Origin of the sequence: Cellulomonas sp. NS3 (assembly GCF_024757985.1) — a bacterium.
Classification (GTDB): Bacteria; Actinomycetota; Actinomycetes; order Actinomycetales; family Cellulomonadaceae; genus Cellulomonas_A.
Window position 1 is genome coordinate 2220545 of record NZ_CP103289.1, and the last position, 56967, is coordinate 2277511.

The 56967-nt window shown below is 74.8% G+C and carries 51 protein-coding genes and 1 pseudogene (2 of these 52 only partly in view); 30 read left to right on the forward strand and 22 right to left on the reverse strand.

The annotated features are described in order from the left end of the window. Both NXY84_RS10140 and NXY84_RS10145 read right to left on the reverse strand, forming a co-directional pair. Positions 1 to 569, reverse strand: the 5' portion of a protein-coding gene (locus NXY84_RS10140) for a response regulator (protein ID WP_258726950.1). The gene continues 112 nt to the left of window position 1, outside the view; only the first 569 of its 681 coding nucleotides appear in the window; its start codon is at positions 567 to 569; its stop codon lies off the left edge, out of view. Then, positions 566 to 1810 (reverse strand): sensor histidine kinase, encoded by a 1245-nt coding sequence (locus NXY84_RS10145; protein ID WP_258726951.1) that lies wholly within the window; start codon positions 1808 to 1810, stop codon positions 566 to 568. The genes NXY84_RS10140 and NXY84_RS10145 overlap by 4 nt, the downstream gene beginning before the upstream one ends. Before the next feature lie 125 nt (positions 1811 to 1935). On the opposite strand from NXY84_RS10145, the gene NXY84_RS10150 reads away from it, so the two are divergent. The 3 genes from NXY84_RS10150 to NXY84_RS10160 all read left to right on the forward strand — a co-directional run bounded on the left by NXY84_RS10150 (position 1936) and on the right by NXY84_RS10160 (position 5714). Then, the gene (locus NXY84_RS10150; RefSeq protein ID WP_258726952.1) at positions 1936 to 2724 is read left to right on the forward strand and encodes an ABC transporter ATP-binding protein; all 789 of its coding nucleotides are present in this window, start codon (positions 1936 to 1938) and stop codon (positions 2722 to 2724) included. After that, a complete protein-coding gene (locus NXY84_RS10155; RefSeq protein ID WP_258726953.1) occupies positions 2709 to 4403 on the forward strand; it encodes a hypothetical protein in 1695 nt (564 codons plus the stop codon). Before NXY84_RS10150 ends, NXY84_RS10155 begins: the two co-directional genes overlap by 16 nt. A gap of 87 nt (positions 4404 to 4490) precedes the next feature. After that, positions 4491 to 5714: an RtcB family protein gene (locus NXY84_RS10160; protein WP_258726954.1), complete on the forward strand. Its 1224-nt coding sequence runs from the start codon at positions 4491 to 4493 to the stop codon at positions 5712 to 5714. Positions 5715 to 5833: 119 nt separating this feature from the next. On the opposite strand, the gene NXY84_RS10165 is transcribed toward NXY84_RS10160, so the two are convergent. Beyond that, a complete protein-coding gene (locus NXY84_RS10165) occupies positions 5834 to 6721 on the reverse strand; it encodes a DUF1028 domain-containing protein (protein WP_258726955.1) in 888 nt (295 codons plus the stop codon). A gap of 253 nt (positions 6722 to 6974) precedes the next feature. Between NXY84_RS10165 and NXY84_RS10170 the strand changes: the two genes are divergently transcribed. Then, a complete protein-coding gene (locus tag NXY84_RS10170; protein WP_258726956.1) occupies positions 6975 to 7880 on the forward strand; it encodes a ribonuclease Z in 906 nt (301 codons plus the stop codon). A gap of 6 nt (positions 7881 to 7886) precedes the next feature. Here the strand turns inward: NXY84_RS10170 and NXY84_RS10175 are convergent, their stop codons facing one another. Next, positions 7887 to 8288, reverse strand: coding sequence for a TraR/DksA family transcriptional regulator (locus NXY84_RS10175; protein WP_258726957.1), 402 nt, complete (start codon positions 8286 to 8288; stop codon positions 7887 to 7889). A 157-nt stretch (positions 8289 to 8445) separates the two neighbouring features. On the opposite strand from NXY84_RS10175, the gene NXY84_RS10180 reads away from it, so the two are divergent. The 5 genes from NXY84_RS10180 to nirD all read left to right on the forward strand — a co-directional run bounded on the left by NXY84_RS10180 (position 8446) and on the right by nirD (position 14054). After that, complete coding sequence (locus NXY84_RS10180) at positions 8446 to 8874, forward strand: ChaB family protein (RefSeq protein ID WP_258726958.1); 429 nt, start codon at positions 8446 to 8448, stop codon at positions 8872 to 8874. Further along, the gene (locus NXY84_RS10185) at positions 8871 to 10256 is read left to right on the forward strand and encodes an NAD(P)/FAD-dependent oxidoreductase (RefSeq protein WP_258726959.1); all 1386 of its coding nucleotides are present in this window, start codon (positions 8871 to 8873) and stop codon (positions 10254 to 10256) included. Before NXY84_RS10180 ends, NXY84_RS10185 begins: the two co-directional genes overlap by 4 nt. A 10-nt stretch (positions 10257 to 10266) precedes the next feature. Beyond that, entirely contained in the window at positions 10267 to 10995 is a 729-nt protein-coding gene (locus NXY84_RS10190) for a DUF72 domain-containing protein (protein ID WP_258726960.1), read from the forward strand. 150 nt (positions 10996 to 11145) lie between these two features. After that, complete coding sequence (gene nirB / locus NXY84_RS10195) at positions 11146 to 13722, forward strand: nitrite reductase large subunit NirB (protein ID WP_258726961.1); 2577 nt, start codon at positions 11146 to 11148, stop codon at positions 13720 to 13722. After that, positions 13719 to 14054, forward strand: coding sequence for a nitrite reductase small subunit NirD (nirD, locus tag NXY84_RS10200; RefSeq protein WP_258726962.1), 336 nt, complete (start codon positions 13719 to 13721; stop codon positions 14052 to 14054). Before nirB ends, nirD begins: the two co-directional genes overlap by 4 nt. A 158-nt stretch (positions 14055 to 14212) precedes the next feature. Here nirD and NXY84_RS10205 read toward each other — a convergent pair whose 3' ends face one another. The 3 genes from NXY84_RS10205 to NXY84_RS10215 form a co-directional block, all read right to left on the reverse strand. Continuing rightward, a complete protein-coding gene (locus tag NXY84_RS10205; protein WP_258726963.1) occupies positions 14213 to 14566 on the reverse strand; it encodes a hypothetical protein in 354 nt (117 codons plus the stop codon). Between the two features lie 121 nt (positions 14567 to 14687). Then, on the reverse strand, positions 14688 to 17177 hold the full coding sequence (locus tag NXY84_RS10210; protein WP_258726964.1) for a beta-glucosidase: 2490 nt from the start codon (positions 17175 to 17177) through the stop codon (positions 14688 to 14690). Further along, positions 17177 to 18526, reverse strand: a complete 1350-nt coding sequence (locus tag NXY84_RS10215) for an MFS transporter (RefSeq protein ID WP_258726965.1) — start codon at positions 18524 to 18526, stop codon at positions 17177 to 17179. The genes NXY84_RS10210 and NXY84_RS10215 overlap by 1 nt, the downstream gene beginning before the upstream one ends. 190 nt (positions 18527 to 18716) lie before the next feature. Here NXY84_RS10215 and NXY84_RS10220 point away from each other — a divergent pair. Beyond that, positions 18717 to 18827, forward strand: a pseudogene (locus NXY84_RS10220) (LacI family DNA-binding transcriptional regulator); the annotation flags it as partial. A gap of 416 nt (positions 18828 to 19243) precedes the next feature. Further along, complete coding sequence (locus tag NXY84_RS10225) at positions 19244 to 19732, forward strand: substrate-binding domain-containing protein (protein WP_258727175.1); 489 nt, start codon at positions 19244 to 19246, stop codon at positions 19730 to 19732. 78 nt (positions 19733 to 19810) lie between these two features. On the opposite strand, the gene NXY84_RS10230 is transcribed toward NXY84_RS10225, so the two are convergent. Continuing rightward, complete coding sequence (locus NXY84_RS10230) at positions 19811 to 20098, reverse strand: DUF3072 domain-containing protein (protein WP_258726966.1); 288 nt, start codon at positions 20096 to 20098, stop codon at positions 19811 to 19813. A 2-nt stretch (positions 20099 to 20100) separates the two neighbouring features. After that, positions 20101 to 20901, reverse strand: coding sequence for an SDR family NAD(P)-dependent oxidoreductase (locus NXY84_RS10235; protein ID WP_258726967.1), 801 nt, complete (start codon positions 20899 to 20901; stop codon positions 20101 to 20103). A 203-nt stretch (positions 20902 to 21104) separates the two neighbouring features. Between NXY84_RS10235 and NXY84_RS10240 the strand changes: the two genes are divergently transcribed. Beyond that, entirely contained in the window at positions 21105 to 26279 is a 5175-nt protein-coding gene (locus tag NXY84_RS10240) for a glycoside hydrolase family 3 N-terminal domain-containing protein (protein ID WP_258726968.1), read from the forward strand. A 151-nt stretch (positions 26280 to 26430) separates the two neighbouring features. Here the strand turns inward: NXY84_RS10240 and NXY84_RS10245 are convergent, their stop codons facing one another. From NXY84_RS10245 to NXY84_RS10255, 3 genes are all read right to left on the reverse strand, one after another. Then, on the reverse strand, positions 26431 to 27153 hold the full coding sequence (locus NXY84_RS10245; RefSeq protein ID WP_258726969.1) for a hypothetical protein: 723 nt from the start codon (positions 27151 to 27153) through the stop codon (positions 26431 to 26433). 130 nt (positions 27154 to 27283) lie between these two features. Then, a complete protein-coding gene (locus NXY84_RS10250) occupies positions 27284 to 28198 on the reverse strand; it encodes an NAD(P)H-hydrate dehydratase (RefSeq protein WP_258726970.1) in 915 nt (304 codons plus the stop codon). Further along, positions 28185 to 28919 carry a histidine phosphatase family protein gene (locus NXY84_RS10255; RefSeq protein ID WP_258726971.1) on the reverse strand — a complete coding sequence of 245 codons (735 nt, stop codon included), beginning with the start codon at positions 28917 to 28919 and terminating at the stop codon, positions 28185 to 28187. Before NXY84_RS10255 ends, NXY84_RS10250 begins: the two co-directional genes overlap by 14 nt. A 205-nt stretch (positions 28920 to 29124) precedes the next feature. Here NXY84_RS10255 and NXY84_RS10260 point away from each other — a divergent pair, with 205 nt between their 5' ends. Beyond that, a complete protein-coding gene (locus tag NXY84_RS10260; RefSeq protein ID WP_258726972.1) occupies positions 29125 to 29259 on the forward strand; it encodes a hypothetical protein in 135 nt (44 codons plus the stop codon). Between the two features lie 106 nt (positions 29260 to 29365). On the opposite strand, the gene sepH is transcribed toward NXY84_RS10260, so the two are convergent. Then, positions 29366 to 30463 carry a septation protein SepH gene (sepH, locus tag NXY84_RS10265; protein WP_258726973.1) on the reverse strand — a complete coding sequence of 366 codons (1098 nt, stop codon included), beginning with the start codon at positions 30461 to 30463 and terminating at the stop codon, positions 29366 to 29368. A 116-nt stretch (positions 30464 to 30579) separates the two neighbouring features. Between sepH and NXY84_RS10270 the strand changes: the two genes are divergently transcribed. The 3 genes from NXY84_RS10270 (at position 30580) to NXY84_RS10280 (ending at position 32734) form a co-directional block, all read left to right on the forward strand. After that, complete coding sequence (locus tag NXY84_RS10270; protein WP_258726974.1) at positions 30580 to 31221, forward strand: trimeric intracellular cation channel family protein; 642 nt, start codon at positions 30580 to 30582, stop codon at positions 31219 to 31221. 219 nt (positions 31222 to 31440) lie between these two features. Beyond that, entirely contained in the window at positions 31441 to 32274 is an 834-nt protein-coding gene (locus NXY84_RS10275; RefSeq protein WP_258727176.1) for an inositol monophosphatase family protein, read from the forward strand. 160 nt (positions 32275 to 32434) lie between these two features. After that, on the forward strand, positions 32435 to 32734 hold the full coding sequence (locus NXY84_RS10280; RefSeq protein ID WP_034627831.1) for a DUF4193 domain-containing protein: 300 nt from the start codon (positions 32435 to 32437) through the stop codon (positions 32732 to 32734). 153 nt (positions 32735 to 32887) lie between these two features. Here NXY84_RS10280 and NXY84_RS10285 read toward each other — a convergent pair whose 3' ends face one another. Next, positions 32888 to 33409, reverse strand: coding sequence for a DUF3093 domain-containing protein (locus NXY84_RS10285; RefSeq protein ID WP_258726975.1), 522 nt, complete (start codon positions 33407 to 33409; stop codon positions 32888 to 32890). Positions 33410 to 33463: 54 nt separating this feature from the next. Between NXY84_RS10285 and dut the strand changes: the two genes are divergently transcribed. The 4 genes from dut to NXY84_RS10305 all read left to right on the forward strand — a co-directional run bounded on the left by dut (position 33464) and on the right by NXY84_RS10305 (position 35906). Further along, complete coding sequence (gene dut, locus NXY84_RS10290) at positions 33464 to 33940, forward strand: dUTP diphosphatase (protein WP_258726976.1); 477 nt, start codon at positions 33464 to 33466, stop codon at positions 33938 to 33940. A gap of 100 nt (positions 33941 to 34040) precedes the next feature. Next, positions 34041 to 34763, forward strand: a complete 723-nt coding sequence (locus NXY84_RS10295; RefSeq protein ID WP_258726977.1) for a DUF3710 domain-containing protein — start codon at positions 34041 to 34043, stop codon at positions 34761 to 34763. Next, positions 34760 to 35128: an OB-fold nucleic acid binding domain-containing protein gene (locus NXY84_RS10300; RefSeq protein WP_034627842.1), complete on the forward strand. Its 369-nt coding sequence runs from the start codon at positions 34760 to 34762 to the stop codon at positions 35126 to 35128. Before NXY84_RS10295 ends, NXY84_RS10300 begins: the two co-directional genes overlap by 4 nt. Further along, on the forward strand, positions 35121 to 35906 hold the full coding sequence (locus tag NXY84_RS10305; RefSeq protein ID WP_258726978.1) for a DUF3159 domain-containing protein: 786 nt from the start codon (positions 35121 to 35123) through the stop codon (positions 35904 to 35906). The genes NXY84_RS10300 and NXY84_RS10305 overlap by 8 nt, the downstream gene beginning before the upstream one ends. Here NXY84_RS10305 and NXY84_RS10310 read toward each other — a convergent pair. Both NXY84_RS10310 and NXY84_RS10315 read right to left on the reverse strand, forming a co-directional pair. Continuing rightward, positions 35839 to 36513: a potassium channel family protein gene (locus NXY84_RS10310; RefSeq protein WP_258726979.1), complete on the reverse strand. Its 675-nt coding sequence runs from the start codon at positions 36511 to 36513 to the stop codon at positions 35839 to 35841. The genes NXY84_RS10305 and NXY84_RS10310 overlap by 68 nt on opposite strands. Then, entirely contained in the window at positions 36510 to 37160 is a 651-nt protein-coding gene (locus NXY84_RS10315; protein WP_258727177.1) for a potassium channel family protein, read from the reverse strand. The genes NXY84_RS10310 and NXY84_RS10315 overlap by 4 nt, the downstream gene beginning before the upstream one ends. A gap of 160 nt (positions 37161 to 37320) precedes the next feature. Here NXY84_RS10315 and NXY84_RS10320 point away from each other — a divergent pair, with 160 nt between their 5' ends. The 5 genes from NXY84_RS10320 (at position 37321) to NXY84_RS10340 (ending at position 44573) form a co-directional block, all read left to right on the forward strand. Next, complete coding sequence (locus NXY84_RS10320) at positions 37321 to 39324, forward strand: APC family permease (RefSeq protein WP_258726980.1); 2004 nt, start codon at positions 37321 to 37323, stop codon at positions 39322 to 39324. After that, the gene (locus NXY84_RS10325) at positions 39314 to 40582 is read left to right on the forward strand and encodes a class I SAM-dependent RNA methyltransferase (RefSeq protein WP_258726981.1); all 1269 of its coding nucleotides are present in this window, start codon (positions 39314 to 39316) and stop codon (positions 40580 to 40582) included. The genes NXY84_RS10320 and NXY84_RS10325 overlap by 11 nt, the downstream gene beginning before the upstream one ends. Positions 40583 to 40708: 126 nt before the next feature. Further along, positions 40709 to 40888, forward strand: coding sequence for a translation initiation factor 2 (locus NXY84_RS10330; protein WP_258726982.1), 180 nt, complete (start codon positions 40709 to 40711; stop codon positions 40886 to 40888). Positions 40889 to 41067: 179 nt separating this feature from the next. Then, positions 41068 to 43890: an aconitate hydratase gene (locus NXY84_RS10335; protein ID WP_258726983.1), complete on the forward strand. Its 2823-nt coding sequence runs from the start codon at positions 41068 to 41070 to the stop codon at positions 43888 to 43890. A 236-nt stretch (positions 43891 to 44126) separates the two neighbouring features. After that, positions 44127 to 44573 (forward strand): DUF1801 domain-containing protein, encoded by a 447-nt coding sequence (locus tag NXY84_RS10340; protein WP_258726984.1) that lies wholly within the window; start codon positions 44127 to 44129, stop codon positions 44571 to 44573. Here NXY84_RS10340 and NXY84_RS10345 read toward each other — a convergent pair. Genes NXY84_RS10345 through NXY84_RS10355 form a run of 3 tightly spaced genes read right to left on the reverse strand, consistent with a single transcriptional unit; the run spans position 44548 to position 47141 of the window. Further along, positions 44548 to 45495, reverse strand: a complete 948-nt coding sequence (locus tag NXY84_RS10345) for an arginase family protein (protein ID WP_258726985.1) — start codon at positions 45493 to 45495, stop codon at positions 44548 to 44550. The two genes, NXY84_RS10340 and NXY84_RS10345, sit on opposite strands and share 26 nt — an antisense overlap. A gap of 40 nt (positions 45496 to 45535) precedes the next feature. Further along, on the reverse strand, positions 45536 to 46429 hold the full coding sequence (locus NXY84_RS10350; protein ID WP_258726986.1) for an aminoglycoside phosphotransferase family protein: 894 nt from the start codon (positions 46427 to 46429) through the stop codon (positions 45536 to 45538). A gap of 7 nt (positions 46430 to 46436) precedes the next feature. Beyond that, positions 46437 to 47141 (reverse strand): NUDIX hydrolase, encoded by a 705-nt coding sequence (locus NXY84_RS10355; RefSeq protein ID WP_396126380.1) that lies wholly within the window; start codon positions 47139 to 47141, stop codon positions 46437 to 46439. A gap of 35 nt (positions 47142 to 47176) precedes the next feature. Between NXY84_RS10355 and NXY84_RS10360 the strand changes: the two genes are divergently transcribed. Further along, positions 47177 to 47617 (forward strand): DUF6314 family protein, encoded by a 441-nt coding sequence (locus NXY84_RS10360; RefSeq protein ID WP_258726987.1) that lies wholly within the window; start codon positions 47177 to 47179, stop codon positions 47615 to 47617. A gap of 59 nt (positions 47618 to 47676) precedes the next feature. Here the strand turns inward: NXY84_RS10360 and NXY84_RS10365 are convergent, their stop codons facing one another. Next, complete coding sequence (locus NXY84_RS10365) at positions 47677 to 49131, reverse strand: GuaB1 family IMP dehydrogenase-related protein (protein ID WP_258726988.1); 1455 nt, start codon at positions 49129 to 49131, stop codon at positions 47677 to 47679. 200 nt (positions 49132 to 49331) lie between these two features. Here NXY84_RS10365 and dxs point away from each other — a divergent pair, with 200 nt between their 5' ends. The 3 genes from dxs (at position 49332) to pflA (ending at position 55096) form a co-directional block, all read left to right on the forward strand. Beyond that, positions 49332 to 51212: a 1-deoxy-D-xylulose-5-phosphate synthase gene (dxs, locus tag NXY84_RS10370; protein WP_258726989.1), complete on the forward strand. Its 1881-nt coding sequence runs from the start codon at positions 49332 to 49334 to the stop codon at positions 51210 to 51212. A 554-nt stretch (positions 51213 to 51766) separates the two neighbouring features. Further along, a complete protein-coding gene (gene pflB / locus NXY84_RS10375; RefSeq protein WP_258726990.1) occupies positions 51767 to 54046 on the forward strand; it encodes a formate C-acetyltransferase in 2280 nt (759 codons plus the stop codon). Between the two features lie 156 nt (positions 54047 to 54202). Then, complete coding sequence (gene pflA / locus NXY84_RS10380; protein ID WP_258726991.1) at positions 54203 to 55096, forward strand: pyruvate formate-lyase-activating protein; 894 nt, start codon at positions 54203 to 54205, stop codon at positions 55094 to 55096. Positions 55097 to 55204: 108 nt separating this feature from the next. On the opposite strand, the gene NXY84_RS10385 is transcribed toward pflA, so the two are convergent. Both NXY84_RS10385 and NXY84_RS10390 read right to left on the reverse strand, forming a co-directional pair. Beyond that, positions 55205 to 55711: a YqeB family protein gene (locus NXY84_RS10385; RefSeq protein ID WP_258726992.1), complete on the reverse strand. Its 507-nt coding sequence runs from the start codon at positions 55709 to 55711 to the stop codon at positions 55205 to 55207. Between the two features lie 99 nt (positions 55712 to 55810). Continuing rightward, complete coding sequence (locus NXY84_RS10390; protein WP_258726993.1) at positions 55811 to 56401, reverse strand: TIGR03086 family metal-binding protein; 591 nt, start codon at positions 56399 to 56401, stop codon at positions 55811 to 55813. A gap of 63 nt (positions 56402 to 56464) precedes the next feature. On the opposite strand from NXY84_RS10390, the gene NXY84_RS10395 reads away from it, so the two are divergent. Beyond that, positions 56465 to 56967 carry the 5' portion of an AraC family transcriptional regulator gene (locus tag NXY84_RS10395; RefSeq protein WP_258726994.1) on the forward strand. It continues 241 nt past the right edge of the window, so only the first 503 of its 744 coding nucleotides appear in the window; it begins with the start codon at positions 56465 to 56467; its stop codon lies beyond the right edge, outside the window.

Consider the following 56967-nt stretch of genomic DNA (forward strand, 5'->3'; position numbering starts at 1 on the left):
AGCCGCTCGGCGATCTCCGCGTTCCCGAGCCCCTCGGCGACCGCCATCGCCACCGCGTGCTCGCGCTCGGTCAGCCCCTCGGTGCGCAGGTCGGGCGCAGGGGTCGCCGGTGCGGGCGACTGCGCGGTGACGTGCTCGATGAGCTGGTGGAGCACGCTCGGGGAGACGGTGGGCTGACCGTCCGCTGCCGTGCGGACCGCCTCCACGATCGCGTCCGGGGCGGTGTGCTTGAGCAGGAAGCCCACGGCGCCGGCGCGCAGCGCGTCGAGGACGACCGCATCCGTGCGGAACGTCGTGAGCACGATGACCGCAGGGATGCCCCGGTCGGGCGCGCTGCGCAGCGCGCGCAACGCCGTGACGCCGTCTACGCGCGGCATCCGGACGTCGAGGAGGACGACGTCGGGACGGTGCTCGGCGACCGCGGCGCCGAGCTCGTCCCCGTCCGCGGCCTCCCCGACGACCGTCAGGTCACCCGCACCGGCCAGCATCAGCCGCAGGCCGGCGCGCACGAGCGGGTCGTCGTCGACGAGCAGGACGCGGACCGTCTCGGGACGTGCGCGCGCCGTCACGGCCCGCCCGCCGGGAGCTCGACGACCAGGCAGAAGCGCCCGTCGTGGACGCCCGCGTCGAGGTGCCCGCCCTCGAGCCGCACCCGCTCGGCGAGGCCCACGAGGCCACGGCCGGTACCGGGGATCTCCGCGGAGGTGACCCCCACGGGGATCGGGTTGCTCACCTCGAGCCGCACCGTGCCGTCCGAGGACTCGACCGCGACGCTCACCTCGGCGCCCGGCGCGTGCTTGCGCGCGTTCGTCAGCCCCTCCTGCAGGCTGCGGTACACCGTGCGCTGCGTCGTGTCGCGGACCTCGCCCGCCGGGACGTCCACCCGCACCTCGACCGACTCGCCGGCCCCTGTGGCCTCCGCGACGAGCGCGTGGATGTCGTCGAGGCGCGGCTGCGGGCGCTGCGTCGCCGCGGACGGCGTCCCGGTCTCCTCCTCACGGAGGACCAGGAGCAGGTCCCGCAGGTCCTCGATCGCTCGGTGGGCGCTGTCCCGGATCACGACGGCGGCGTCGTGGACCTCGGCGGCGGTCGGCGAGCGCTCCGGGGGCACCTCCGGTCGCGTGCGGTACTCGAGCGCCCCGGCGTGCACGGACAGCAGCGAGACCCGGTGCGCCAGCACGTCGTGCATCTCGCGGGCGATGCGCTCGCGCTCCTCCCGGCGTGTCTGGGTCAGACGTTCCTCGTACCGGTCGTGCTCGAGGACGGCCGCCGCGCGCAGGCCCTCGACGACCTGCGCGCGGGACCGGGCGAGCAGCCCCAGGCTCAGCACGAGCGCGTACAGGAGCGGGATCATGATCAGCCACACGAGCCACGGCATGCCCGGCAGCGGGAAGAACGCGTGGTACGGCAGCGCGGCAGCAACGGTCGCCGCCGTGATGGTCACCGACGAGGAGGGGCGCGCGAGGCGACCCACGCGGTGCACGACGACGAGCGCCGCGAAGGTGGCCGAGACGGCGAGCGCACCCGGCACCGCGCCGAGGATCGCGGCCGCGCGGGGGAACCGGCGGGTCCACCACAGGAGCAGGCACGAGACGACCCCGAGCACCCGGTCGACCGGCCAGAACCAGTCGGGCACGCCCGTGTACTCGGGCGCGCTCGTGAACCCGAGCTCGAACCAGACGAGGACGGCGATCCCGAACAGGGTGCAGTCGGACGCCCACTCGGCGCGTGTCCGGGGCACCGCGAACGGGGACAGCCGCAGGACCGCGCGGCCGGCGCGCTCGCGCGTCGTCGCCCGGGTCGCGGCCATGACGTCGATCGTACGGACGCCTGGCCTACGGGTCACCGGTCGCGGCACGAGGTATGGCCGGTCGGCAACGCGGGCTGGCCGATCGGCCGAGGCGGCGGACGGCGTGGCAAGGTCACGCTGGGGCCATGACGACGACGCACCCCGCACCACCGGACGTCTGGGCGCTCGAGCTGCGCGGCCTGCGCCGCGAGTTCGGCGACAAGATCGCGGTCGACGACGTCGACCTCCGGGTCCCGCCCGGCGCCTTCTACGGCCTCGTCGGGCCGAACGGCGCCGGCAAGACCACGGCGTTGTCGATGGCGGTCGGCCTCCTGCGGCCCACGGCCGGCACCGCGTACGTCCAGGGGATCGACGTGTGGGCCGACCCGGTCGGCGCCAAGCAGCGCCTGGGCGTCCTGCCCGACGGTCTCGCGCTGCCCGAGCGCCTCACCGGCGGCGAGCTGCTCACCTACTGGGGCCGGTTCCGCTCCCTGCCCCGGGACGTGGTCGCGGCCCGCACCGCGGAGCTGCTGCGCGTCCTCGAGCTCGAGGAGGCCGAGGAGCTCGGCACGCTCGTCGGGGAGTACTCGACCGGGATGCGCAAGAAGATCGGCCTCGCGACCGCGCTGCTGCACGCCCCGCGGGTGCTCGTCCTCGACGAACCGTACGAGGCGGTCGACCCGGTCTCCGCGCGGGTCCTGACGCGCATCCTGCGCCGCTTCACGGAGGGGGGCGGCTCCGTCGTGATCTCGAGCCACGTCATGGCGATGGTCGAGCAGCTCTGCGACCGCGTCGCGATCGTGGTCCGCGGCGCCGTCGTGGCCGACGGCACGCTCGACGAGGTGCGCCGGGGGAGCAGCCTCGACGACCGCTTCGTGGAGCTCGCGGGCGGCGCCGACGCGGTCGAGGAGGAGCTGACGTGGATCGGGGGCTGATCTCGCTCAAGCTCACGCTGCTGCGCAACAGCTCCAGGACGCTGCGCCGGGTCGGGTGGGCCGCGGGTGCGCTGCTCGTCGTGGCGACCTGGGCCGGTGCCGCGCTCGCGGCCGACGACGGCGTACGGCACGAGGTCCTGGCGCTCGGGTTCGCGTGCTGGTGGCTCGGCGGCGCGATCGGTCCGGTGCTCATGAGCGGGGCCGGGAGCGTGCGGGCCGACTGGTTCGCCCTGCTCCCGATCACGCGCGCGACCCTGGGGCGGGGCCTGCTCGCCACGGTCTTCGTCAGCGTCGCGTCGGGCTTCGTCCTCCTCGCGCTCCTGGCGGCGGGAGTGCACGCGTTCGCCCTCGCGCCGACCGCCGTGGTCGTGGTGCTGATCGGCGCGCCCCTCGTGTGGGTCCTCGTCGTGGTCACCTCCCGCCTTGTGTACGGGCTGCTCGGGGCCGCGATGCGGACGCGGCTCGGCATCGAGATCGCGGGAGTCCAGTTCGGGCTGGTGTTCGCCGTCTGGTTCACGGGCTGGATCGTCGTCCAGGTCGTCGTGCAGAGCGTGCCGCGTCTGCTCCAGGACGGGCTGCCGGCCGGGCCGGTCACGAGCGTGCTCGACGCCCTGCCGAGCGCCTGGGTCCTCCACGCGGTCGACCGAGCGGCCAGCGGGGACTGGCGCGGCGCCGGCGGCGTGCTGCTCGCGCTCGCGGGCCTCGACCTCGTCGTCGTGGTCGCCGCGATCCCGCTGCTCACCCCCCGCAGCGCGGCGGTCTCCCGCCGCCGGGGCCGCCGGCGCTCGGCCCGCCTCGTCGCCGGCGCGGGCCTCCTGCCGGCGACCCCGACCGGGGCGGTCGCCGCGAAGGAGGTGCGGCAGTGGCGCCGGGACCCGTGGCGTGCGCTCGAGAGCAGCACGGCCGTGTGGACCGGCGTGGCCATCGGCGGCTTCGCGCTCGTGGGGGAGGACACGGCACCGGTCGCGGCCTTCGCGGGCCTGATCGTCGCGTTCATGCTCGGGCTCAGCGGGTGCAACGTGTACGGCCAGGACGGCTCGGCGGTCTGGCAGAACGTCGTCGGTGAGAGCTCCGGCTCAGTCCGCGCCGACGTACGCGGGCGGCAGTGGGCGATGCTCCTCGTGTTCGTGCCGCGCGCCCTGGTGGTCAGCGTGGTGTTCGTGCTGCTGGCCCGGAGCTGGTGGGTGATCCCGGTCCTCGTGGCGGCGATGCCCGCCGTCTTCGGTGCGGCCGTCGGGTCCGCGATCCTCGTCTCGGCGGTGGGCGTCTCGCCCGGTGTCGACCCGCGGCGCCGCGTCGGACCCAACGACGCGAACGGGAACATCTCGCTGCACGTCTGGGTCGTCCTGCTGCTCGTCGTCGTCGCCGTCGCGCCGACCGTCGCGGTGATCGTGTGGGCCGTCACCGCGGGCGGGCCGGGACCCCTCGCCGTGGCCGTCGCGACCGGCGTGGTGAACGGGGTGGCGGCGTCGTGGCTCCTCGGGCGGGTCGCGATCGGGTACCTGGAGCCCCGGATGGTCGACGTGTTCAGCCGGATCCGCTACGGCCAGGTCTTCCGGACGCCGGACGCGCGCGGGCCGCTGACCTGGGTCGAGCAGGCGACGCTCAAGGGCGAGCAGCAGATGCACGCCCAGAAGCAGAAGGCGCGCGAGGAGCGGCTCGCCCGCGCGCGCCGGTGAGCGGCCCGCGGGTCGACGTCCGACGATATTGACGTCGACCCGCGTGGGCGCCCGCCCCTACCGTCGGCCTCTCCCGAGGAGGTCATGATGTCCAGCCCGTTCCCGGTCGCCCTGGCCGGAGCCGCCGCACCCACCCTGATGTGGGCCCACGAGCACGAGGTCGAGCCGCAGGCTCTCCAGCAGCTGCGCAACATCGCGTCGCTGCCGTGGGTCGAGGGCCTGCGCGTGATGCCCGACGTGCACCTCGGCAAGGGGGCCACCGTCGGCAGCGTCATCGCGATGCGCGACGCGGTCAGCCCCAACGCCGTCGGCGTCGACATCGGCTGCGGGATGATCGGCGTCCGCACGAGCCTCACGGCGGCGGATCTGCCCGACGACCTGCACGCGATCCGCACGCGCATCGAGCAGGCCGTCCCGGTGGGCTTCCACGCGCACGACGAGCCCGTCGACCTGCGCCGGCTCCGCCCGGTCAACGGACCGGCGGGTCGTGAGCGGCTCAAGGGCGCGGACGCGTTCTGGGACCGCTTCGGCGGGCTGCACCGCACGGTCCAGCAGCTCGAGGCCCGGGCCCGCAAGCAGCTCGGGACCCTCGGCGGCGGCAACCACTTCATCGAGCTCTGCCTCGACGAGTCCGACCAGGTGTGGCTGCAGCTGCACAGCGGCTCGCGCAACATCGGCAAGGAGCTCGCAGAGCGGCACGTCGCGATCGCGAAGACGCTCGAGCACAACCAGCGCATCGTCGACCGCGAGCTCGCGGTGTTCCTCGCCGGGACCCCGGAGATGGACGCGTACCTGAACGACCTGTGGTGGGCGCAGGAGTACGCCGCGCGCTCGCGTGCGGTGATGATGGCGCTCGTCGTGCAGGCCGTGCGGGACTCGTTCCCGGACAGGGACATCACGTTCGACGAGGCGACCAACTGCCACCACAACTACGTCAAGAAGGAGATCATCGACGGCGCCGAGCTCATCGTGACCCGCAAGGGCGCGATCCGAGCCGGGTCCGGCGAGATGGGGCTGATCCCCGGGTCGATGGGGACGGGCTCGTACGTGGTGCGTGGTCTCGGCAACCCGGCGTCGTTCCAGTCGGCGTCGCACGGGGCCGGGCGGCGGATGTCGCGGACCGCGGCGAAGAAGCGGTTCACGGTCGAGGACCTCGCGGCCCAGACCGCGGGCGTCGAGTGCCGCAAGGACGCCGGGGTGGTCGACGAGATCCCGGGGGCCTACAAGGACCTCGAGTCCGTGATCGCGGCGCAGACCGACCTCGTCGAGGTCGTCGCCCGGTTGCGGACGATCGTCTGCGTCAAGGGCTGAGGCGGCACGCAGCATCGTGAGGGGGCCCGGCGCGCACAGGTGCGCCGGGCCCCCTCGAGCCGCGCCACCCGCACGCAACCGCAGACGGGCGCGCGGCTCGCCGGCAATGGCGGAGTCGATCAGCCGGCCACCTCGGGCGACGTCCTCACCAGCGAGATCAGCTGTTCGGTCGCGGCCTCCTCCAGAGCGCCGTTGCCCGCCGAGCGGCGGAGACGCCCGATCGCGGCGGGTTCCAGACGGACCAGCACCCGTGCCGGGGCGACGGCCTCGTCGACGCGGCCGGCGCGCAGCAACGCCAGCACCTGGGCTCCGAGACAGACGGGGTCCTCGGGCGCCATGCGGAGCGCCTCCCCGACGGCCACGAGGTCCGCGTAGGAGCCGTGCTCCCGGAGGGTGCGCGCGAGCACCGCGTGGGCTCGGTGCGCGCGGTGCAGCGAGCTGAGCCTCTCGATCGGCGCCCGGTCCTGGTCCACGCGCAGATCCTGGAGCTCGTCGCGTTCTGCGACCAGCAGCGCAGCCGACATCCGGCCCCGCACGTCACCGCCGAGCTCGTCCGAGCGGGTCAACGCGTCGAGCAGTGCGGGTGCCAGCGGTCCACGCGCCATGCTGTCCACGAACGCGGTGACGCTCGCCTCCGGCACGTGCTCGCGTTCCATCAGGTTCGCCACCGCGCACACCCCGACGCCGTGCACGGCTTCGACGTACGGCTCGAGATCGGCACCGGAGTGGCTCGCGGTGCGGCCTTGTGCGTCGACGACCGCGACCTGCGCATCAGGTGGGAGACCGGCGGCCTCCAGGCCGTCGATGAGCTCCTGCGCCGACACACCCTGCTCGAGGCGACGGCGGATCGTCGGCCGGAGGCTCTGCGGTGCCCCGCCCTGGACGACGGCTGCACCGGCGCCCGGCACGACGACCGGCACGCGGGCCCCTACTGCCAGGACGAAGCTCGCGGTCGCGACCCCGACCGCGCCCGTCCGGTCGTCCCGGGCCACGATCGAGAACGTCATCGAGCACCTCCCTGCAGTCGGGTCGTCATGCCAGAGGACGATGCCACGTGCCCGCAGACGGACCGCGTCGACGTGGTGTCCGGGCTGGGGATGGTCGTCTGTGTCCAGGGATGAGCCGGCACGCACCATCATGGGAGGCCCGGCGCGCGCAGGTGCGCCCCCTCACCCGTCCACTACCCGCGGTAGGCGCACCGAACCGCCGCCCTTCGACCCACCCGCGCCGGTCCGTCCGGCCCCACCGCCGGAGGCACCCGTGCGTGAGCTCGTCGTCCTCGGCACGTCGTCCAACGTGCCGACCCGGACCCGCAACCACAACGGCTACCTGCTGCGCTGGGACGGCGCGCCGCACGGGGACGGCATCCTGTTCGACCCGGGTGAGGGCACCCAGCGCCAACTCACGCACGCGGGCGTCCCGGCCACGGCGATCACCCGCATCTGCCTCACGCACGTGCACGGCGACCACTGCTACGGCCTGCCGGGCGTGCTCTCGCGCATGGTCCTCGACGGGGTGCAGCGTCCCGTCGAGCTGCACTACCCGGCGTCGGGCGAGGACGTGGTCCGAGCGCTCGTCGGGCTCGCGACGCCCGGGCTCGACCTGCGGCTGCGCCCGCACGGCGGGCCCGGCGAGGTGGCCGCGGGGCTCGAGGTCGTCGCGCTGCGGCACCGGATCGAGACGTACGGGTACCGGCTCGTCGAGCCCGACGGGCGCTCGCTCGTCCCGGAACGGCTCGCCGCCGCGGGGATCACCGGGCCGGACGTCGGCCGGCTGCAGCGCGAGGGCGAGCTGCGCAGCGTGCGCCTGGCGGACGTGAGCGTGCCGCGGCGCGGGCAGAGCGTCGCCGTCGTGATGGACACCGCGGAGTGCGCGGGCGCCGAGCAGCTGTCCGACGGCGTGGACCTGCTGCTCGTCGAGAGCACGTTCGGGGCGGACACCGCGGAGCTCGCCGAGACGTACCTGCACCTCACGGCGGCGCAGGCGGGTGCCCTCGCGGCGCGGTCCGGCGCGCGGACGACCGTGCTCACGCACTTCTCGTCGCGGTACGTGGACGTCGCGCCGCTGCTGGAGCAGGCCCGGGCGGCTGCTCCCGGGGCGCAGATCACGGCCGCCGACGACCTCGACCGCGTGCCGCTCCCGCCCCGGCGCCCGCACGACGCCTGACGGAGCTCAGGCCGCGCACCCTACGCACGTCCGGGCCACCGGGCGCGCCTCGAGCCGGGCCACCGGGACGCGCCGTCCGCAGACCTCGCACACGCCGTAGGTCCCCGCCTCGACGCGTCCGAGCGCGGCGTCGGTCTCGGCGAGCTGGTGACGCACGTGCCGGACGATCGTGTCGAGCTGCGAGCGCTCGAACGCGATCGTCGCGCCCTCGGGGTCGTGCTCGTCGTCCGCGTTGGAGTCCGCCGAGGCGGCGACGAGCTCGTCGAACGAGCCCGTGAGCTCGCCGAGCCGCCCGACGAGCCCGGCGCGCAGGACGGTGAGCACCGCGCGGGCGTCGAACGGCTCGGACGACGCGGGTGCGCCGGCCGCCGCGCCGTGCGCCCCGGTCCGTGCCGCGTCGTCGGTCATCGACCCATCGTCACACCCGCCACCCACTCGGCCCGGGTGGCGGTCCGCCGGGTGCTCCGCCCCGCCGCGCGGATCGACGGCGCGCGCGGCACGCTGGGACGAGACGGACGCACGCCACGCGGTCCCGACGACCGGGACCCGACGAGAGGAGACCGGGATGCCGAAGACGACCCGCGCGGGCAAGCCCAAGCAGAGCGAGCTCCCCGAGACGCTCAAGCGCTCCGACGCGAAGGCCCAGCGCACGTTCACCAAGACCTACGACTCGGCCGCCGAGGAGTACGACGGCGACGAGGAGCGCGCGCACCGCGTCGCGTACGCCGCGCTCAAGCACACGCACGAGAAGGTCGGCGACCACTGGGATCCCAAGGACGAGCACGGGCCGTCCGACCCGCAGGCCGAGGGCGGCGCTGGTACGGACCGGCCGACCGCGGGTGGTGTCGACGCGAACGCGAGCAAGCAGCACCTGTACGACCTCGCGAAGCGGCTCGACGTGCCCGGGCGCTCGTCGATGACCAAGGCCGAGCTCGTCGAGGCGATCCAGAAGGCGAACGACCGCGCGTCCCGACGCGCCCGTGAGGGTTCGTGACCGCCGCGGGCCGCCCCGCGCCCCACCACGTCGTCGTGATCGGCTCCGGCTTCGGCGGGCTGTTCGCCACGAAGGGGCTCGCGCACGACCCCGTGAAGGTCACGGTGCTCGCGAGCACCGGCCACCACCTGTTCCAGCCGCTGCTCTACCAGGTCGCCACCGGCGTGCTGTCGCAGGGCGAGATCGCCCCGGCCACGCGCGACGTGCTGCGTCGCCAGCGCAACGCCCGGGTGCTGCTCGGCACGGTCACCGACATCGACCTGCAGAGCCGGGTCGTGACGTCCCGCTCACCGGGCGGCACGACCACGACGTCCTACGACAGCCTCGTCGTCGCGGCCGGCGCCGGGCAGTCGTACTTCGGGAACGACGAGTTCGCGGCGCACGCGCCCGGGCTCAAGAGCATCGACGACGCGCTCGAGCTGCGCGGGCGGATCTTCGGCGCGTTCGAGCTCGCGGAGCTCAGCCGCGACCCCGCGGAGGTGCGCCGCCTGCTGACCTTCGTCGTCGTGGGCGCCGGCCCGACCGGCGTCGAGATGGCCGGGCAGATCGCGGAGCTCGCGCACCGCGCGCTCGCGGACAGCTTCCGGCACATCGACCCGCGGCACGCGCGCATCGTGCTCGCCGACGCGGCGCCCGCCGTGCTGCCGACGTTCCCGGAGAAGCTCGGGCGCGCCGCGGCCCGGCGGCTCGAGGACCTGGGCGTCGAGGTGATGCTCGACGCGAAGGTCGTGGGCCTCGACGGGACGGGCGTCGACCTCGAGGCCCCGGACGGCTCCCGCAGCCGGGTCGAGGGGCGCTGCACGGTCTGGGCCGCCGGGGTCGCGGCCTCGCCGCTCGGCGCCCGGCTCGCGGAGCAGAGCGGTGCGGAGACCGACCGGGCCGGACGCGTGCGCGTCGAGCCCGACTGCACGCTGCCGGGCCACCCGGAGGTGTTCGTCGTCGGCGACCTCATGGCCCTGGACCTGCCCGGGGTCGCGCAGGTGGCGATGCAGAGCGGCGAGCACGCCGCGGGGCAGATCCGCCGCCGGCTGCGCGGTGAGCCGACCGGGCAGCCGTTCGCGTACCGCGACAAGGGCAGCATGGCGACGGTCTCGCGGTTCCACGCCGTCGCGCAGGTCGGGTCGTTCCAGACCGCCGGGTTCGTCGCGTGGGTGCTGTGGCTGGCCGTGCACCTCGTGTACCTCGTCGGGTTCAAGAACCGGCTCACGACGCTGCTGCACTGGACGGTGAGCTTCGTCGGGCGGGGCCGCTCCGAGCGCACCGCGACGCTGCAGCAGGTGCTCGGACGGCGGGCGCTCGGCGAGCACGAGCGGGCGCTCGGCGACCAGCAGCCCGCGACCACGCCGCGGCCGGGCGGTCCCGGCGCTGCGGGGGAGACGTGAGCGCGCCCCGATGACGGTGCACGTCGGTACCTCGGGGTGGAGCTACGACCACTGGGAGGGCGAGGTCTACCCGCCGGGGACCCCGAGCCGCGACCGGCTCGGGTACTACGTCCGGCGGTTCTCGACCGTCGAGCTCAACGCGAGCTTCTACCGCTGGCCGCGGACCGCGACGTTCGCGGGGTGGCGCGAGCGGCTGCCGCCCGGCTTCCTCATGACGGTCAAGGCCCCGCGCGGGCTGACGCACGCGAAGAAGCTGTACGACCCCGAGGTGTGGATCGAGCGCATCTCGGCCGGGTGGCACGAGCTGGGCGACAAGCGCGCGGTGCTGCTCGTGCAGACCTCGCCGCTGCACGCGCGCGACGACGCCCGGCTCGACTGGTTCCTCGCCCACGTCCCGCCGTGGATCCGCGTCTGCGTCGAGCTCCGGCACCCCTCCTGGGAGCACGAGGACGTGCTGCGCCTCCTCGAGCGGCACGGCGCGGCGTACTGCGTGATGAGCGGCGCGGGACTGCCGTGCCGGCTGCGCGTGACCGCGCCGTTCGCGTACGTGCGCCTGCACGGCCCCGACCACGAGCACCTGTACGCCGGCTCCTACTCCGACGACGACCTGCGCTGGTGGGCCGACCGGATCCGGGAGTGGGAGTCCGCGGGTACCGAGGTGTTCGCGTACTTCAACAACGACGGCCACGCGCACGCCGTCCGCAACGCCGAGACCCTGCGGCGCTTCCTCACCACCTGAGGCGCCGGCGCCGGCGCACCGCGTGCTCCCAGGTCAACGCGGCGCGCTGTGAGACGGCCTGGGTCGAAGGGCCCGGACCGGGCCCGGAGCCGGCCGGGATCATGGCTCGTGCGGGTCCACCACGCCCGCGACCCGAGCGAAAGACCCACCATGAGCCTGACTTCTCCCGGCCGCGTCCTCGTCGTCGGCGCCGGCATGGTCGCCCACCACCTCGTCGAGCAGCTCGTCGCCCGCTCGCCCGAGGGCGAGTGGCAGCTGACCGTGCTCGGCAAGGAGGACGCCGCCCCGTACGACCGCGTGCACCTCTCCGAGTTCTTCACCGGGCGGGACGGGAGCGCCCTGACCCTGTCGGGGACGCCGTGGCTCGACCCGCGGGTGCAGCTGCGCACGGGCGACCCGGTGCGCAGCATCGACCGCGACGCGCGCACGGTCACGACCCGCTCCGGGCGCGTCGAGGCGTACGACCACCTCGTGCTCGCGACCGGCTCGTGGGCCTGGACCCCGCGCACCGAGGGCACCGACCTGCCCGGCGTGTTCACGTACCGCACTCTCGGGGACGTCGAGGCGCTGCGCGACTGGGTCGCCCGGCGCACCGAGGAGCTCGGCCGGCCGCTCGCGGGTGCGGTCGTCGGCGGCGGGGTGCTCGGGCTCGAAGCGGCAGCCGCGCTGCAGACGCTCGGCACGAGCGCGACGGTCGTCGAGTTCGCCGACCGGCTCATGAACGTCCAGCTCGACGACGGCGGCGGCGAGGCCCTGCGCGTCCTGGTCACCGGGCTCGGCATGGACGTGCGCACCTCGACGGGCGCGACGCGGCTCGGGGCCGCGGACGACGGCGCGGTCGCGACGATGGACCTGTCCGACGGCTCGTCCGTCCCCGCGGACGTCGTGGTGTTCTCGACCGGCGTGCGCCCGCGCGACCGGGTGGCCCGCGAGTCGGGGCTCGCGATCGGCGAGCGGGGCGGCGTCGTCGTCGGCCCCACGTGCCGCACGTCCGACCCGTCGATCTGGGCCGTGGGGGAGTGCGCGTCGTTCGAGGGTGAGTGCACCGGGCTCGTCGCGCCGGGCAACGCGATGGCCGACGTCGTCGTCGACCAGCTGCTCGGCGGGTCCGCGACCTACCGGCCCGCGGCGGACGGCACGAAGCTCAAGGGCGTCGGGGTCGACGCCGCGAGCTTCGGCGACGTGTTCGCGCTGACCCCGGGCGCGCTCGAGGTCATGTTCGCCGACCCGGTCGCCCAGACGTACCGCAAGCTCGTCGTGTCGGACGACGCGCGCACCCTGCTCGGCGGGGTGTTCGTCGGCGACACGTCGCTGTACTCCTCGCTGCGACCGATGCTCGGCCGCCCGCTCGGCGCCGACCCGTCCGCGTTCCTCGCACCCGAGGGCGGCGCGCCCGCGCCCGGCCCGGACCTGCCCGACGACGTCGTCGTCTGCTCGTGCTCCAACGTCTCGGCGGGCACCGTGCGCGCCGCGGTCACCGAGCACGGCTGCACGAGCGTCGGCGAGGTCAAGACGTGCACCCGCGCCGGCACCGTCTGCGGCTCGTGCGTCCCGCTGCTGACCAAGATCGTGAGCTCGACGCTCGAGAGCGCGGGCGTCACCGTCTCGAACGCGATGTGCGAGCACTTCGCGATGCCGCGCGCCGAGCTGTTCGCGCTCGTGCGCCGCGACGGGCTGCGCACGTTCACCCAGGTCGTCGAGGCGCACGGCACCGGCCGCGGCTGCGCGGTCTGCAAGCCCGCCGTCGCCTCGATGCTGTCCTCGACGAACGCGGGGCACGTGCTCGAGCGTGAGCACGCGGCGCTGCAGGACACCAACGACCACGTGCTCGCGAACATGCAGAAGGACGGCACGTACTCGGTGGTCCCGCGCGTGCGGGGCGGGGAGATCACCCCCGAGAAGCTCGTCGTGCTCGGCCGGGTCGCCGCCGAGTTCGGGCTCGCGACCCGCATCACGGGCGCGCAGCGCATCGCGATGTTCGGTGCACGCATCGACCAGCTGCCCGCGATCTGGCGTCGCCTCGTCGACGCCGGCTTCGAGTCGGGCCAGGCGTACGGCAAGTCGCTGCGCGCGGTGAAGTCGTGCGTCGGTCAGGCCTGGTGCCGGTTCGGGGTGCAGGACTCCGCGAGCATGGCGGTGCGCCTCGAGCTCCGCTACCGGGGCCTGCGCTCGCCGCACAAGTTCAAGGTCGGCGTCTCGGGCTGCGCGCGCGAGTGCGCCGAGGCGCGCGGCAAGGACGTCGGCGTCATCGCGACCGAGAAGGGCTGGAACGTCTACGTCGGCGGCAACGGCGGCTTCACGCCGCGGCACGCCGAGCTTCTCGCGGAGGACCTCGACGACGACCGGCTGGTCCAGGTGATCGACCGGTTCCTCGCGCACTACATCCAGTCCGCGGACCGGGTGCAGCGGACCGCGCCGTGGGTCGCGGAGTACCCGGGCGGGCTCGCCGAGCTGCGCCGGGTCGTCGTCGACGACGCGCGGGGCCTGGGCGCCGAGCTGGACGCGGTCATGGCCGAGCACGTCGCGCAGTACACCGACGAGTGGCGCGCGACGCTCGACGACCCGGAGAAGCTGCGGCAGTTCGTGTCCTTCGTGAACGCCCCGGACACCCCGGACCCTGACCTCGTCTACGCCCCGGTGCGCGGCCAGGTCCGCCCCGCGCGCGCCGGTGACGACGTCGCCGACCGCAGCCCTGTGGTCGCCCGCACGCTGGAGGTGCGCTCATGAGCGCCTGGACGACCGTCTGCCACGTCGAGGACCTGCTGCCCGAGCGCGGGGCCGCGGCGCTCGTCGGTGACCAGCAGGTCGCGGTGTTCCGGCTGGAGGACGACGAGGTCGTCGCGGTGCAGCAGCGCGACCCGTTCTCGGGCGCCAACGTGCTCTCGCGCGGCATCGTCGGCTCGGCCGGGGAGGCGGTGACGCTCGCCTCGCCCATGTACAAGCAGGTGTGGGACCTGCGCACCGGGGCGTGCCTCGACGCGGCCGGCAAGGAGCCGCAGGACCTGCGGACGTTCGACGTCGTGGTGGACGCCGACGGCCGCGTGCGGGTCGCCGGCTGAGGGTCGGCGGCACGGGGGTGTCGTGCCAAGGGGGCGCGAGGCCCGGGCCGACAAGGGCCACCACGCGCGGTGCGTGGCGGCCCTGTCGTGCGTCTGCGGTCGACCGGCGCGGCTCGGCGCGCCTCGGCTCGGTGCCGGAGACACGATTCGCCGGGGTGTCAGCGCGGCTGCGCCGGGTTGGTCGGGTCGCCGTGCGACGGCGGGTTGATCTTGGGGCCCTGCGTCTGCGGGCTCACGAGGCTGCCGCCCTGCGCGCCGCCGGCGGCGAGCTCCGGTGCGAGGCCGCTCGCGTCGCCGCCCGACGGCTCGGCGCCGTCCTCGAGCTCGCCGAGCCGGGCCTGGAGCACCTGCAGGACGGGCAGCCGGTCGCCGTGCGCCTGCTCGTACGTCAGCAGCGTCCCGACCTGCTCGGCGCTCAGCGACCGGATGCGGTGGCCGAGGCCGGTGACCGGCAGGTGGTCGTAGTCCGGGATGGGCAGCGCGTCGCGCTCCACGGGCGTCTCGTCACTCATCGTGCCCCCTCGTCGTCGGCGTCGGTCCTCCGACTGTAGGTCGGGACGCGCGACGGCGCAGCGCCACCGGGGGGCCCGGTGACGCTGCGCCGTGGGTGCTGCGAGGAGGCCCCGAGCGGGCTCAGTGCCCGGCCAGCGCGACCTCCGTGCGGACGTCGCCCAGCCCGCGCGCGACGAGCAGGCGCCCGCCCTCGGCGAGCCGGCCCCAGGTGCCCGACGCGGTGTCCCAGCGCCGCCACAGCCGCGCGTCGGTCGTGACCTCGACGCGCACGGACTCGCCCGGCTCGGCGCTCGCGGACGCCCAGCCGACGAGCCGCACGGGCTGGTCGTCGGTCTGCGGGTCGAGGTAGACCTGCACGACCTCGCGGCTCGGGCGCGTCCCGGTGTTCGTCACCGTGACCTCTACGCGCGGGGCGGCGCCCGACTCGTCGACCGTCACGTCCGCGTACTCCCACGTGGCGTAGCCCAGGCCGTGCCCGAGCCAGAACGCCGGCTCCGGCGCCAGGCCGGCGTGGTGGCCGCGGTACCCGACGAACGTGCCCTCGGTGTACTCGAGGTCGCCGTCGACGGGCGTCACCGACCACGCGGGTGCGGCGCCGTCCGCGGCGGGGAACGTCGTGACGAGGCGCCCCGCGGGCTCGATGTCGCCGAGCAGCGCGGCGGCGACGGCGTGACCGCCCTCCTGCCCGGGCAGCCCGGCCCACAGCACCGCGTCGACCTCGTCGAGCCACGGCATGAGCACCGGCGTCGCGGCGTTCACGACGACGACCGTCCTGCGGGCCGCGGCGGCGACCGCGCTCACCATCGCGTCCTGGTCGCCGGGCAGCGCGAGCGTCGACTTGTCGACCGACTCGGTCTCGCGCTCCTCGGTCAGGCCCACGACCACGACGGCGACGTCGGCCGCGCGTGCGGCGGCGACCGCGTCGGCGATCACGTCGGCCGCGGGCCGCGGCGCCGGGCGGGCGACGAGCCCGAACAGACCGACCCCGGCCATCGGCTCGGCGTCCGCCTCGACCGTCACGCCGGCGGCGACGTCGAGCACGTCCGTCGCGGCCGGCGGGCGCAGCATGACCTCGCCGTCGATCACGGCGTCGGTGTCGACGTCGAGCACCTCGGTCGCGGCGGGCGGCGCGAGCATCTCCTCGGCGAACCCGCCGCCGGCGCGCAGCGAGTGCCGAAGCGTCCGGTCGCCGACCGCCAGCACCCAGTCGCCGACCCCCATGACCCCGACCTCGGCCGCACCGGCCTGCGACAGCCGGGCCTGGAAGCGCACCGTGTGCACGGCCTGCGGGAGGTCGTCGTCGAAGCCGACCATCGTCGTCGCGGTGTCCGAGTGGCGCTCGTCGAGCACCGTGCCGTCCTCCGCGAGGAGCGTGACGTGCACGCCCGGCTCGCCCGTCACGGGGTCGGTCACGAACTCCGGTCGGGCGGCGACCGAGCGCTCGCGCACCTCGACGCCGTCGACGACCGTCACCGCGTCACCGAGGAGGGCGGTCAGGCCCTCCGCGACGCTGACCTGGTACGGCGGGTTGACCTGCGCCGAGCCGCCGCCCATGTCGATCGTCTCGAGCGCGTGCCGCCCGACGAGCGCGACCGACGTGCCGCGCCCGAGCGGGAGGACGGCGTCGCGGTTCGTCAGGACCGTCATGCCCTGCGCGGCGAGGCGCGTGAGCTGCTCCCGGCGCACCGCGCTGTCGGGCGCGGGGAGGTCGTCCGGGTACGAGCGGAGCTCGCCCAGCGCGCCGACGCGGTCCGCGAGCACGAGGAGGCGCGCGAGGTGGTCGTCGACCACGGACTCGTCGACCTCGCCCGAGCGCACCGCGGCGACGAGCGCGTCGCCCCACGGGCCGTCGGGGCCGGGCATCACGAGGTCGAGCCCGCCGTTGGCCGCGGGGCCGGCGGTCCTCGTGGCGAACCAGTCGGACATGACGAGGCCGGTCCAGCCCCACTCGCCCTTGACGACCTCGTTGATCACGTGGTCCTGCTCGGTCGCCGCGACGCCGTTGACGTCGTTGTACGCGGCCATCATCGACCAGGGGTCCGACTCCTGCGTCGCGATCTCGAAGGGGAGCAGGTAGAGCTCCCGGAGCGTCGCCTCGTCCACCACGCTGTTCATCGTGTTGCGCTGCGTCTCGGACTCGTTGGCCACGAGGTGCTTGAGGCAGGCCCCGACGCGCAGCGACTGCAGGCCGTCGACGTAGGACGCCGCGAGCCGGCCGGTGAGCAGCGGGTCCTCGGAGTACGCCTCGAAGACGCGCCCGTTGAGCACCGAGCGGTGCAGGTTGATCGTCGGGCCGAGCACGACGTGGATCTCCTGGGCGAGCGCCTCCTCGGCGAGCATCCGGCCGACCTCACGGGTCGTCTCGGGGTCCCAGGCGGAGGCGAGCAGCGTCGCGTTGGGGAACAGGGCGACCTTGCGACCGCCCGTGAACTTCAGCCCGCGCACACCGGTCGGTCCGTCGGACAGGCGCAGCTCGCCGAGCCCGATCGACTCGTCGGGGGCCAGCGTGAACGCCGTCGCCCCCGTGAGGAGGCGCACCTTGGTGGGCAGGTCGAGCGTCCGGACGAGCGCGCGCACGTCGGTCTGCGTGGAGACGGGGGACATGGTCATCACTTCACCTTCTTGACGGGGATGATGGCGAGCGCGCCGACGAACACCAGCAGCGCCGCGACGATGTAGAGCCGGTCGTAGTTGAGGGCGGGCCCGGCGATGAGCAGGGCTCCGAGGAACGGCGCGACCGACTGCGGGCCGGCGTTGGCGATGTTGAAGACGCCCAGGTCCTTCGCGGCGTCGTCGGGGTTCGGCAGCACCTCGATGACGAGCGCGAGGTCGACGCCCATGTAGATGCCGAACGCGGCGCCCAGGAGCACCTCGACGAGGTAGAACCCGCCGACGGTCGTGACCTGGGTGAGCAGGCCGAGCCCCACGGCGAACAGCGCCGTCGAGGCGAAGACGAAGACCTTGCGGCGGGCGAGCCGGTCGGACACGATCCCGGCGAGCTGCCCGACGACCACGAGCACGACGGTGTAGATGAGCACGCCGGTGAAGATGGTGTCGGTCGCCTGCTTGTCGGTGAGCCCCAGGTTGTCCTTCATCCAGAAGAACCGGAACGTCGAGAACAGGAAGCTGCCGAGCGTCAGCAGGAACCGCGACCACCAGGCCCACGCGAAGTCGGCGTGCTTGCGGGGGTCGATCCAGAAGGTGTTCAGCCACGCCCGCACGTCCATCGGCCCGGGACGCTCGGTCAGCGGGCGATCCTTCAGGACGAGCGAGAAGGTCAGCATCCCGAGGACGCCGATCACGGCGGGCACCATGAACAGCGGGACCATCGCGTTCGTGAACAGCCCGGCGACCCAGATCGAGGCGAGGATGCCGACGTTCTGCATCACGCCGGCGAGCGCGCTGATGCGTGCGGTCTGCGACTTCGGGACCTGGTCGGCGATGGTCGCGAGGTAGGCGGCGAAGCACGCGTTGGCCGCGAGCTGCGCCAGGAACCAGCCGACGACGAGCGTGGGCACGTTGTCGGCGAGGGAGATCAGCAGGAGGCACGCAGCCAGCGCGAGGCTGCCGCCGACCATCCATGGCCGCCTCCGGCCGAAGCGGGACATCGTGCGGTCGGACAGGCGCCCGAAGATCGGGTTGGCGAGCAGCGCGGCGAACGCGCCCACGCCGAGGATGAGGCCCTGGGCTGTCGTGGCGTTCTCGGGCCCGACGACCCGGATGACCTTGATGGCCATGCTCACCATGACGGGACCGAGCAGCGCGATGAACAGCGCGAGCTGGGCGAAGGCGAAGCCGAGGACGAACGGCGCCCGGACGGGCTCGGTCGGCGGCGCGTGCTCGGAGGTGGGGACGGGCCTCTCGTGGCCCGGGATCCCGGAGGTGACGATCGACGCGGACGGCTCTGTGGTGTCGGGCGTCGGGGGGCTGAAGGGCTGGACGGGCGTTCCGCTGCTCATGTCTGCTCCGGCTGGCGGTGGCGGAAAAACGGGCTGATGCGTGTCACTGACACGTGTCACTTGCGCGTGTCAGTACGGTAGGGTGTGGATTGTCGGTTTGGCAACAGACCAGTTCAGAGGCTCGTTCTCCGGCCCGCAGGGACCCGCCGGGACCCTCGTCGAGCCGCTGCAGGGGCACACAGGAGGCGTCATGGTCACCATCCGGACCCGTCGCGTCACGAGCGCGGACGTCGCCCGCGAGGCGGGCGTCTCGCGGACGACCGTGAGCTACGTCCTGAACGACACCCCGCACCAGAAGATCCCCGAGGAGACCCGGCAGCGCGTCCTCGACGCGGTCGCACGCCTCGAGTACGCGCCGTCCGCGGCCGCGCGCACGCTCCAGCGCGGGCGCTCCGACACGGTCCTCTGCCTGCTGCCGAACTGGCCCATCGGGCCGGCCGTCGGTGCGTCGCTCGAGCACCTGTCCGCGGCGCTCGCGGCCCGGGGCCTCACGCTGCTCGCGCACCCGAGCGCGGGCTCGTCACGCACGCTGGCCGACGCCTGGCGGGCGGTCAGCCCGGCCGCGGTCGTGCTGTTCGAGGACGCCGACGAGGAGGACCTCGCGGCGATGCGGGCCGAGGGCATCCAGGTCACGGTCGCGCTGCTCGCCGGGGGTGGTGGGGGGGAGCCGGCACCCGGCGCGGCGCGCTCGAGATCCCGCAGCAGCGCGCCGGCCGGCTGCAGGCCGAGCACCTCGCGGCGGCGGGTCATCGCCGGCTCGGCTACGCGTTCCCGGCCGACCCGCGAGTCGCGGGCTTCGCGGGGCCGCGGCTCGCGGGCGTGCGTGCGGCGTGCGCCGACCTGGGGCTCGACGACCCGGTCGTGCTGACGGTGCCGCTCGAGATCGACGCCGCGAAGGACGCCGTCGCGACCTGGCGCGGCGCGAGCGTGACCGCGGTGTGCGCCTACAACGACGACGTCGCGCTCGCGCTCCTCACGGGCGTGCGGCGCTCGGGGCTCGCGGTCCCGGGCGACCTCGCGGTCATCGGGTTCGACGACATCCCCGGCGCGGCGGTCGCCGACCCGCCGCTCACCACGGTCACGACCGACCACCGGGCGATCGCCGAGCACATCGCGCAGACGATCGTGCACGGGCTCGAGGGCACGGAGGCCCCGCTGCGCCCGGGCTCCGACGTCGTCGGGCTCGTGCGTCGCGACTCCGCGTGACGCACGAGCCCGAGGTCCGTGCTCGCCGACCGGTCGCCCCTCCGTGGGGCGGCCGGTCGGCGGGGGTGGTGCTGCGGGTCAGGCGCCCTGGCCCGCCCCGCGCCCGGTGCGCGACTGCAGCTCCTCGATGAGCTCCGAGGCCTGCGCCTTCGTCAGGTCGTCGGGCACCTCCTCGCGGGCCTCGCGCGCGAGCGTCGACAGGTAGCTGCCCTGCGGACCGGTCATCGGCTCGTCGCCGGTGACCCAGTCCTGCGGGTCCTTCTCGGGGCTGCCGACGCCGGGCGCGTCGTCCGCGGTGCCGCCCGTGGGCTCGGTCGCGTCAGCGGGAGCGGTCTCGTCGGTCGGGGTCGTCTCGTCGGTCGCCATGCTCAGGCCTCCTGGTCGCTGTGGCGGGGCTCGGTCATCTTCGCGTGCACCGCGGACTTCGCGGTGTCGGGGAGGACCGCACCCATCGCGGTCTGCATCTTGGTCTTGAGCGAGTGCGTCGAGACCTGGTCCTTGCCGGCCATGAGCGCCTCGAAGCCCTGGTGCGCGACCTTGGCCGGGTCGTCCTTCTTCTGCTCGGCGACGCGCGTGCCCTCCATGTGCGAGGCCTCGAAGAAGTCGGTGTCCGTCGGCCCGGGCAGCAGCGCCGTGATCGACACGCCGGTGTCCTTGAGCTCGTGGCGGATCGCCTCGGTGAAGCTCTGCACGAACGCCTTCGACGCCGCGTAGGTCGCGTAGTAGGGCCCGGGCATGCGCGCGGCGACCGACGACGTGACGAGCACCCGGCCCGCGCCGCGCGCCACCATCCGCGGCAGCAGGCGCTTCGCGAGGTGGACCACGGAGACGACGTCGAGCGCGATGACCCGCAGGTCGGCCTCGAGCGGCGTCTCGAGGAAGGGGCCGCCGTTCGCGATGCCGGCGTTGAGCGCGAGCGCATCGACGGGCCGGCCGCCGATCTCGGCGACGAGGCGCTCGACGCCCTCGGGCGTCGCGAGGTCCGCGGTCACCGAGCGCACGGGGTGCCCGTCGGCGACGAGCGTCTGGGTGGCGATCTGCAGGCCGGTCTCGTCCTCGGCGCAGCTGAGCACCTCGAAGCCGTTCTCCGCGAACTCGCGCACGAGCTCGAGGCCGATGCCGCTCGACCCGCCGGTCACGACGGCGAGGGGCAGGGGTGTGACGTCCATGGGATGACCTCCGGGAGGGGCTGGTCGGTGCCTTCGAGGCTAGGTCGGACGGCCGCGCACGGCATGTCGAGCGTGCTGTGCGGCAGCCGTCCAGCTGGACGGACGACCAGGGCATCGTGACCTGATCGTGACCTGTTCTTCACTTACCCGGCAGTAAGTACGGATGGTTCTCTGAGCAGGCCGACCTCACGAAGGAGTGACAGGTGACGCGTCCGACCCTTGCCCTCGTCCCGCCCCGACGCCAGCGTCCCGGCCCGATCCTGCGGCCCGGGGGTGGGTGGCCGGCCGGCCGCACGACCGCTGCCGCGGCGGCCCTCGCGCTCGTGGCCCCGCTCGTCCTGCTCGCGACCGCCGGGCCCGCGCACGCCGCCGGCGACGACCTCGCGATCGCGGGCACGGCGACGGCGTCGCAGTCGCAGGACGACACGGACGGCTCGTTCCCGGCCTCGAACGCGGTCGACGGCGACCCGGCGACGCGGTGGGCGAGCGGCAACGGCCCGGACGAGGACGCGACCTTCACCGCGTGGCTCGCGGTCGACCTCGGCGCCACTGCGGCGGTGGACGGCCTGACCCTGCGCTGGGAGGCCGCCCATGCGGCGTCGTACGAGATCCAGGCGGCGACGGGCGACCCCGCGGACCCCGCGAGCTGGTCGACCGTGCACACGGAGCCCGCGAGCGACGGCGGCGTCGACGAGATCGCGCTCGCCGCGCCCGTCGACGCGCGGCACCTGCGCGTGCACATGCTCGAGCGCGTGCCGTTCACGTGGGACCCCGCGGGACCGCACTGGTACGGGTACTCGCTCTTCGCGATCGAGGTCCACGGCACGCCCGAGCAGCCGGCCGTCGTGGTCGGCCGGGCCACCGCCACGGTCGCCGCCGGCGCCTCGGCGACCGTCCCCGTCGTGCTGAACGCGCCGGCCACCGGCGAGACGCGCGTGCGCGTGACCTCGGGCGGCGGCACCGCGGTCGCCGGGACGGACTACACCGCGGTCGACGAGGTGCTCACGTTCGCCGCCGGGGAGACGACGCAGCAGGTCACGGTCGCGACCGTCGACCACGGCCCGCTCGCACCCGTCACCACGTTCGACCTCACCCTGAGCGACCCGACCGGCCTCGTGCTCGGTGCCCGCACGACGACCACGGTGACGATCGCGCCGCACGGCGACCTGCCCGACGTCGGCCCGAGCGAGGTGCTCGACGACTTCGAGGACGGCGTGCCCGCCGGGTACACGACGTGGGGGATCAGCGCCCCGGTCACGCCGGTGCTCACGACCGCCGAGGCGACGCGCGAGGGTGCGGGCGACGCGAACCACGCGCTCGCCGCCACCGTGGGCGCGATCCCGGCGCCGGGTGACTGGTTCGGCTTCACGCACGACCTCAGCCCCGCCGCCGACTGGTCGGCGTACGACGGCTTCGCGTTCTGGTTCCGCGGCACCGGGGACGGCGGCACGCTGCGCTACGAGCTCAAGAGCGGCGGGCGCATGTTCGAGCGGTCCGTCGTCGACGACAGCGCGGGCTGGCGCCGTGTGACCGTGCCGTTCGCGCAGCTCCGGGTCAAGGGCGACCCGGCGTCCGACGAGCGCTTCGACCCCGCGGCGTCCACGGGCTTCGCGGTCACGCTCACCGACCTCGGCGCGGGCACGTGGCTCTTCGACGACGTCGCGCTCTACCAGCGCGTCACGACGGTCCAGGACTTCGAGGGCGACGTCCCCGTCGCCGAGCCCGGCGGGACGGTCGGGCACTTCACGTGGGGCTCGGACGGCTCCGAGGTGAGCCTCGCGGTGACCGAGCGCGACCGCGACGGCGCCCCCGGCGGCAACCACGTCCTGAGCGGGGAGTACCTCATCCCGTCCGGCGGCTGGGGCGGGTACAGCCACAACCTCGCCGCCGCGCAGGACTGGAGCGGCTTCCGTGGGCTGCGCTTCCTCTGGTACGCCTCGCAGGACAACCGCCCCGCCTCGCCCACCGCGGGCGCGGACATCAAGGTCGAGGTCAAGGACGGCGGGCCCGACGGCGAGCACGCCGAGCTGTGGGCCGCGACGTTCAAGGACAACTGGTCGCCCGACGGCAGCCGGTGGAAGCTCGTCGAGATCCCCTTCACCGACCTCCGGCTCGGCGGCCACCAGCCGGGCGACGAGGCGACCCGCAACGGCACGCTCGACCTGACGTCCGCGTGGGGCTATGCCGTGACGATGGTCCCCGGCACCGCGCAGCCCGTCGGCTGGGCGGTCGACGACGTCGAGCTCTACGGCTCGCCCGCGCCCGTGCCGACCGCCACGGTCGCCGCGACGCAGGACGTCGTGCTCGTCGACCGCGGCGACGTCGCGCAGGTCACGCTCCGGCTCACGACGACCGACGGCGAGCCGCTCCCCGAGCCGGCGACCGTCACCTACGCCCACGCGGGGACGGCCGACACCGCCGAGGCCGGCACGCACTACGAGCCGTTCTCGGGGACGCTGACCTTCGACGCCGGGACGCCCTCGGGCGCCGAGCAGACGATCGAGGTCCGCACGCTCGCCACCTCCGAGGAGGACGACTCCCGGTCGGTCGAGGTGACGCTCACCGCCGAGGGGGCCGACGTCGCGTCGTCGCCGCGGGTCGTGCTCAACGCGGCCGGCGCGCCCTACCTCGACGCGGCACGGCCCACCGCCGAGCGCGTCGAGGACCTCCTCGGGCGCATGACGCTCGCCGAGAAGGTCGGTCAGATGGCCCAGGCCGAGCGGCTCGGCCTGCGTTCCGACAGCGAGATCGGGAGCCTCGGGCTCGGGTCGCTGCTGTCGGGCGGCGGCTCCGTGCCGGCCGACAACACCCCGTCGGGCTGGGCCGACATGATCGACGGCTTCCAGCGCGAGGCGCTCTCGACCCGGCTGCAGATCCCGCTCGTCTACGGCGTCGACGCCGTGCACGGGCACAGCAACGTGGTCGGCGCGACGATCCTGCCGCACAACTCGGGCCTGGGCGCCGCGCGTGACCCCGAGCTCGTGCGCCGGGCGGGGGAGGTCACGGCGCTCGAGGTCCGGGGGACCGGCATCCCGTGGACGTTCTCGCCGTGCCTGTGCGTGACGCGCGACGAGCGGTGGGGCCGCAGCTACGAGTCGTTCGGCGAGGACCCGGCGCTCGTGACGGCGATGGCCCGCGCGGCGGTCGTCGGGCTCCAGGGCGAGGACGCGGCGGACATGTCCGGACCCACCGAGGTGCTCGCGACCGCGAAGCACTGGGTCGGCGACGGCGGCACGCGCTACGAGCCGTCGCTCGCGGGCAGCGGGTACCCGATCGACCAGGGCGTCACGCACGTCGGGTCGCCGGGCGAGCTGCGGCGCCTGCACGTCGACCCGTACGTCCCCGCGCTCGAGGCCGGGGTCGGCTCGATCATGCCGTCGTACTCCGCGGTCGACTCCGGGGACGGCCCGCTGCGCATGCACGAGCACGGCGCGCTCAACACCGACCTGCTCAAGGGCGAGCTCGGGTTCGACGGGTTCCTCATCAGCGACTGGGAGGGCATCGACAAGCTGCCCGGCGGCACGTACGCCGACAAGGTGGCCCGCTCGGTGAACTCGGGGCTCGACATGGCGATGGCGCCCTACAACTACGGCGCGTTCATCACCGCGCTCACGGAGAAGGTCGCCGACGGCACCGTCGCGCAGTCCCGGGTCGACGACGCGGTCCGGCGGATCCTCACGCAGAAGGTCGCGCTCGGGCTGTTCGAGGAGCCGCTCGCGGACCGTACGCACACCGGCGACCTCGGCTCGGCGGAGAACCGGGCCGTCGCGCGCGAGGCCGCCGCGGCGTCCCAGGTGCTGCTGAAGAACGCCGACGACGTCCTGCCGCTCGCGCCGGACGCGCGGGTCTACGTCGCGGGCTCGAACGCCGACGACCTCGGCCACCAGATGGGCGGCTGGTCGATCTCGTGGCAGGGCGGCTCGGGCGACACCACCACGGGCACCACGATCCTCGAGGGCATCCGCGAGGTCGCGCCGTCCGCCCAGGTCACGTGGTCGAAGGACGCGTCGGCACCGACCGACGGCTCGGACGTCGGCGTGGTCGTGGTCGGCGAGCCGCCGTACGCCGAGGGCATCGGGGACGTCGGCAACAACGGCCGCAGCCTCGAGCTGCCGGCCGCGGACCGGGCCGCGATCGACACGGTGTGCGGCGCGATGCCGTGCGTCGTGCTGGTCGTCGCCGGCCGTCCGCAGCTCGTCACGGACCGGCTCGACGCGATCGACGGGCTCGTCGCGTCGTGGCTGCCCGGGACGGAGGGTGCCGGGGTCGCCGACACGCTGTTCGGCGCCCGCCCGTTCACCGGTCGGCTGCCCGTGTCCTGGCCGGCGGACGCCGCCCAGGTGCCGGTCAACGTCGGGGACACGACGTACGCACCGCTCTACGCCTACGGCTGGGGCGTGCGGACGGACGCCCCGCGGGCCCGGCTCGAGCAGGTCGTCGCGGGGCTGAGCTCGAGCCCGGCGCGCACCGCGGTGCAGGCGGTGCTCGACGCGGACGTGTGGGACGGGGACGTGCTCTCGACCGACGACGCGGACGTCGAGCGCGCGGTTCGGCTCCTCGCGACGGCCGCGTCCGCGCTCGACGGCGGGGGCGACCGGTTCACCGACGCCGGGCTCGTGGTCTCGCTCGTGCGCGACCTCGCGCAGGCCGCGGTCGTCGAGGGCGGCCCCGGGCTGCCGGCCGACGCCGCGGCGCGGACCGCCGACGCCGAGCACGCACTCATGGCCGGGCGCGCGGGGGACTCCGTGGCGCTCCTCGCGGACGTCCTGGGCGTCGGGCTTGCCGAGCGGGCGACGTCCACCACGGCGGTGCGCGTCGCACCCGCGACCGTGGTCCTCGGCCGGCCCGGGACCGCCACCGTCACGGTCGCGGCATCCGAGGGTCGCGCGTCGGGGACCGTCGACGTGCGCGTCGACGGTGTCGCCGTCGCGACCGTCGAGCTCCCCGCCGGAGCCGCGTCACGCGATGCGCGCGTCCGGGTCGCGCTCCCCGCGGGCGTCGCGGTCGGCACGCACGAGGTCACCGCGGCCTACCTCGGCGACGCGGCGGTGGCCGGCTCGGTGTCCGACCCCGCGCGGTACCGGGTCCTCCGCACGACGCCGACGGTCGGCACCGCCGGGACCGACTGGGACGTGCGCCGGGCCGACGCCAAGGTCGTGCACGTCGCGGTGACGGGTGCGCCGGGGGTCACCCCGACCGGGACGGTCGAGGTGCAGGTCAACGGCCGCCGCGCGGCGACGGCGACGCTCGACGGCGACGGGCGCGCGCAGGTCACGCTCCCGACGTCGACCCGGACGTCGCTCGTGACGGTCGTCTACCGCGGCGACGCGTCCTACACCGCGTCGGTCGGTTGGCCGCGCGTGCTCGTGGTCCGCTGAGCGCGGGGCGGGCGTCCGGGAGCAGGCCGGGCGCCCGCCCCGTGGCGGTGGCACGGCACGGCCGGACCCCGCCCGCCGTGCCGGTGCACGGCCGGCGGGACGCGCGGCACGGCCCGGGGGCGGTGCGCTCCCCGGGCCGTGCCGTCGGCCCTCAGGTCCCGGCGCCCACGCGCTCGCGGGCCGACGCGACGGCGGGGGCCTGCGGCAGCGGCTTGCCCGCCTCGGCGGCCCGTGCCCGGCGCTCCTCGCGCGCCGCGCCCACCCGCACGATCTCGATGCCCGCGGCGAGCATCGCGAGCATGCGGTCCTCGGTGTCGGGCACGCACGCGTCCGCGACGCCGAGCACCGAGCAGCACACGATGCTCGGGGCGCCGGTCTCGTGGAACCCTGCCGCCGACGTCGTCAGGCCCAGGCTGAACCGGCGCGCCCACTCCGCGGCGAGCGGGACGTCGGCGAGCGCGCGGGCGCTGCGCTCGGTCAGCACGCCGTCGGTGCGGCCCTCGATCTCGGCGAGGCGGCGCTCGGCGGCGAGGATGCCGACCGCGAGCACGCGCTGGGTCTCCTCGGCGACGACGGGCAGCGCGCTCGTCGCGCACCACAGCGCCAGCCGCACGTCGACCTCGCGGTCCTCGGACGTGAGGCCGATGACCGACGGGACGAGCGGCAGCAGCCGTTGCCGGCCGCCGTCGCTCATCTGGTCGTTGACCGTGCGCGCGAGCGTCGCCAGCAGCGCGTGCGTGCACGCGGGGTGGTCGCTCCAGCGCTCTCCCGCGAGGAACGACGCGAGCTCCATGAAGCACGCGCCCTTCGTCGGTCGCCGGTGGCGACCGCGCGAGAGCATCGGTACCCAGTCGGGCGGCAGGTTCTGACGCATGGGACACCCCCAGGACGGCGGACCGTGAGGCGCCTGCGCCTCCCCCCCACTGTGCGCCGACATCAGCTCCGGCACCACCCCTCGGGCCGGGGTAGTCGCAGCACCGTCGAGCCGCCCTCGGCGCGGCGGCTCAGGCCTCCAGCTCGGTGATCACCGCGGGCAGCTCCTCGAGGAGCTCCCGCGCGAGGAAGCTGCGCTGCCCGACCCGTGCGGCGAGCCGGTCGCCCGCCGCGCCGTGCAGGTGCGTCCCCCAGCACGCCGCCTGCGCGGGGTCGGCGCCGCGCGCGAGCACGCCCGCGACCGCGCCGGCGAGGACGTCGCCGCTGCCGGACGTCGCGAGGCCGCCCGAGCCGGTCGACGACTCCCAGGCCCGGCCGTCCGGGGCGGCGAGGGCCCCGCGGCAGCTCACCACCGCGCCGTAGCGCGTCGCGATGCGGGCCGCGACGTCGGCGAGGTCGTCCAGCTCGGGGCTGTCCGGGTCGAGGCCGAGCAGGCGCGCGCCCTCGCCCGCGTTGGGGGTCAGCACGAGCCGCCCGTCGAACGCCGCGATCACGTCCGGGTCGACGTCGACGAGCACGCCGAGGGCGAACGCGTCGAGCACGACCGCGGTGTCGTCGCCGAGCCGGGGGAGCAGCTCGCCCAGGAGCTCCGAGGTCTCGTCCGCCCCGTCGAGGCCCGGCCCGACGAGCACGACCGTCGCGCGGGCGAGCTCGCCGTCGAGCGCGTCGACGCCGCTCGCACCGATCCGCCCGTGCGCGGTCTCGGGCATCCCGATCGCCGCCGACTCGGGCACGGCGACCGCGACCGCCACCGCGACCGACCCGCCCACCGCGAGGGTCAGCCGGCCGGCCCCGACTCGCAGGCACGCGAGCCCGGCGAGCATCGCGGCGCCCGGCGTCTGCCGCGCGCCCCCGACGACGAGCACCGCGCCGCGGGCGTCCTTCGAGTCGGCGTCCCCGGGCAGCGGCCAGCCGCGCAGCAGGGCGGGCGTGACGACCGTGCCGGACCGGTCGCCGGGCCGCGTGCCGCGCTCAGTGCCGGACATCGGCGGTCCCCGGGTGCTCGGTCGCGGGCACGCCCACGTCGGCGAGGTGGTCCGCGGCGTCGAACTCGCGCAGCGTCCACAGGTCGGCACCGGGCTCGCGCACGAGGGTCGTGACGGAGGCGTTGCGCACCGAGCGGCGGCGGCCCTCCTCGAGCACCTCGGTCTCGGTGAGCTGCTCGCACACGTACCGGATCACCATGATCACGGCGTCGTGGCAGACGACGAGCCCCCGGTCGGGCAGCTGAGGCCGGTCCAGGTCCGCGAGCAGGCTGCGGACCCGCAGGGCGAGGTCCGCCCACGACTCCCCGCCGGGCGGGCGGTAGTAGAACTTCCCGAGCCAGCGCCGGCGCTCCGCCTCGAGCGGGACCCGCTCGTCGACGCCGCGCGCCGTGAGCATGTCGAGGATCCCCAGCTCGCGGTCGCGCAGCCGCTCGTCGCGCCGCACCGGGAGGTCCAGACCGGCCGACTCGAGCCCGAGCAGCGCCGTCTGGTGCGCCCGGACGTACGGCGACGCCCACACCGCCTGCGGGCGCTGGTGCCCGGGCAGCTCGGCGAGCCACGTGCCCAGGCCGCGCGCCTGCGCGACCCCGAGCTCCGAGAGCTCGACGTCCGCGTCGCGCGCCGGCACGTCGATGACCTGGGCCCCGGCGCGGTGTGCGGCCGCGGCGGCGACGTTCCCCTCGCTCTCGCCGTGCCGGACCAGGTGGAGTGTCGTGATCATCCCCCGACCGTAGGAGGGCCCGCGCGAGCCCGCAGGTCGAGGCGCGGCGCACGGGTCCGCCGGCGGGTCCACGTGCGCGGGGTGCGGGTGCTGTGCACGGTGTGTGCGCACGGGCGGCCCGCTCGCCGTGGCCGTCCCGGCGACGTACGGTCGTGGCAGGGCGCGGTGCCGCACGGAGGCGCCGCCCGGACGTGAGGACACGCGCATGAACATCGGCAAGATGCTGAAGACCGGCGCCGCGATCAAGGTCGCGCAGGTGGTCCAGCGTGAGATGAGCAAGCCCGAGAACCAGCGCAAGGCCAAGGAGCTCCTGACCAAGGCGACGCGCCGCGGCCGCTGACCCACGCGCGCGCACGCCCCGGTGACCGTCATGGTCGCCGGGGCGTCGTCATGCGTCCGGCCGCGCGGGCTCCGGGCTCGGCTGGGTCGCGGCCGGCGGGCCCGCGCTACTCGGGCTTCGCGCCGAAGACGATCTCGTCCCAGCTCGGGACCTTCGCGCGGCCCTTGCGCGCAGCACGCGGACGCTCGGCCGGGGGAGCGACGGCCTCGTCGGGCTCGTCGCCGCGCTCGGCCTGCGGCTCCGGGACGGCAGGGACCGCCGGGGCGCCGTGCCCGCCGCCGTCCTCGCCGCGCAGGACGGGCTCGCGGCGGGCCGGCACGAGCACCTGCGCCTCGGCGAGCGGGTCGGCGTCGACCGGGTGGGCGCCGGGCACCTGGGCCTCGACCCCCGCGAAGTCGAACGCGTGCTGCGGTCCGAAGCCCTCGAACTCGTCGTCGTCGTCCAGGTCGAGCTGCTGGCGCACGCCGCGCCGGGTGTTCAGGTCGTCGAGCAGCGCGTGGGTGCGCTCGCGCGGGTCCGGCTCCGCGTCGGCCGGCGCGTCCTCGAAGCCCTCGACCGCGCGGACGCTGCCGTCGGCCTCGAGGTCGAAGACCACGTCACGGACCGCGGCGAGGTGGCGGCGCGGGATCGGCTCGTCGGCGAGCTCGGTCTCCGAGAGCCAGCGGGCCTCGTCCTCCTCCGCCTGCACGACGCGCTTGGCGGCGTCGTAGGTCCAACGCGCCTCGCGGATCTCGCCCCCCACGTCGAACCGCGCCACGACGACCCACGGGCCTGCCTGCTGACGGTGGGCGTCCCACGCGAGCGACTGCAGCGGGACGCCGCGGGCCGCGAGCCGGTCCGTCACGAGGTCGCCGAGCACCGGCGCGCCGGGGTCCCGGCCGACGCGGGTCGCCCGCGCCTGGTCCGCGATGAACGAGCGCTCGGCGAGCACCGGGCCCTCGTAGCGGCGGACCTGCTCGACGGCGAGGTCGGCCGACTCGGCCACCTCCTGCGCGGTCGCACCGGCCCGGATGCGCGCCTGGATCTCGCGCGGGCTCAGGACGCCGGAGTGCTCGGCGCGGAGCTGCTCGAGCTTCGGGCGGTCCCGGCGCACGGCAGCGCGCAGCGGCTCGTCGATGCGCAGACGGAACCGCTGCCCGTCCGGCCCCACGAGCACGAGGTGCTCCCCGTCGTCGTGGAGACCCACCAGCTCGAGCTCACCCATACGACCTCCTCGTAGCTCAGGGACGAGCGTGCCACCGAACACGGCCGTCCGGGGGGAACCCGCCCGGTGCGCCGCGACACGGGACCTGCCGCGGCGGCGCCTGAGAGTATGCGCTCGTGGCGCCCGACCTCCCGCTCCAGCCGCTGACCGAGCTCGTCGGCGTGTTCGTCGGCGGCCTGTCCGGCGGGCTCGCCGCGGTGCGCAAGCAGTTCGACATCTTCGGCATCGTCGTCCTCGCCTGGGCGGCCGGCCTGGGCGGGGGCCTGATCCGCGACGTGCTCGTCGGCGCCGTCCCGCCGGTCGGGGTCGCGCGCTGGGAGTTCATCGTCACCGCGTTCGCCGCCGGCATCGTCATGTACTTCTTCCACCCGCGGCTCGAGCGGGCGCGCCGCGTGATCGCGGTGCTCGACGCGGGGGCGCTCGCGCTGTTCAGCGTCGTCGGCACGCTCAAGGGCCTCGAGCTCGGGGCCGGCGCGACCGCGTCGGTGTGCGTCGGGGTGATCACGGGCGTCGGCGGCGGGGTGCTGCGCGACCTGCTCACGGGCGAGGTCCCCGTCGTGCTGCACCACCGCCAGCTCTACGCGATCCCCGCGGTGGTGGGGGCGTCGCTGACGGCGCTGCTGTGGACGACGTCGACGCTCACCCTGCTCACGGAGCTGCTCGCGGTCGCCGTGGTGTTCGTGCTCCGCGTCGTGGCGATGCGCCTGCACCTGTCGGCCCCCGGCCCGTGGCGCGGTCCTGCGCAGGGCGGACGCTGACCGCCGGGCGAGCCCACCCGCGCTCTCTCCGGTGCGCTCGGCGAGCACGTCCCCCGGGTGCGCGTCGGACCGGTCCGCGGCGGACGGCCCGGCCGCCGGGGGCCCGAGCCGCTCGGGCAGGATGGGCGCGTGACCTCCGACGCCCTGCCCGCACCGTCCGCCGACGACCCCACGCGTCCCCGTCCCGCCTCCACGACCACCGAGCCCGGCGCGCCGTCCCTGCCCGGCCTGCCCGGCGCCGACGAGACGCGCGAGCTCGTCGCGCTCGCCGAGACCCTCGCGCGCGCCGCGGGGCACCTCGTGCGCGACGGCCGCCCCGACCGGGTCGACGTCGCCGCGACCAAGACCAGCCCCATGGACGTCGTGACGCAGATGGACCTCGCGTCGGAGGCGCTGCTGCGCTCGATGCTCGCCGAGCACCGCCCGCACGACGGGATCCTCGGTGAGGAGGAGGCTCCGGTCGCGGGCACGAGCGGGCTCACGTGGGTGATCGACCCGATCGACGGCACCGTCAACTACCTCTACGGCATCCCCGCGTACGCGATCTCGGTCGCGGTCGTCGCCGGCCCGCCCGACCCTGCGACGTGGACCGTCGTCGCGGGGTGCGTGCACTCGGTCGCGGACGGGCGCACCTACATCGCGGGGCGCGGCCTCGGCGCGCACCTCGACGGACGCCGGCTCACGCTGCGGGCGGCCGAGAACCTCGCGGGCTCGCTGCTCGGGACGGGCTTCGGGTACACCGTCGAGCGGCGGCGCGCGCAGGCCCGCGTCGTGGCCGAGCTCCTGCCGCAGGTCCGGGACGTCCGGCGCATCGGCTCGGCGTCGCTCGACCTGTGCGCGCTCGCCTCGGGCGGGCTCGACCTGTACTACGAACGGGGGCTCAAGCCGTGGGACCTCGCGGCGGGCGCGCTCGTCGCGCAGGAGGCCGGTGCGGTCGTGACGGGCCTGGACGGGCAGCCCGCGGGGGAGGCCATGACGGTCGCAGGTCCGGCGGGTACGGTGGCGCAGCTCACGTCGATCCTCAGCGCTCTCGGGGCGGGCACAGGCGCCTGAAAGGGCAGATTTCGGGCCGTCTCGCGCTGGGCATTTGTCCGTGTGTGCGCCCGGCCCTGAAATAGTGCACAATCCCAGCGCCGCGGGAACAATCGACGGTGCCGAAGCATTGATCCCGCATACGACGAACCGCCGACACGACCGGAGTGTGACCCCGCTGATGGCAACCGACTACGACGCCCCGCGCAAGACCGAGGAGGACCTCAGCGAGGACTCGCTGCAGGAGCTCCAGGCTCGGCGCTCCGACAAGAACTCGGGCGTGGTCGACGAGGACGAGACCGAAGCCGCGGAAGGCTTCGAGCTCCCCGGCGCCGACCTGTCGGGCGAGGAGCTGTCGGTGCGTGTCCTCCCGCGTCAGGCGGACGAGTTCACGTGCACGAGCTGTTACCTCGTCCACCACCGCAGCCAGCTCGCCTACGAGAAGGACGGCCGCCCCGTCTGCTCGGAGTGCGCTGCCTGAGCTCGGCACCGACGACCACCACGAGGCCGGCGACCTGGGATCCCCCGGGGCGCCGGCCTCGTCCGTGGTCGGGCGTCGCCGCGCCGACCGGTGCCGGTCGGCACGGGGACGCCCGGCGCGCACCGGCGCCGCGCGGCGTGGACCGCGGGTGCGTCAGCCGCCCAGCGCGTGACCCGCCCCGCCGAGCGCGGCGGCGAGCTCCGCGGGGCGCCGGGTCGACACGAGCCAGTAGGGCGTCGGGTCCTGCGGGTCGCGCACCTCGACGCGCACGGCCGTGCCCGCCCACGCCCGCAGGCAGACGTAGGCCCGCGCGTCGAGCCCCGGCCCGAGGGCGGCGCGCGTCTCGTCGCGGTCCAGAGCGCGCGCGTCGCCGAGCAGGGCGAGCGGGATGCGGGCCCGGCCGGCCGTCAGCTCGCCGTCCTGCACGCGCACGCGCGGGGACGAGAGCACCGCGAAGGTCAGCGTCCCGGCGAGCGCGACGGCCCCGACGCCCGCCGCGAGACCCGGGTGCACCGGGACGAACGCGATCGCCAGGAGCCCCGCGCCGGCGACCGCGAGGAACCACCCGAGCGGCCCCGGCCAGAGCCGCTCGTCGTGCGCGGCGCCGCCGGGCACGCGTCCCGCCGGCGAGCCTGCGGGCGTGGCGTGCGGGGGCTCGGCGGCGTGCGGCGGCATGCGTCCAGCATCCCAGACCCGCAGGCCCGCACGGGCGGGGTAGGGTCGCTCCCCGTGACGGCCGACACGACGCTCGAGGTCCTCCTGCTCCGGCTCGACGACGCGGCCCCGGTGCCCGCGTACGCGCACCCCGGCGACGCGGGGGCCGACCTCGTGACGCGGGTCGACGTGGTCGTCCCGCCGCAGGGCCGGGTCACCGTCCCGACCGGCGTCGCGATCGCGCTGCCCGACGGCTTCGCGGCGTTCGTGCACCCGCGCTCCGGGCTCGCCTCGCGCCACGGGCTGACGATCGTCAACGCGCCGGGCACGGTCGACGCCGGCTACCGCGGCGAGATCTCCGTGACCCTGCTCAACACCGACGTCGAGGCGCCCGTCGTGCTGGCGCGCGGCGACCGCATCGCCCAGCTCGTCATCCAGCGGGTCGAGCGGGCGCGGTTCGTCGAGGTGGAGCGGCTGCCGGGCTCGCACCGCGGCGAGGGCGGGTTCGGCTCGAGCGGCGGCTGGGCGGACGCGCAGGCGCCCCGGTCCTGAACGCGCGCGACCCGGCTCCCCGCTAGGTCGCGCGGCGCACGCGGATTACTGTCGTGGGGGTGCCCCGCGGCGGGCGACAGGTGAGAAGGGGTCGATCGAAGTGGGTCTTTTCCGGCGCGGCGCGCGAGAGAACGCGGCCGACGAGACGACGACGGGTGCCACGCCCGAGGTGGCCGCGCAGGCGTCCGACGACGGCGGGGCGCGCGAGCGCGGGCCGTGGGACGTGAGCGACGTCGACGGCACGGGCGCACGCCTCGACCTCGGCGCGATCCTCGTGCCCGGCCGGCCCGGCATGGAGCTGCGCATGGAGATCGACAAGGCCTCCGGCGCGGTGTCCGCCGCCGCCGTGAGCCTCGGCGGCTCGACGCTCCAGCTCCAGGCTTTCGCCGCTCCGCGGACCGAGGGCATCTGGGACGAGATCCGCGCGGAGATCGCCGAGTCCGTCACGAAGCAGGGCGGCTCGGCGGACGACCTGCCCGGCCCGTTCGGGCGCGAGCTGCTGGCGCGCCTGCCCGTGCGCACGCCCGAGGGGCGCACCGGGCACCGGCCCGCGCGCTTCATCGGCGCCGACGGACCCCGGTGGTTCCTGCGCGGCGTCGTCACGGGGAAGGCCGCGGTCGACCCCGAGGCCGCGGTCGAGCTCGAGAGCGTCTTCGCGGACATCGTCGTCGTGCGGGGCACGGAGGCGCGGGCACCGCGCGACCTGCTCACGCTGCGGCTCCCCGCGCAGGACGGCGGCCCGGCGCAGCCTGCGGCCGACGAGCCCGCCGCACCGACGTTCGACCCCATGACCCGGGGTCCCGAGATCACGGAGATCCGATGACGCTGCGCGAGGCGCTGCGGCGCGCGGTCGCGTCGCAGGCGGAGATCGAGGCCGACGAGGAGCGCGCCGACGCGCACTCCGTCGCCGGCTGCGTCCCGGTCGACGAGCTGCCCGACCGGCACCGCGCCAAGGTGTCCGGCATCCTGCGCTCGGTGACCCTGCGCCCCCGCGAGGGCGTGCCCGCGCTCGAGGCCGAGCTGTACGACGGCAGCGGCACGATCGACCTCGTCTGGCTCGGCCGGCGCGAGATCGCCGGGATCGAGCCGGGTCGACGCCTGCAGGTCGAGGGGCTCGCGTGCGCGATCGACGGTCGCCGCACGATGTTCAACCCCCGCTACGAGCTGCGGCCGCGTCCCGGTGAGTGAGTCCGAGCAGGCCCGCCCGCTCACCGGCACCGTTCCCGGCGACGCGATCGGGGCCGACGACGTGTCGGGTCCCGGGAGCGCGGCCGAGGGCGGCAGCGCCGCTGCCAAGCCCGCGCGCGGCGTCTACCAGCTCGCCGGCGAGGACTTCTCCCTCGCGGAGGCCATCGGCGGCTGGCGCGGCGTCGTCGAGTCGGCGCTGCCCGGGCTCGTCTTCGTCGTCGTGTACGTCGCCGTCCGCGAGCTGCGCCCGGCGCTCGTCGCGTCCGTCGCGGTCGCGGCGCTGGCGGTGATCGTCCGCCTCGTGCAGCGCACCCCCGTCACGCAGGCCTTCTCGGGGATCCTCGGGATCGGCATCGGCGTGCTCTGGGCGTGGCGGACCGGCGAGGCGCAGGACTTCTTCGCCTACGGCCTGTGGGTCAACGTCGCGTGGTGCGCCGGTGCGCTGGTCTCGGTGCTCGTGCGCTGGCCCGCGGTCGGCGTCATCGTGTCGTTCGTGCGCGGCGAGGACATGTCGTGGCGGCTCGACAGCCGCCCGGCCGCCCAGCTCCTGCGTCGCCGGTACGTGTGGGCGACGCTGCTGTGGGTCGGGGTGTTCGGCGCTCGCCTGGCCGTCCAGGTCCCGCTCTACCTGCAGGGCGAGGACGCCGTCGGGTGGCTCGGCACCGCGAAGCTCGTGATGGGCGTGCCGCTGTTCGCGGCCGGCCTCTACGTCACCTGGCTCCTGGTCCGTGAGTCAGGAGCTCCTCGAGAGCCTTCTCGTCCGCCTCGCGCCCCGTGACGAACAGCAGCTCGTCGCGCTCCTCGAGGGTGTCGTCGACGCTGGGCGCGATCGGGCGGGTCCCGCGCACGATGCACGCGAGCACCGTGTCCTCGGGCCACGCGACCTGACCGACGCGCAGGCCCGCGAGGGGTGAGCCCTCGGGCAGCGTGAGCTCGAGGATGTCCGCCTTGGACTGGTGGAACGTGAAGATCCGCACGAGGTCGCCGACCGCGACGGCCTCCTCGACCATCGCGGTCATGATGCGCGGGGTGGAGACGGCGACGTCGACGCCCCACGCCTCGTCGAACATCCACTCGTTCTTCGGGTTGTTCACGCGCGCGACCGTGCGCGGGACCCCGTACTCGGTCTTGGCGAGCAGCGAGATGACGAGGTTCGCCTTGTCGTCTCCCGTGGCGGCCACGACCACGTCGCACTCGTCGACCTTGGCCTGCGTCAGCGTCGGCAGCTCGCACGCGTCGGCGAGGAGCCAGTCCGCGTCCGCGACCTGCGACACGCGCATGGCGGAGGGCTGGCGGTCGATGAGCGTGACCTCGTGTCCGTGGCCGAGCAGCTCGCGCGCGATGGACCGGCCGACCGAGCCGGCTCCGGCGATGACGACCCTCATCGGGAGACCTCCGGGCCACGGGTGAGCGTGCGTTCGACGAACGAGCTCTCGTCGGCCCGCATGAGGACGTGCAGCGTGTCGTTCTCCTGGAGCACGGTCGTGGCGGTCGGCAGGAGGCCGTCGCCGTAGCGCGTGACGTAGGCGATGCGCGCGCCGCTCGCCTCCTCGACCTGGCTCAGGGGGTGCCCGACCCAGCCCGGGTGCACGTCGACCTGGGCGAGCACGATCTGCCCCGACGCGTCCCGGTGCTCGTCCGTCGCGCCCATGGGCAGCAGCCGGCGCAGCACCTGGTCGGCGGTCCACCGCACGGTCGCAACCGTGGGGATCCCGAGGCGCTGGTAGATCTCGGCGCGGTGCGGGTCGTAGATGCGGGCGACCACGTTGCCGACGCCGTACGTCTCGCGCACGACGCGCGCGGCGAGGATGTTCGAGTTGTCGCCGTCGGACACCGCGGCGAAGCCGTACGCGTCGTCGATGCCGGCCTGAGCGAGGGTGTCGCGGTCGAAGCCGAGCCCCGTGACCTTGCTCCCGGAGAACTCGGCGTCGAGGCGCCGGAACGAGTCGGGGTTCTGGTCGATGACGGCGACCGAGTGGCCGTGGCTCTCGAGGGACTGGGCGAGGGTCGCGCCGACCCGGCCGCAGCCCATGATGACGAAGTGCACAGCCGGTCACGCTATACCTCGCGGGTGTGCGCCGCCGCACCGCCGGGCCGGGACGGGCCCGGTGCCGGGGCCGCGACCCACCGGTGCCGCGCCGCAGGTGGCGTGCGGGAGGCGGGCCGTCGGCGCGGGCATAGCATGGTCACTCGTGTCGGACATCGGTGATGCCGCCAAGCGCTTGCTCCTCGGACGTCCCGTCCGCAGCGACCGCCTCGGCCACACGCTCCTGCCGAAGCGGATCGCGCTGCCGATCTTCGCCTCGGACGCCCTGTCGTCGGTCGCGTACGCCCCGGACGAGGTGCTGCTCACGCTCGCGCTCGCGGGGCTGACGGCGACCGTGATCTCGCCGTGGGTCGGACTGGCGGTCGTCGTCGTGATGATGACGGTGATCGCGTCGTACCGGCAGAACGTGCACGCGTACCCCTCGGGGGGCGGCGACTACGAGGTCGCGACGGTCAACCTCGGGCCCAAGGCGGGCGTGACGGTCGCGAGCGCGCTGCTCGTCGACTACGTGCTCACGGTCGCGGTGTCGATCTCCTCGGGCGCGCAGTACGCCGCGTCGGCGATCCCGTCGCTGCGGGGGCACGAGACGGCGTTCGCGGTCGCGCTCGTCGTGCTGCTCACCCTCGCGAACCTGCGCGGGGTACGCGAGTCGGGCAAGGCGTTCGCGATCCCCGTGTACCTGTACATGCTCGCGATCGGCGCGACGGTCGTCATCGGGTTCGTGCGCTACCTCGCGGGCGACCTGCCGATGGCCGAGAGCTCCGAGCTCGAGATCGTGCCGTCCTCCGCGTTCGACCAGGGCCTCGTCGGGCTCGCCGGGGCATTCCTCGTGCTGCGCGCGTTCGCGTCCGGCTCCGCCGCGCTGACCGGCGTCGAGGCGATCAGCAACGGGGTGCCGGCGTTCAAGAAGCCCAAGTCCCGCAACGCCGCGACGACGCTCGCGTTCCTCGGGCTGATCTCGGCGACGTTCATCACCTCGATCCTCGTGCTCGCTCAGGTCACGGGAATCCACTACGTCGAGGACCCGCACGAGCAGCTCCTGCGCGACGGCGTCCCCGTGGGCGAGGAGTACGTCCAGCACCCGGTGATCGGCCAGCTCGCCGAGACGGTGTTCGCGGGCTTCCCGGTGGCGTTCGTGTCGGTCGCGATCGTGACGGGCCTCATCCTCGTGCTCGCGGCGAACACGGCGTTCAACGGCTTCCCGCTGCTCGGCTCGATCCTCGCCAAGGACGGCTACCTCCCGCGCCAGCTGCACACGCGCGGCGACCGGCTCGCGTTCTCGAACGGCATCCTCACGCTCGCGGCCGCGGCAATCGGGCTCATCATCGCGTTCGACGCCGAGGTCACCCGGCTCATCCAGCTGTACATCGTCGGGGTGTTCGTCTCGTTCACGCTGAGCCAGCTCGGGATGGTCCGGCACTGGACGCGCGAGCTGCGCACCGAGCCGGACCCCCGCCGCCGCGCGCAGATGACCCGCTCGCGCGTGATCAACACGGTCGGCTTCGGCATGACCTCGGTGGTCCTCGTCGTCGTGCTGGTCACCAAGTTCATGCTCGGCGCGTGGATCGCGATCCTCGCGATGGGCGGGGTGTTCGTGCTCATGCGGGCGATCCGCGCGCACTACGACTCGGTGCGTGCCGAGCTCGCGCTGGGACCCGACGCCGAGGCGGCGCGCGCGCTGCCGAGCCGCGTGCACGCGCTGGTGCTCGTCTCGCACCTGCACCGCCCGACGATGCGGGCGATCGCCTACGCCCGCGCGTCCCGTCCGCAGGTGCTCGAGGCCGTCACGGTCGGGGTCGACGCCGACGACGTCGCGCGGCTGAAGGCCGAGTGGGAGGCGCTCGACCTCCCCGTGCCCCTCCGGGTGCTCGACTCGCCGTTCCGCGAGATCACCCGGCCGATCCTCACCTACGTGCGCTCGGTGCGCCGGGAGAGCCCGCGCGACATCGTCGTCGTGTACATCCCCGAGTACGTCGTCGGGCACTGGTGGGAGCAGCTCCTGCACAACCAGAGCGCGCTGCGCCTCAAGGGGCGCCTGCTGTTCACGCCCGGCGTCGTGGTCGCGTCCGTGCCGTGGCAGCTCGCGTCGTCCGAGGGGCAGACCGGTCTCGAGGACAGGGTCCGGGGTACGGTTCCGCGTGACCTCTGACCTCCTCGAGTTCCGCATCGGCCCTGTCGCCCACGGCGGGCACTGCGTCGCACGGCTCGACGCCGACCCCGACGGTCGCGGCGGTCGCGTCGTGTTCGTCCGGCACACGCTGCCCGGCGAGCGCGTGCTCGCCCGCCTGACCGACGCGGGGGAGGGCGCGACGTTCTGGCGCGCCGACGCGGTCGAGATCCTCGACGCCTCGCCCGACCGCGTGCCCTCCGCGTGGCCCGAGGCCGGGCCCGACGGGGTCGGCGGCGGCGAGCTCGCGCACGTCGCCCTCCCGGCGCAGCGGGCCTGGAAGGCCACGGTCCTCGCCGAGCAGCTCAGCCGCCTCGCGAAGGTCGAGCGCGACGTCGTCGTCGAGGCCGCGCCCGGCGATGACGAGCGCGGCGGGCTCGGGTGGCGCACGCGCATCGAGCTCGTCGCCGACGCGCAGGGCCGTGCCGGCATGCGTGCGCACCGCTCGCACGACGTGCACGCGCTCGACCGGATGCCGCTCGCGTCGCCCGCGATCGAGGAGCTCGGCCTGTTCGCGCGCCGCTGGCGGCCCGGCCAGGTGGTCGACGTCGTCGCCCCGGCGTCCGGGGACACCCCGGTGGTGCTCGTCGACGGCCAGCCGTTCGACCTGCGCAAGGGCCGCGTCGACCCGCGGCCGAACGCCCGGTCGACCGTGCGCGAGCACGTGCACGCCGGCGGGCGCGACTACACGTACCGGGTCGCGGCGGAGGGGTTCTGGCAGGTGCACCGCGAGGCGCCCGGCCTGCTCACGGGCGCGGTGCTCGACGCGGTCGGGGACGTCGACGGCGCCACGGTCCTCGACCTGTACTCCGGCGCGGGGCTGTTCACGCTGCCGCTCGCCGACGCCGTCGGGCCCACGGGTGAGGTCGTCGCCGTGGAGGGCGACGCGCGCGCCGTGCGGGACGCCCGGCGCGGGGTGCACGACCGCACGAACGTCGAGCTCCACCACGCCGACGTCGGGCGCGCGCTCGCGGGCAGCGACGACCCGGACTCCGACGTCGTGCACGCCGACGTCGTCGTGCTCGACCCGCCGCGCGCGGGTGCGGGGCGCGCCGTCACCGCGTCGATCGCCGCGCTGCGCCCCGAGCGCGTCGTCTACGTCGCGTGCGACCCCGCGGCGCTCGCCCGGGACGTCGCCTACCTCGCGGCGGGCGGCTACGAGCTCGCCGACGTGCGCGGGTTCGACCTGTTCCCCATGACGCACCACGTCGAGGCGGTCGCGGTCCTGACGCGCCGCTGACCGGCGCCCGGCGTCGCCCCGGGTGCCGGTTCCCGCGCGCACCGGTCGGTCCCTCGCGCCGCCGCACGGCCCGGCATAGCGTGGGACCGGGCCGGGCCACCGGGGCCCGCCAGGAGGGAGCCGGCGATGACCACCGGGCACGAGAGCGAGGCGGCGACGAGGCTGGCCGCGGCCAGCCGGGTCGCCAGGGCCGAGCTGGACAAGCAGGGCACGCCCGACTACGACCCGCGCGCGCACGAGCGGGCCGTCGAGTTCGAGCGCAAGGCCGCCGACGCGTTGCGGGCCGCGCGCGCGGGCACGAGCTGACGGGCGTTCCCGGCGGCGTGCGCGACGACGGATCGGGGCGGACGCGCTAGGATGTATCTCGACATCGAGATATTGCGTCGAGATGCACGGCGGCTCCCCGAGCACCTGACGGGTGAGCGCCCCGATCCGCCGTCCGGCACCGTCACCGCCGGGCAAGTCGTGCGAGCGAAGGAGCCACAGTGAGCAGTGTCGACAGCTTCGGGTCGAAGGGGGGTCTCCAGGTCGGAGACGCCACCTACGAGATCTACCGCCTCTCGGCGGTGCCGGGTCTCGAGAAGCTCCCGTACAGCCTCAAGGTCCTCGCCGAGAACCTGCTGCGCACCGAGGACGGCGCGAACATCACCGCCGACCACGTGCGCGCGCTCGCCGGGTGGGACCCCGCGGCGGAGCCCGACACCGAGATCCAGTTCACGCCCGCGCGCGTGATCATGCAGGACTTCACCGGCGTCCCGTGCGTCGTCGACCTCGCCACGATGCGCGAGGCCGTCGCCGAGCTCGGGGGGGACCCGCAGCGCATCAACCCGCTCGCCCCCGCCGAGCTCGTGATCGACCACTCGGTCCAGATCGACGTCGCAGGCCGCTCCGACGCGTTCGAGCGCAACGTCGCGCTCGAGTACGAGCGCAACTTCGAGCGCTACCAGTTCCTGCGCTGGGGCCAGACGGCGTTCGACGACTTCAAGGTCGTCCCGCCCGGCACCGGCATCGTGCACCAGGTCAACATCGAGTACCTCGCCCGCACCGTCATGACCCGCGAGGTCGGCGGCGTGCTGCGCGCCTACCCCGACACCTGCGTCGGCACCGACTCGCACACCACGATGGTCAACGGCCTGGGCGTGCTCGGCTGGGGCGTCGGCGGCATCGAGGCCGAGGCGGCGATGCTCGGCCAGCCGGTCTCGATGCTCATCCCGCGCGTCGTCGGCTTCCGGCTCTCGGGCCAGATCCCCGCCGGCGTCACGGCCACCGACGTGGTGCTCACGATCACCCAGCAGCTGCGGGGGCACGGCGTGGTCGGCAAGTTCGTCGAGTTCTACGGCGAGGGCGTCGCGGCGGTCCCGCTCGCGAACCGCGCGACCATCGGGAACATGAGCCCCGAGTTCGGCTCGACGGCGGCGATCTTCCCGATCGACGGCGTCACCATGGAGTACCTGCGGCTCACGGGCCGCTCGCAGGCGCAGCTCGAGCTCGTCGAGGCGTACGCGAAGGAGCAGGGCCTCTGGCACGACCCGTCCGCGGCAGGCTACGTCGAGCCCGTCTTCTCCGAGTACCTCGAGCTCGACCTGAGCACCGTGGTCCCGTCGATCGCCGGCCCGAAGCGTCCCCAGGACCGCATCGAGCTGAGCGGCGCGAAGGAGGCGTTCGCGTCGTCGATCCTCGACTACGTCGACGCGAGCGAGCACCCGCGCGGCACGGGCCTCGACGAGTCGGTCGAGGAGACGTTCCCCGCGTCCGACCCGATCGCGGCCGGCGAGCACGCCGACGCCTCGGACGGCCCGGCGGAGGCCGGCCACGGCGACGCCGCGACGCGCCCGCACAAGCGCGTGCCGGTGACCCTCACGGACGGCACCGAGACCGAGCTCGACCACGGCCACGTGGTCATCGCGTCGATCACGTCGTGCACCAACACGTCGAACCCGTCGGTCATGCTCGCCGCGGCGCTGCTCGCGAAGAAGGCCGTCGACAAGGGCCTGACCGCCAAGCCGTGGGTCAAGACGTCGATGGCGCCCGGCTCGAAGGTCGTCACCGACTACTACGAGAAGGCCGGCCTGTGGCCGTACCTCGAGAAGCTCGGCTTCCACCTCGTCGGCTACGGCTGCGCGACGTGCATCGGCAACTCGGGGCCGCTGCCCGAGGAGGTCTCGGCCGTCGTCAACGAGCACGACCTGTCGGTCGTCTCGGTGCTCTCGGGCAACCGCAACTTCGAGGGCCGCATCAACCCCGACGTGAAGATGAACTACCTCGCGTCGCCGCCGCTCGTCGTCGCCTACGCGCTCGCCGGCACGATGGACTTCGACTTCGAGAACGAGCCGCTCGGCCACACGGACGCCGGCGAGCCGGTCATGCTCGCCGACATCTGGCCGTCGCCGGCCGAGGTCCAGTCGACGATCGACTCGGCGATCGACCGCGGCATGTTCACCAAGGACTACGCCGACGTGTTCGCGGGCGACGAGCGCTGGCAGGCGCTGCCGACGCCGCAGGGCGCGACGTTCGCGTGGGACGCCGGGTCCACCTACGTGCGCAAGCCCCCGTACTTCGAGGGCATGACGCCCGAGCCCGCGCCGGTCCTGGACATCTCGGGTGCACGCGTGCTCGCGAAGCTCGGCGACTCGGTCACGACCGACCACATCAGCCCGGCCGGCTCGATCAAGGCCGACAGCCCGGCGGGCACGTACCTCGCGGAGCACGGCGTCGAGCGCCGCGACTTCAACTCCTACGGCTCGCGCCGCGGGAACCACGAGGTCATGATCCGCGGCACGTTCGCGAACATCCGGCTGCGCAACCAGCTCGTGCCCGGTGTCGAGGGCGGGTTCACGGTCAACCACCTCGACGGTGCGCAGACGACGATCTACGACGCGGCGCAGGCGTACGCGGCGGCGGGCGTCCCGCTCGTGATCCTCGGCGGCAAGGAGTACGGCTCGGGCTCGTCGCGCGACTGGGCGGCCAAGGGCACGGCGCTGCTCGGCGTCCGGGCCGTCATCACGGAGAGCTTCGAGCGGATCCACCGCTCGAACCTCATCGGGATGGGCGTCCTGCCGCTGCAGTTCCCGGCGGGGGAGTCGGCGGACTCGCTCGGGCTCGACGGCACCGAGACCTTCGACATCGCGGGCGTCACCGCGCTCAACGACGGCACGACGCCGCGCACGGTCGCGGTCCGGGCCACGAAGGCGGACGGCTCGGTCGTCGAGTTCGACGCGGTCGTGCGCATCGACACCCCGGGCGAGGCGGACTACTACCGCAACGGCGGCATCCTGCAGTACGTGCTCCGCTCGCTCGTGACGGCCTGACGGCACGGCGCAGCCGCACGACGCACGTCCCGGAGGGCGCTCGCACCACGTGTGCGGGCGCCCTCCGGCGTCTCCGGGCCGGGCTCGAGCTCGGTTCCGGGCCGGTCCGTCCTCGCGACGCCAGGGTCGTCGCGTTGCGATAACGGAAACATGCGCCGGGCGCCGGGGACACACCGCCGCCCCGCTCCGCGGCGCGGACCCTGGCCGGGGAGGGGAGAGCGCGGCACACTCGGGGCATGGCCAGCTCTGACAGCAGCAACAAGACCGTCGCGACCGACGCGGACGTCGAGGCGTTCGTCACCGGCGTCGAGGACGAGACCAGGCGCGCGGACCTGCGCACGGTCCTCGGCCTCATGCACCAGGTCACGGGGGAGTCCCCCGTGATGTGGGGCAGCTCGATCGTCGGGTTCGGCAGCCGGCACTACCGCTACGCGACGGGCCGCGAGGGCGACATGCCCGTGCTCGCGGCCGCCGCGCGGAAGACCGCGCTGACGATCTACCTGTGGAACGGCTTCGAGGACTACGCCGACCTGCTGGACCGGCTCGGCCCGCACAGCACCGGCAAGGGCTGCCTGTACCTCAAGCGCGTCGCGGACGTCGACGAGGAAATCCTCACGGTCCTGCTCGGGCGGTGCTGGCAGGACGGGACGCAGGGCGTCAGCGAGGCACCAGCGCCTGCCTGAGCAGGTCGACCAGCGCGCGCGTCGTCGACCCGTCCGCCGCGCCGTGGTCGGGGTTGTGCTCGACGAACGTCATCCCCGCGAATCCCGGCTCGGCGACGAGCGCCGCGAGCGCGGCGACGAGCGTGGCCGGCGTCAGGCCGCGCCCGAACGACGGGACGTCGGCCGCCGGCAGCAGGAAGAAGTCGAGGACGTCCACGTCGACGTGCACGACGAAGCGCTCCCGCCCGCGCAGCACCGCCCGGACCGCCTGGCCGGCGCTCCCGGCCGGGTCCGCGGCCACGACGTCGGCGGGCAGCCGCAGGCTCGGGACCCGGCCGTGGGTGTCCTCCTCCTCGTCGGCGTAGCCGTAGAAGCACACGTGCTCGGCGGTGAGGACCGGGCGGCGCACCCCCAGGCCCGCGAGCTCGTCGACCGTGCCGGGCAGGTCGAGCAGGTGCGCGACCCCCATGCCGTCGAGGATCGGCTCGTCCAGGTGCTCGCTCGGGACCATGAGGTCCTGCCCGCCGTCGACGTAGACGAGCCCGACGTCGCCGAACGTGCGCACGGCGGCGTCCACGAGCGCGACGGCCAGCGTGCAGTCCCCGCCGACCACGAGCGGCAGCTCCCCGGCCGCGAGGACCGCCTCGATCGCGGGGACGGCGTCCCGCAGGACCGCGACGGCGCCCTCGACGTCGTTCGGGCGACCGGGCGCCGGGGCGCTGCGCCAGCGGGCCGCCGGGCGGTCGCCGTGGTCGGACACCGTGAGCCCGGCGTCCGTCAGGGCCTCGACGAGACCGGCGTCCCGGAGCGCCGCCGGAGCCTTCTCGAGCCCCGGCCCGTGCGCCGCCGCGCTGGTGGGGGCCCCCAGGAGCCCCCACCGGCGCCCGGTCGACCCGGTGGTGGTCGTCGGGGTCGGGTCGCTGCCGGACGTGTCGGTGCTCACCCCGGCACCCTAGGGCGCGGGTCCGACGTCGGGTCCGGGCTCAGGCGGGGTCGTCGAGCGCCTCGTGCAGCGCGTGCGCGCCGATCGCGGCGAGGTGCTCGTCGTCGTCGGACGTGACGAGCAGCGCCGTGGCCATGCACAGCGCCCAGCCGTGCGCGCGGACCCACGTCGCGTCGTCGTAGCGGCCCGTCGCGTCGAGGAGCGCGCGCAGCTCCGCGCGGGCCGGGCCCGCGAACGTCAGCCATGCGGTCGCCAGGTCGGTCGCGGGGTCACCTGCGGTGAGGTCACCGAAGTCGAGCACCGCCGCGAGGTCGCGCTGCGCCGTGACCAGGAGGTTGGCCGGGTGCAGGTCGCCGTGCACCCAGCTCGCGGGCCGGGTCCACGGCGTCGCCGCCACCGCTGCGGCCCACAGCGGCGCCACCTCGTCGCTCCGCGGCACGAGCCCGGTCGCGAGCCGCTCACGGACCGCGGTGGCCCGTGCACGCAGCGGGACGCCCCGCACGGGATTGGCCGGCGCACCCGCCGGCGCCGGCACGTGCAACGCGGCGAGGAACCGGGCGAGCGGCGCGACCACCGGCCCGCGCCGCTCGGGCGGCACGCCCGAGGCGAGCACCCCGGGGAACCACGGCACGACGCTCCACGGCCGCCCGAGCCGGTCCGACGGGACGCCGACCCGGACCGGGACGGGCGTCGCGACGTCGAGCCGGCGCGCGATCTCCGGGAGCCACCGCTGCTCGTGCAGCACGAGCGCGACGGCCTCGGGCCGCCGCGGGACCCGGACGGCGAGCCGGTCGCCGAGCCGCAGCACGACGTTGTCCCAGCCGCTCGCCACGACCCGCAGCCCGAGGTCCGCGAGGTCGGGGTGCTGGTCACGCAGGAGGGCGCGCACGAGGTCGACCGAGACGTCGACGTCCGCTGCCGGGCGGTCCGCCACGGCCGGCTCAGGTGGCGATCGCGACGGTCCGGGCGGCGTCCCACGGCTGCGTCCAGCCCAGGGCGTCGAACAGCCCGTCGAGCACGTGCGCGGTGAAGCCCCACACGACGTGCCCGTCGACGAGGAACGCGGGTCCGCGGTACGTCGTCCCGCCGCGCGTGAGCGTCGACGTGCGCCGCAGCGCGGGGTCGAGCAGGTCGGCGACCGGCACGCGGAACACGTGCACCGTCTCGGCGGGGTCCGCGGCCGCCACCGCCGACGGGCGCGCCCACCACGCGAGCACGGGCGTGACGAGGTTGTTGCTGACCGCGACGGGCAGCGCGGGGAGCGACCCGAGGACCTCGACACCCGACGGTTCGAGCCCGGTCTCCTCCCGGGCCTCCCGCAGCGCCGCGCCGACCGGGCCGTCGTCGCCGGGGTCGATGCCGCCGCCCGGGAAGGAGACCTGCCCGGGGTGGTGGCCCACGGTGTCCGAGCGCCGCGTGAGCAGCACGTCGACGTCCCGCGGGACCGCCGCCGCGCGCGCGTGCGCCGGGACGCTGTCGAGCACCCCGAACAGCACCAGGACGGCCGAGCGGCGCGCCGTGGCGGGGTCCAGCGTGCGGTGCCACGGCACGCGGGGCCAGGCCTCCGTGCGGGTGCACAGCGCGGCGAGCTCGTCCCGGACGCTGCGCGGGGCGCCGTCGGGCTCGTCGACGCGGGAGGTGCTCACCGCTCGACCCTAGCCCGGTGCGGCACGATGGCCCGATGCTGCACGACACCGTCGCCTACCTGCTCGGCACCTGGCACGTGGACCGCGAGCTCGTCGACCACCGGGCCGGGGTCGCGGGCACGTTCCGCGGCACGGCGGTGTTCCGGGACCTGCCCGGCGACGGTCCCCACGGTGCGCGGGTCGTCGAGCACGCCGAGGAGGGCGAGCTCGCGTGGGGCGGGGTCGTCGGGCCCGCGGGGCGCACGCTGCACCTGCACCCCGAGGCCGACGGCTCGGCGCACGTGACGTTCGCGGACGGCCGGGAGTTCCACGACCTCGACCTGCGCCCCGGACGCTGGTCGGCGCACCACCCGTGCGCGGCCGACGACTACGCCGGGACGTTCACGGTCGTGTCGCCCGACGAGTGGCGCGTGCGCTGGGACGTCTCCGGCCCCACCAAGGACCACACCCTGGTCACGGTGTACCGGCGCGCCTGACGACCCCGGCGCCACCGAGCGCGGCGCGCCCTCGCAGCCGGCCCGGCGACGCCGCGAGGTCACCAGCTCTCGGGCAGCGGCCGTCCCTCGTCGTAGCCGGCGGCGGACTGCACGCCCACGACCGCCCGGTCGGCCAGCTCGGCGAGCGTGCGCGCCCCCACGTACGTGCACGCCGAGCGCACGCCGGACGTGATGTGGTCGAGCAGGTCCTCGACGCCCGGGCGCTGCGGGTCCAGGTACATCCGCGAGTGCGAGATGCCCTCCTCGAACAGCGCCTTGCGGGCCCGCTCGAACGGCGAGCCGTCGCGGGTGCGGGCGGCGACGGCGCGCGCGGAGGCCATCCCGAAGCTCTCCTTGTACAGCCGGCCCGTGCCGTCGTCGTGCAGGTCCCCGGGCGACTCGTGCGTGCCCGCGAACCAGGAGCCGACCATGACCTGCGAGGCGCCGGCCGCGAGCGCGAGCGCGACGTCGCGCGGGTGCCGGACCCCGCCGTCGGCCCACACGTGCTTGCCGAGCCGGCGCGCCTCCTCGGCGCACTCGAGCACGGCGGAGAACTGCGGGCGCCCGACGGCGGTCATCATGCGCGTCGTGCACATCGCGCCGGGGCCGACGCCGACCTTGACGATGTCGGCGCCCGCGGCGACGAGGTCGCGCACCCCGGCGGCGGTCACGACGTTGCCGGCGACGACGGGCACCTGCGGGTCGAGCGCGCGCACCGCCTCGAGGGCCTCGAGCATCTTGCGCTGGTGACCGTGCGCGGTGTCGACGACGAGCACGTCGACGCCGGCCTCGAGCAGCTCGGCGGTCTTGGCCTTGACGTCCCCGTTGATGCCGACCGCGGCGGCGACGCGGAGCCGGCCCTGGTCGTCGAGCGCCGGGGCGTAGATCGAGGACCGCAGCGCACCGGTGCGCGTCAGCACGCCGACGAGGCGGTCGCCGTCGACCACGGGGGAGAAGCGGCGCCGCGACGTGTGCAGCGTGTCGAAGGCCGCCTCGAGCCCGCGCGCGCCGGCCTGGGTGAGCACGTCGAGGGACACGACGGTCGGGTCGCCCGACATGACCTCCGCGACCTGGGTGAACTGGTCGACGCCCGAGCAGTCGGCGGCCGTGACGACGCCGACGGGCCGACCGTCCTCGACGACGACCGCGGCGCCGTGCGCGCGCTTGCCGATGAGCGTGAGCGCCGAGTGCACGGTGTCGTGGGGCGCGACGACGACCGCCGACTCGACGACGGGGTGCCGCGACTTGACCGAGGCCACGATGTCGGCGACGACGTCGGTCGGCTGGTCCTGCGGGATCACGGTGAGCCCGCCACGCCGCGCGACGGTCTCCGCCATGCGGCGGCCGGCGACGGCGGTCATGTTGGCGACGACCACGGGGACCGTCGTGCCGGTCCCGTCGCTCGAGGACAGGTCGACGTCGAAGCGCGAGGTCACGTCGGAGGCCGAGGGGACGAGGAAGACGTCGCCGTAGGTGAGGTCGGACGTGACGGCGTGGCCGGGCAGGAAGCGCATGCGTCCAGGGTACGGGGGCCGCACCGGCGCCGGACCGGGCGCTCGGACGGGGCCGGTGCTCGCCCCCGTCTGTGGCGACCCTGTGGGCGTCCTGAGGAGGCAGGCCCTCCGCCCCGTGCACCGGCTGCCGCCGCCGTACACTGGACAGTCGACCACGGCGTCCGCACGGAGCGGCCTCACGCCGCACGAGGGGAGTGCCAGTGGGCCTGCTGGACCGGATCAGCTCGCCGTCGGACCTGCGCGGGCTCGGTGAGCACGAGCTCGTCGCGCTCGCCGCCGAGATCCGCGACTTCCTCGTCGCGTCGGTCTCCCGCACGGGCGGGCACCTCGGCCCCAACCTCGGGGTCGTCGAGCTGTCGATCGCGCTGCACCGCGTGTTCGACTCCCCGCGCGACTCCGTGGTGTTCGACACCGGCCACCAGGCGTACGTGCACAAGCTGCTCACGGGCCGCCACGACTTCTCGGACCTGCGCACCCGCGGGGGCATGTCCGGCTACCCGAGCCGCGCCGAGTCCCCGCACGACGTCGTGGAGAACTCCCACGCGTCCACGGCGCTGAGCTGGGCCGACGGCATCGCGAAGGCCCACGAGGTGCGCGGGCGCAGCGACCGGCACGTCGTCGCGGTCATCGGCGACGGCGCCCTGACCGGCGGCATGGCGTGGGAGGCCCTGAACAACATCGCGGCCGGCCGCGACCGGCGCCTCGTGATCGTGGTCAACGACAACGGCCGCTCCTACGCGCCGACGATCGGCGGCCTCGCGCACCACCTCGACACCCTGCGCGTCACGAACGGCTACGAGGCCGTGCTGTCGTGGGGCAAGCGCACGCTGCGCCGGTCGGGGGCGCCCGGGCGGTTCGCGTACGACGCGCTGCACGGGCTCAAGAAGGGCATCAAGGACGTCGTCGCGCCCCAGGGCATGTTCGAGGACCTCGGGCTGAAGTACGTCGGCCCGGTCGACGGGCACGACGTCGCCGCCGTCGAGCGCGCGCTGGCCCGCGCCAAGGCGTTCGGCGGGCCGGTCATCGTGCACGTGATCACCGAGAAGGGCCGCGGCTACAGCCCGGCGGAGCAGGACGTCGCCGACCGCTTCCACGCCGTCGGGCGCATCCACCCCGAGACAGGCCTGCCCGTCGCGCCGTCCCGGTTCAGCTGGACCAAGGTCTTCGCCGACGAGATGGTCCGCATCGGCCGGCGCCGTCCCGACGTCGTCGCGATCACCGCGGCGATGCTCGCGCCCGTCGGGCTCGCCCCGTTCGAGGCCGAGTTCCCGGAGCGCACGTTCGACGTGGGCATCGCGGAGCAGCACGCCGCGACGTCGGCGGCCGGCATGGCCTTCGCGGGCCTGCACCCGGTCGTCGCGGTCTACGCCACGTTCCTCAACCGCGCGTTCGACCAGGTCCTCATGGACGTCGCGCTGCACCGCGCGGGCGTGACGTTCGTGCTCGACCGCGCCGGGCTCACGGGCGAGGACGGCGCGAGCCACAACGGCATGTGGGACATGGCGATGCTGCGCGTCGTGCCGGGCCTGCGCCTGGCGGCCCCGCGCGACGAGGCGACGCTGCGCTCGGCGCTGCGCGCGGCGGTCGACGTCGACGACGCCCCGACGGTCGTGCGCTACCCGAAGACGCCGCTGGGCGACGACATCCCGGCGATCGACGCGGTCGAGGGCGTCGACGTGCTCGCGCGCCACGCCGGGACGGGCGCCCGGGTCCTCGTCGTCGGCATCGGCTCGATGGCCACGACCGCCGTCCAGGTCGGCGAGCAGCTCGCCGCGACAGGCCTGCAGGTCACCGTCGTGGACCCGCGTTGGGTCCTGCCGGTGCCGAGCGCGCTCGTCAAGGTCGTCGGCGAGCACGACCTCACGCTGTGCGTCGAGGACGGCGTCGTCGAGGGCGGTGTCGGTGCGGCGCTCGCCCAGCGCGTGACCGAGGCCGGCATCCGGACCCCGGTGCTCGCGCGCGGCATCCCGGCGCAGTTCCTCGAGCACGCGAGCATCGCCCAGCTCGTCGAGGCCGTGCGCCTGCGGCCCGAGGACCTCGCGGCCGACGTGCTCGGCGCGCTCGCGGCGCGCGACGCCTGACCTCCCGGGCTCGTCCGGCCCCGCTCGTCCGCATGCCCGCGCACGGGCCCACGGGATCACCCGCGTCGTTCTCCTCATGCGGCACGCCCCCGCGCCGATGGAGGGGGTGCGCGCGGCGAGAGCCGCAGCGCCGCAGTTCAGCGGTCCACGTCGGGGTTCCAGCACTCCCGGCGCGCGGACCGTCCTGGTGGTGGAGCACGCGCCCCTCGTGAGGGGTGTCCGGACGCCGACCAGGTGGCACGTCATCGACAGCCCCCAACAGGCCGGGGGCGGTTCAGGCCGCGCGTGAAGAGGACAAGCGGGCGCGGTGGGCGAGGACGAGAACGCTGCTGGACAGACCTCTGGTCACGAGACGACGGCCCCGACCCGCCACGACGCGGTCGGGGCCGTCGTTCGTCCGGGGCCGGCCGGGCGGCGCCGGTGCGCGGCCGCCCGGAGCGGGCCGGCGCACGGGTGACCTGGACCACATCGAGGTGGGGCCCAAGGTCCCGAGTCATCCCATCACTCCGTGCGTAGCGTCGCAGGTAACGAGACGCACACCAAGGAGTGCCGAGATGACCACCACCGCCGTACCAGGACCCTCCACCATCGACGGACCGGAGAACGAGACCGGCCCCTGGCAGGGCTTCGTCACCGGCCCCTGGACGGACGGCGTCGACGTCCGCGACTTCATCCAGCGCAACTACACCCCGTACACGGGCGACGCGTCGTTCCTCGCCGGACCGACCGCGCGCACCACCGGGATCTGGGCACGCCTGAGCGAGATGTTCCCCGCCGAGCGCGAGCGCGGCGTCCACGACATCGACAACACGACGCCCGGCTCGATCACCTCGCACCCGGCCGGCTACATCGACCGGGACAACGAGCTCGTCGTCGGCCTGCAGACGGACGCCCCGCTCAAGCGCGCGATGATCCCCAACGGCGGCTGGCGCATGGTCGAGACGTCGCTGACGACGTACGGCTTCGAGATCCCGCAGGACATCAAGCGGATCTTCACCGAGTACCGCAAGACGCACAACGCCGGCGTCTTCGACGTGTACCCGCCGAACGTGCGAGCGGCGCGCTCGAGCCACATCATCACGGGCCTGCCCGACGCGTACGGCCGCGGCCGCATCATCGGCGACTACCGCCGCGTCGCGCTGTACGGGGTCGACGGCCTCGTCGCCGCGAAGAGGATCGAGCGCCACGAGCTCGACATGGAGCGCTCGTCCGAGGACGTCATCCGCGACCGCGAGGAGAACGCGGAGCAGATCCGCGCGCTCGAGGAGCTCAAGATCATGGCCGCCTCGTACGGCTACGACATCTCCCGCCCCGCCGCGACCGCCCGCGAGGCCGTGCAGTGGCTCTACTTCGCCTACCTCGGCGCGGTCAAGGAGCAGAACGGTGCCGCGATGTCGCTGGGCCGCACCTCGACGTTCCTCGACGTGTACCTGCAGCGCGACCTCGAGGCCGGCCGCCTCACCGAGCCGGAGGCCCAGGAGCTCGTCGACGACCTCGTCATCAAGCTCCGCATCGTGCGGTTCCTGCGCACCCCGGAGTACGACGCGCTGTTCTCGGGCGACCCGACGTGGGTCACCGAGTCGATCGGCGGCATCGGCGAGGACGGTCGCCCGCTCGTCACCAAGAACTCGTTCCGGTTCCTCCAGACGCTCTACAACCTGGGCCCCGCGCCGGAGCCGAACCTCACGGTCCTGTGGAGCAACCGCCTCCCGGCCGGGTTCAAGGCGTTCTGCGCGCAGGTCTCGATCGACACCTCGGCGATCCAGTACGTGTCCGACGAGCTCATCCGCGGCGCGTGGGGCGACGACGCCGCGATCGCCTGCTGCGTCTCCGCGATGCGGGTCGGCAAGCAGATGCAGTTCTTCGGCGCCCGGGTGAACCTCGCGAAGTCGCTGCTCTACGCGATCAACGGCGGGCGCGACGAGGTCAGCGGCACGCAGGTCGCCCCGGTCACCGCGCCGGTCGACGGCGACGTGCTCGACTACGACGACGTCCGGGCGCGCTTCGACGCGCTGCTCGACTGGCTCGCCGAGACCTACGTCGACGCGCTCAACTGCGTGCACTACATGCACGACAAGTACGCCTACGAGCGCCTCGAGATGGCCCTGCACGACCGGTCGATCCTGCGGACCATGGCGTGCGGCATCGCGGGCCTGTCGGTCGTGGCCGACTCGCTGTCGGCCATCAGGTACGCGACGGTGCGCCCGGTGCGCGACGAGACGGGCCTGGTCGTCGACTACGTCACCGAGGGTGACTTCCCGACGTACGGCAACGACGACGACCGTGCCGACGACATCGCGGTCGAGATCGTGCGCGACTTCATGGACAAGATCCGGGCGCAGAAGACCTACCGGGACTCGCTGCACACGCAGTCGGTCCTGACGATTACGTCGAACGTCGTCTACGGCAAGGCCACCGGCAACACCCCCGACGGCCGCCGCCAGGGCGAGCCGTTCGCGCCGGGCGCCAACCCGATGAACGGGCGGGACTCGCACGGGATGCTCGCCTCGGCGCTCTCGGTCGCGAAGCTGCCCTACTCCGAGGCGATGGACGGCATCTCGCTGACCTCGACGGTCGTGCCCTCGGGCCTCGGCCGGACCAAGGACGAGCAGGTCGCGAACCTGGTCGGCCTGCTCGACGGGTACACGGTCTCGGCCGGGTTCCACGTCAACATCAACGTCCTCAACCGCGACACGCTCGAGGACGCCATGGAGCACCCGGAGAAGTACCCGCAGCTGACCATCCGGGTCTCCGGCTACGCCGTCAACTTCGTCCGTCTGACCCGGGAGCAGCAGCTCGACGTGCTCTCGCGGACGTTCCACGGCGGACTCTGACCCCCGCACCCCCGGGGAACGGCCGTGCCGGGTGCCCGCGTGGCACCCGGCACGGTCCGCCGGGGCGGGCACCGCCACCGGCGGTGCAGCACCACCCGCACCACCGCACCACGGCGACGAGCAGCACGATCCCCGCGAGACCGACAGGAGCCGGCGATGAACGCGACAGCCGCACAGCGTGAGGCCGACGAGGTCGGCGCCCCGGTCGTCGAGCTCGGCGTGCCCCTCGTGGGCGGGTCGAACCACCGGTCGACGGCCGGCACCGCGGGGCTCGACGTCAGCGAGGCCGACCGGGCCGAGCGCTTCGCGCAGATGCGCGCCGGGGAGCTCGGCTCCCTGCACTCGTGGGAGCTCGTGACGGCCGTCGACGGCCCGGGGACGCGGTTGACCACGTTCCTGTCGGGCTGCCCGCTGCGGTGCCTCTACTGCCACAACCCCGACACGATGGAGATGCGCCGCGGCGAGCCGATCACCGCGGACGAGCTCCTGGGCCGGATCCGCCGCTACCGCCCGATCTTCGAGGTCACCGGTGGCGGGCTCACGATCTCCGGCGGCGAGCCGCTCATGCAGCCGGCGTTCGTCGCCCGCGTCCTGCGCGGCGCGAAGGAGCTCGGCATCCGCACCGCGATCGACACCTCCGGCTACCTCGGGGCGCACTGCACCGACGCGATGCTCGACGACCTCGACCTCGTGCTGCTCGACGTGAAGTCGGGCGACGAGGAGACGTACCAGCGGGTCACGGGCCGCGAGCTCGCCCCGACGCTCGACTTCGGCCGACGCCTGGCCGCCCGCGGCACCGAGATCTGGGTGCGCTTCGTGCTCGTCCCGGGCCTGACGGACGACCCGGCGAACGTCGAGAGGGTCGCCGCGTACGTCGCGAGCCTCGCGACCGTCACCCGGGTCGAGGTCCTGCCCTTCCACCAGATGGGCCGCGACAAGTGGGACGCCCTCGGGATGCGCTACGAGCTCGACGAGACCCCGGCGCCGTCCGCCGAGCTCGTCGCCCGCGTGCGCGAGCAGTTCCGCGCCCACGGCCTCACGACGTACTGACCGCCCAGGTCACGTCCTGGGCGTGAGCGTCCCGTCGAGGCTGTCCGGGACGTCCGCTGCGTCGGCAGCCGGGCGCCAGGCCTCGAGCCCCGGACCGGACCGGACCCGTCATCCTCGCGGACCCTCCCACGGGTACCCGTGCTCGACGAACGCCCGACGCACCGCGTCCCGGTCGCCCTCGACGTCGTCGGCGAACAGCGTGCGCCCGTGCTCGCTCTCGAGCACGAGCTTCGAGCCCCGCCGGTGGACGCCCGCCACCGTGGCGCGTGCGATGACCCGCTCGACCTGTCCGTGGCGCCGGACCTGCACCTCCTGCGGGTCGACCTCGAGGACGGGCGTGGCCGAGACGACCCACGCCGCCACGGCGAGGCCGACCGCGAGCCCGATCGCCGGGCGTCCCCACGTCAGCCACGACGCGTCGAACGACGACAGGAGCCGGAGAGGGCCCTCGAAGGGCACCCACGGCGCGTCCCTCAGCCAGCCGGCGACGGCAGGGAGCAGCGCGCCGAGCCCGAGGCCGCCACCCCCGAGCACCGCGAGCACCCACAGGCCACCTGTGCGGTCGAAGCCGCCGACGGTCGTCGAGCGGCTGTGCTGCGTCCCGTCGAGAGTCACGTGACTCACCGTAGGGAGGGTGACTCGCGCTGTCGTCCGACCTGGGTCGAGGAACGATGCTCCCCAGGTCGGGCGTCCGTGCGCTCCGGGCCCACGGGCTCACGACGTCCCGACCGCCGCGGGGGACCACGCCGGGTCGCGCCCGGTGAGCGCGAGCGTGCGGTCGAGGACCGAGGCCGACACCGGGACGACCCGCTCGGGGCCGTACACGCCCATCTCACGCCCGGTCCGCGCGCTGTAGGCCACCTCGCCGTGCAGGTACGTCAGCACGTCGTCGTCCCAGCCCACCCGGTGACCCGTCGCGCGCGCGAGGTCCCACCCGTGCACGACGAGCTCACCCACGAGCATCCCGCCCACGACGCGGGCCGGGAGCGCGTAGCCGTCGAGGGCGGTGTCGCCCTCCCACGCGTCCGGGCGGCTCCACGCGTCGACGGCCCGGCGGACGCGCGCGACGAGCTCGTCCGCCCAGCCGCCCGGCGGCAGGTCGGCGACGGTCTCGGAGGCGGCCGGCGCGGGCGCCTTGCGCCCGGACGCCTCCAGGGCCGGCGCCCAGAGCAGCAGGTGGTCGACGAGGGCGCGCACGTCCCACGCGCTGCACGGCGTCGGAGCGTCCAGCCGGTCGGCCGGGAGGGTCGGGACGAGCCGCAGCAGCGGCTCCGCGGCGCGGGGGAGGAGATCGGTGTGCGACATGTCCCCAGCCCACCAGAGCGGGACCCGTGCCGTCTTGAACGAACGCGACCTACGCTCGACGCCGTGACCAGGGACGCGCGCGAGGTCGGCGGTGCGTGGCGGACTCACCAGCGGCACGAGCTCCCGCCGGTGCCCGCGGACCTCGCGCCGTGGGTCGAGCGCTTCTGGTCCGTCACCTGGGACTACGCGGAGCCGTACCGCCAGCTCGTCGTCCCGACGCCGAACGTGCACCTGACGTTCCGGGACGGGCGGGCGACCGTCACGGGCGTCCCCACGACCCATCAGCACCGGGTCCTCGAGGGGCGGGGCTCGGTGCTCGGCGTGGCGTTCCGGCCCGGCTGGTTCCGGCCGCTGCTCGGGCGCGCGGTCTCGACCCTCACGGACACCACGGTCGACGCGGCCGACGTCCTGCGGTGCGACGTCCCGGACGTCACGGACCCCGCCGCCCTCGCGGAGCTCCTCCGCTCGGTCCTCCCGCCCCCGGACCCGCGCTCGGCCCTCGCCGCCGACGCGGTGGCGGCCGTCGCGACCGACCCCGGCCTGGTGACGGTCCGCGACCTCGCCGC

Bases quoted from the DNA above. Each gene is read 5' to 3' on its own strand.
- NXY84_RS10285 (WP_258726975.1), bottom strand. From the start codon at position 33,409: ATGCCGCCGCACGCCGCCGAGCCCCCGCACGCCACGCCCGCAGGCTCG.
- NXY84_RS10300 (WP_034627842.1), top strand. From the start codon at position 34,760: ATGACGCTGCGCGAGGCGCTGCGGCGCGCGGTCGCGTCGCAGGCGGAG.
- sepH (WP_258726973.1), bottom strand. From the start codon at position 30,463: ATGGGTGAGCTCGAGCTGGTGGGTCTCCACGACGACGGGGAGCACCTC.
- NXY84_RS10315 (WP_258727177.1), bottom strand. From the start codon at position 37,160: ATGGGCTGCGGCCGGGTCGGCGCGACCCTCGCCCAGTCCCTCGAGAGC.
- nirD (WP_258726962.1), top strand. From the start codon at position 13,719: ATGAGCGCCTGGACGACCGTCTGCCACGTCGAGGACCTGCTGCCCGAG.
- NXY84_RS10215 (WP_258726965.1), bottom strand. From the start codon at position 18,526: ATGAGCAGCGGAACGCCCGTCCAGCCCTTCAGCCCCCCGACGCCCGAC.
- NXY84_RS10230 (WP_258726966.1), bottom strand. From the start codon at position 20,098: ATGGCGACCGACGAGACGACCCCGACCGACGAGACCGCTCCCGCTGAC.
- nirB (WP_258726961.1), top strand. From the start codon at position 11,146: ATGAGCCTGACTTCTCCCGGCCGCGTCCTCGTCGTCGGCGCCGGCATG.
- pflA (WP_258726991.1), top strand. From the start codon at position 54,203: ATGAACGCGACAGCCGCACAGCGTGAGGCCGACGAGGTCGGCGCCCCG.
- NXY84_RS10150 (WP_258726952.1), top strand. From the start codon at position 1,936: ATGACGACGACGCACCCCGCACCACCGGACGTCTGGGCGCTCGAGCTG.
- NXY84_RS10260 (WP_258726972.1), top strand. From the start codon at position 29,125: ATGAACATCGGCAAGATGCTGAAGACCGGCGCCGCGATCAAGGTCGCG.
- NXY84_RS10250 (WP_258726970.1), bottom strand. From the start codon at position 28,198: ATGTCCGGCACTGAGCGCGGCACGCGGCCCGGCGACCGGTCCGGCACG.
- NXY84_RS10330 (WP_258726982.1), top strand. From the start codon at position 40,709: ATGACCACCGGGCACGAGAGCGAGGCGGCGACGAGGCTGGCCGCGGCC.
- NXY84_RS10390 (WP_258726993.1), bottom strand. From the start codon at position 56,401: ATGTCGCACACCGATCTCCTCCCCCGCGCCGCGGAGCCGCTGCTGCGG.
- NXY84_RS10175 (WP_258726957.1), bottom strand. From the start codon at position 8,288: ATGACCGACGACGCGGCACGGACCGGGGCGCACGGCGCGGCGGCCGGC.
- NXY84_RS10310 (WP_258726979.1), bottom strand. From the start codon at position 36,513: ATGAGGGTCGTCATCGCCGGAGCCGGCTCGGTCGGCCGGTCCATCGCG.
- pflB (WP_258726990.1), top strand. From the start codon at position 51,767: ATGACCACCACCGCCGTACCAGGACCCTCCACCATCGACGGACCGGAG.
- NXY84_RS10280 (WP_034627831.1), top strand. From the start codon at position 32,435: ATGGCAACCGACTACGACGCCCCGCGCAAGACCGAGGAGGACCTCAGC.
- NXY84_RS10145 (WP_258726951.1), bottom strand. From the start codon at position 1,810: ATGGCCGCGACCCGGGCGACGACGCGCGAGCGCGCCGGCCGCGCGGTC.
- NXY84_RS10360 (WP_258726987.1), top strand. From the start codon at position 47,177: ATGCTGCACGACACCGTCGCCTACCTGCTCGGCACCTGGCACGTGGAC.
- NXY84_RS10160 (WP_258726954.1), top strand. From the start codon at position 4,491: ATGTCCAGCCCGTTCCCGGTCGCCCTGGCCGGAGCCGCCGCACCCACC.
- NXY84_RS10205 (WP_258726963.1), bottom strand. From the start codon at position 14,566: ATGAGTGACGAGACGCCCGTGGAGCGCGACGCGCTGCCCATCCCGGAC.
- NXY84_RS10190 (WP_258726960.1), top strand. From the start codon at position 10,267: ATGACGGTGCACGTCGGTACCTCGGGGTGGAGCTACGACCACTGGGAG.
- NXY84_RS10165 (WP_258726955.1), bottom strand. From the start codon at position 6,721: ATGACGTTCTCGATCGTGGCCCGGGACGACCGGACGGGCGCGGTCGGG.
- NXY84_RS10245 (WP_258726969.1), bottom strand. From the start codon at position 27,153: ATGCGTCAGAACCTGCCGCCCGACTGGGTACCGATGCTCTCGCGCGGT.
- NXY84_RS10255 (WP_258726971.1), bottom strand. From the start codon at position 28,919: ATGATCACGACACTCCACCTGGTCCGGCACGGCGAGAGCGAGGGGAAC.
- NXY84_RS10235 (WP_258726967.1), bottom strand. From the start codon at position 20,901: ATGGACGTCACACCCCTGCCCCTCGCCGTCGTGACCGGCGGGTCGAGC.
- NXY84_RS10340 (WP_258726984.1), top strand. From the start codon at position 44,127: ATGGCCAGCTCTGACAGCAGCAACAAGACCGTCGCGACCGACGCGGAC.
- NXY84_RS10365 (WP_258726988.1), bottom strand. From the start codon at position 49,131: ATGCGCTTCCTGCCCGGCCACGCCGTCACGTCCGACCTCACCTACGGC.
- NXY84_RS10180 (WP_258726958.1), top strand. From the start codon at position 8,446: ATGCCGAAGACGACCCGCGCGGGCAAGCCCAAGCAGAGCGAGCTCCCC.
- NXY84_RS10210 (WP_258726964.1), bottom strand. From the start codon at position 17,177: ATGACCATGTCCCCCGTCTCCACGCAGACCGACGTGCGCGCGCTCGTC.